General features: G+C 55.0%; 54 protein-coding genes (2 of these 54 only partly in view). 28 read left to right on the plus strand and 26 right to left on the minus strand.

What is annotated here, in order from left to right; all coding sequences use genetic code 11:
* From potH to OGX93_RS05235, 7 genes are all read right to left on the minus strand, one after another.
* Window positions 1-188, minus strand: partial view of a putrescine ABC transporter permease PotH gene (gene potH, locus OGX93_RS05205; RefSeq protein ID WP_115609451.1) — the 5' end (the start) only. Its footprint begins 766 nt before the window's first position; only the first 188 of its 954 coding nucleotides appear in the window; the start codon lies at window positions 186-188; its stop codon lies beyond the left edge, outside the window.
* Between the two features lie 9 nt (window positions 189-197).
* Window positions 198-1,331: a putrescine ABC transporter ATP-binding subunit PotG gene (potG, locus tag OGX93_RS05210; RefSeq protein ID WP_012133102.1), complete on the minus strand. Its 1,134-nt coding sequence runs from the start codon at window positions 1,329-1,331 to the stop codon at window positions 198-200.
* Between the two features lie 97 nt (window positions 1,332-1,428).
* Window positions 1,429-2,541, minus strand: coding sequence for a spermidine/putrescine ABC transporter substrate-binding protein PotF (potF, locus tag OGX93_RS05215; RefSeq protein ID WP_012133103.1), 1,113 nt, complete (start codon window positions 2,539-2,541; stop codon window positions 1,429-1,431).
* Between the two features lie 417 nt (window positions 2,542-2,958).
* Window positions 2,959-3,435: a YbjN domain-containing protein gene (locus OGX93_RS05220; protein ID WP_047457888.1), complete on the minus strand. Its 477-nt coding sequence runs from the start codon at window positions 3,433-3,435 to the stop codon at window positions 2,959-2,961.
* 89 nt (window positions 3,436-3,524) lie between these two features.
* On the minus strand, window positions 3,525-4,427 hold the full coding sequence (gene rimK, locus OGX93_RS05225; RefSeq protein WP_024130496.1) for a 30S ribosomal protein S6--L-glutamate ligase: 903 nt from the start codon (window positions 4,425-4,427) through the stop codon (window positions 3,525-3,527).
* Between the two features lie 52 nt (window positions 4,428-4,479).
* Window positions 4,480-5,202 carry a nitroreductase NfsA gene (gene nfsA / locus OGX93_RS05230; protein ID WP_286449760.1) on the minus strand — a complete coding sequence of 241 codons (723 nt, stop codon included), beginning with the start codon at window positions 5,200-5,202 and terminating at the stop codon, window positions 4,480-4,482.
* A complete protein-coding gene (locus OGX93_RS05235) occupies window positions 5,186-5,476 on the minus strand; it encodes a YbjC family protein (RefSeq protein ID WP_049009778.1) in 291 nt (96 codons plus the stop codon). Before OGX93_RS05235 ends, nfsA begins: the two co-directional genes overlap by 17 nt.
* A gap of 171 nt (window positions 5,477-5,647) precedes the next feature.
* On the opposite strand from OGX93_RS05235, the gene OGX93_RS05240 reads away from it, so the two are divergent.
* The gene (locus OGX93_RS05240) at window positions 5,648-5,911 is read left to right on the plus strand and encodes a GrxA family glutaredoxin (protein ID WP_024130497.1); all 264 of its coding nucleotides are present in this window, start codon (window positions 5,648-5,650) and stop codon (window positions 5,909-5,911) included.
* Window positions 5,912-5,941: 30 nt separating this feature from the next.
* Here OGX93_RS05240 and OGX93_RS05245 read toward each other — a convergent pair whose 3' ends face one another.
* Window positions 5,942-6,319 carry an inner membrane protein YbjM gene (locus OGX93_RS05245; RefSeq protein WP_024130498.1) on the minus strand — a complete coding sequence of 126 codons (378 nt, stop codon included), beginning with the start codon at window positions 6,317-6,319 and terminating at the stop codon, window positions 5,942-5,944.
* A 270-nt stretch (window positions 6,320-6,589) separates the two neighbouring features.
* Here OGX93_RS05245 and OGX93_RS05250 point away from each other — a divergent pair, with 270 nt between their 5' ends.
* A complete protein-coding gene (locus OGX93_RS05250; RefSeq protein ID WP_012133110.1) occupies window positions 6,590-8,275 on the plus strand; it encodes an aspartate:alanine antiporter in 1,686 nt (561 codons plus the stop codon).
* 167 nt (window positions 8,276-8,442) lie between these two features.
* Here the strand turns inward: OGX93_RS05250 and OGX93_RS05255 are convergent, their stop codons facing one another.
* Window positions 8,443-8,985, minus strand: a complete 543-nt coding sequence (locus tag OGX93_RS05255; protein ID WP_286449759.1) for a TetR/AcrR family transcriptional regulator — start codon at window positions 8,983-8,985, stop codon at window positions 8,443-8,445.
* Between the two features lie 86 nt (window positions 8,986-9,071).
* Here OGX93_RS05255 and OGX93_RS05260 point away from each other — a divergent pair, with 86 nt between their 5' ends.
* The gene (locus OGX93_RS05260; RefSeq protein WP_286449758.1) at window positions 9,072-10,280 is read left to right on the plus strand and encodes an MFS transporter; all 1,209 of its coding nucleotides are present in this window, start codon (window positions 9,072-9,074) and stop codon (window positions 10,278-10,280) included.
* The gene (locus tag OGX93_RS05265) at window positions 10,280-11,095 is read left to right on the plus strand and encodes a Cof-type HAD-IIB family hydrolase (protein WP_047457901.1); all 816 of its coding nucleotides are present in this window, start codon (window positions 10,280-10,282) and stop codon (window positions 11,093-11,095) included. The genes OGX93_RS05260 and OGX93_RS05265 overlap by 1 nt, the downstream gene beginning before the upstream one ends.
* Before the next feature lie 37 nt (window positions 11,096-11,132).
* On the opposite strand, the gene OGX93_RS05270 is transcribed toward OGX93_RS05265, so the two are convergent.
* Window positions 11,133-12,365 (minus strand): MFS transporter, encoded by a 1,233-nt coding sequence (locus OGX93_RS05270; RefSeq protein ID WP_286449757.1) that lies wholly within the window; start codon window positions 12,363-12,365, stop codon window positions 11,133-11,135.
* Between the two features lie 312 nt (window positions 12,366-12,677).
* Between OGX93_RS05270 and ybjG the strand changes: the two genes are divergently transcribed.
* A complete protein-coding gene (gene ybjG / locus OGX93_RS05275) occupies window positions 12,678-13,286 on the plus strand; it encodes an undecaprenyl-diphosphate phosphatase (RefSeq protein ID WP_275375796.1) in 609 nt (202 codons plus the stop codon).
* A gap of 71 nt (window positions 13,287-13,357) precedes the next feature.
* Window positions 13,358-14,116, plus strand: coding sequence for a DNA-binding transcriptional repressor DeoR (gene deoR / locus OGX93_RS05280; RefSeq protein ID WP_058668858.1), 759 nt, complete (start codon window positions 13,358-13,360; stop codon window positions 14,114-14,116).
* A gap of 106 nt (window positions 14,117-14,222) precedes the next feature.
* Here deoR and dacC read toward each other — a convergent pair whose 3' ends face one another.
* Window positions 14,223-15,425, minus strand: a complete 1,203-nt coding sequence (dacC, locus tag OGX93_RS05285; RefSeq protein ID WP_024130500.1) for a serine-type D-Ala-D-Ala carboxypeptidase — start codon at window positions 15,423-15,425, stop codon at window positions 14,223-14,225.
* Between the two features lie 244 nt (window positions 15,426-15,669).
* Here dacC and OGX93_RS05290 point away from each other — a divergent pair, with 244 nt between their 5' ends.
* The gene (locus OGX93_RS05290; RefSeq protein WP_049008548.1) at window positions 15,670-16,296 is read left to right on the plus strand and encodes a glutathione S-transferase family protein; all 627 of its coding nucleotides are present in this window, start codon (window positions 15,670-15,672) and stop codon (window positions 16,294-16,296) included.
* On the opposite strand, the gene OGX93_RS05295 is transcribed toward OGX93_RS05290, so the two are convergent.
* Together OGX93_RS05295 and bssR are read right to left on the minus strand one after the other, a co-directional pair.
* The gene (locus tag OGX93_RS05295; protein ID WP_286449756.1) at window positions 16,293-17,408 is read right to left on the minus strand and encodes a PQQ-dependent sugar dehydrogenase; all 1,116 of its coding nucleotides are present in this window, start codon (window positions 17,406-17,408) and stop codon (window positions 16,293-16,295) included. The genes OGX93_RS05290 and OGX93_RS05295 overlap by 4 nt on opposite strands.
* 103 nt (window positions 17,409-17,511) lie before the next feature.
* Entirely contained in the window at window positions 17,512-17,895 is a 384-nt protein-coding gene (gene bssR / locus OGX93_RS05300; protein ID WP_024130501.1) for a biofilm formation regulator BssR, read from the minus strand.
* 231 nt (window positions 17,896-18,126) lie between these two features.
* On the opposite strand from bssR, the gene rimO reads away from it, so the two are divergent.
* Window positions 18,127-19,452 (plus strand): 30S ribosomal protein S12 methylthiotransferase RimO, encoded by a 1,326-nt coding sequence (rimO, locus tag OGX93_RS05305; protein ID WP_024130502.1) that lies wholly within the window; start codon window positions 18,127-18,129, stop codon window positions 19,450-19,452.
* Between the two features lie 127 nt (window positions 19,453-19,579).
* Here rimO and gsiD read toward each other — a convergent pair whose 3' ends face one another.
* From gsiD to iaaA, 5 genes are all read right to left on the minus strand, one after another.
* Window positions 19,580-20,491: a glutathione ABC transporter permease GsiD gene (gene gsiD, locus OGX93_RS05310; protein WP_012133126.1), complete on the minus strand. Its 912-nt coding sequence runs from the start codon at window positions 20,489-20,491 to the stop codon at window positions 19,580-19,582.
* Between the two features lie 2 nt (window positions 20,492-20,493).
* On the minus strand, window positions 20,494-21,414 hold the full coding sequence (gsiC, locus tag OGX93_RS05315) for a glutathione ABC transporter permease GsiC (RefSeq protein ID WP_230011620.1): 921 nt from the start codon (window positions 21,412-21,414) through the stop codon (window positions 20,494-20,496).
* Window positions 21,415-21,519: 105 nt separating this feature from the next.
* Window positions 21,520-23,058 carry a glutathione ABC transporter substrate-binding protein GsiB gene (gene gsiB, locus OGX93_RS05320; RefSeq protein ID WP_047457921.1) on the minus strand — a complete coding sequence of 513 codons (1,539 nt, stop codon included), beginning with the start codon at window positions 23,056-23,058 and terminating at the stop codon, window positions 21,520-21,522.
* A gap of 35 nt (window positions 23,059-23,093) precedes the next feature.
* Window positions 23,094-24,965 (minus strand): glutathione ABC transporter ATP-binding protein GsiA, encoded by a 1,872-nt coding sequence (gsiA, locus tag OGX93_RS05325; protein ID WP_024130503.1) that lies wholly within the window; start codon window positions 24,963-24,965, stop codon window positions 23,094-23,096.
* Between the two features lie 10 nt (window positions 24,966-24,975).
* Window positions 24,976-25,917 (minus strand): beta-aspartyl-peptidase, encoded by a 942-nt coding sequence (iaaA, locus tag OGX93_RS05330; RefSeq protein ID WP_012133130.1) that lies wholly within the window; start codon window positions 25,915-25,917, stop codon window positions 24,976-24,978.
* 205 nt (window positions 25,918-26,122) lie between these two features.
* Here iaaA and moeA point away from each other — a divergent pair, with 205 nt between their 5' ends.
* Both moeA and moeB read left to right on the plus strand, forming a co-directional pair.
* The gene (moeA, locus tag OGX93_RS05335; protein ID WP_012133131.1) at window positions 26,123-27,358 is read left to right on the plus strand and encodes a molybdopterin molybdotransferase MoeA; all 1,236 of its coding nucleotides are present in this window, start codon (window positions 26,123-26,125) and stop codon (window positions 27,356-27,358) included.
* Window positions 27,358-28,119 (plus strand): molybdopterin-synthase adenylyltransferase MoeB, encoded by a 762-nt coding sequence (moeB, locus tag OGX93_RS05340; protein ID WP_049009968.1) that lies wholly within the window; start codon window positions 27,358-27,360, stop codon window positions 28,117-28,119. The genes moeA and moeB overlap by 1 nt, the downstream gene beginning before the upstream one ends.
* A 152-nt stretch (window positions 28,120-28,271) precedes the next feature.
* Here the strand turns inward: moeB and fsa are convergent, their stop codons facing one another.
* Complete coding sequence (gene fsa, locus OGX93_RS05345) at window positions 28,272-28,934, minus strand: fructose-6-phosphate aldolase (RefSeq protein ID WP_024130504.1); 663 nt, start codon at window positions 28,932-28,934, stop codon at window positions 28,272-28,274.
* 135 nt (window positions 28,935-29,069) lie between these two features.
* Between fsa and OGX93_RS05350 the strand changes: the two genes are divergently transcribed.
* From OGX93_RS05350 to OGX93_RS05365, 4 genes are all read left to right on the plus strand, one after another.
* Window positions 29,070-29,969, plus strand: a complete 900-nt coding sequence (locus tag OGX93_RS05350) for a glycyl-radical enzyme activating protein (RefSeq protein WP_060815912.1) — start codon at window positions 29,070-29,072, stop codon at window positions 29,967-29,969.
* Between the two features lie 4 nt (window positions 29,970-29,973).
* The gene (locus OGX93_RS05355) at window positions 29,974-32,406 is read left to right on the plus strand and encodes a glycyl radical protein (RefSeq protein ID WP_110494503.1); all 2,433 of its coding nucleotides are present in this window, start codon (window positions 29,974-29,976) and stop codon (window positions 32,404-32,406) included.
* A 165-nt stretch (window positions 32,407-32,571) separates the two neighbouring features.
* Entirely contained in the window at window positions 32,572-33,387 is an 816-nt protein-coding gene (locus OGX93_RS05360) for a Cof-type HAD-IIB family hydrolase (RefSeq protein WP_286487799.1), read from the plus strand.
* 150 nt (window positions 33,388-33,537) lie between these two features.
* Window positions 33,538-34,800, plus strand: a complete 1,263-nt coding sequence (locus OGX93_RS05365; protein WP_286449754.1) for a DUF1479 domain-containing protein — start codon at window positions 33,538-33,540, stop codon at window positions 34,798-34,800.
* On the opposite strand, the gene OGX93_RS05370 is transcribed toward OGX93_RS05365, so the two are convergent.
* Window positions 34,797-35,870, minus strand: a complete 1,074-nt coding sequence (locus OGX93_RS05370) for a LacI family DNA-binding transcriptional regulator (protein ID WP_024130506.1) — start codon at window positions 35,868-35,870, stop codon at window positions 34,797-34,799. The two genes, OGX93_RS05365 and OGX93_RS05370, sit on opposite strands and share 4 nt — an antisense overlap.
* Before the next feature lie 292 nt (window positions 35,871-36,162).
* On the opposite strand from OGX93_RS05370, the gene OGX93_RS05375 reads away from it, so the two are divergent.
* Together OGX93_RS05375 and OGX93_RS05380 are read left to right on the plus strand one after the other, a co-directional pair.
* Window positions 36,163-37,464 carry an MFS transporter gene (locus tag OGX93_RS05375; protein WP_012133145.1) on the plus strand — a complete coding sequence of 434 codons (1,302 nt, stop codon included), beginning with the start codon at window positions 36,163-36,165 and terminating at the stop codon, window positions 37,462-37,464.
* A 17-nt stretch (window positions 37,465-37,481) separates the two neighbouring features.
* Window positions 37,482-39,848 (plus strand): glycoside hydrolase family 31 protein, encoded by a 2,367-nt coding sequence (locus OGX93_RS05380; RefSeq protein ID WP_286449753.1) that lies wholly within the window; start codon window positions 37,482-37,484, stop codon window positions 39,846-39,848.
* 82 nt (window positions 39,849-39,930) lie between these two features.
* On the opposite strand, the gene OGX93_RS05385 is transcribed toward OGX93_RS05380, so the two are convergent.
* Window positions 39,931-41,526 carry an ABC-F family ATPase gene (locus OGX93_RS05385; protein WP_047457942.1) on the minus strand — a complete coding sequence of 532 codons (1,596 nt, stop codon included), beginning with the start codon at window positions 41,524-41,526 and terminating at the stop codon, window positions 39,931-39,933.
* A 218-nt stretch (window positions 41,527-41,744) separates the two neighbouring features.
* On the opposite strand from OGX93_RS05385, the gene ldtB reads away from it, so the two are divergent.
* The gene (gene ldtB, locus OGX93_RS05390) at window positions 41,745-42,665 is read left to right on the plus strand and encodes a L,D-transpeptidase (protein ID WP_012133148.1); all 921 of its coding nucleotides are present in this window, start codon (window positions 41,745-41,747) and stop codon (window positions 42,663-42,665) included.
* A gap of 80 nt (window positions 42,666-42,745) precedes the next feature.
* On the opposite strand, the gene OGX93_RS05395 is transcribed toward ldtB, so the two are convergent.
* The gene (locus OGX93_RS05395) at window positions 42,746-43,855 is read right to left on the minus strand and encodes an anion transporter (protein ID WP_153258259.1); all 1,110 of its coding nucleotides are present in this window, start codon (window positions 43,853-43,855) and stop codon (window positions 42,746-42,748) included.
* Window positions 43,852-44,325 (minus strand): manganese-binding transcriptional regulator MntR, encoded by a 474-nt coding sequence (gene mntR, locus OGX93_RS05400; protein WP_012133150.1) that lies wholly within the window; start codon window positions 44,323-44,325, stop codon window positions 43,852-43,854. Before mntR ends, OGX93_RS05395 begins: the two co-directional genes overlap by 4 nt.
* 186 nt (window positions 44,326-44,511) lie before the next feature.
* Between mntR and mntS the strand changes: the two genes are divergently transcribed.
* Window positions 44,512-44,640, plus strand: coding sequence for a manganase accumulation protein MntS (gene mntS, locus OGX93_RS05405; RefSeq protein WP_047457949.1), 129 nt, complete (start codon window positions 44,512-44,514; stop codon window positions 44,638-44,640).
* A 289-nt stretch (window positions 44,641-44,929) separates the two neighbouring features.
* Entirely contained in the window at window positions 44,930-46,516 is a 1,587-nt protein-coding gene (locus OGX93_RS05410; RefSeq protein WP_200075449.1) for a phosphoethanolamine transferase, read from the plus strand.
* Between the two features lie 151 nt (window positions 46,517-46,667).
* Here OGX93_RS05410 and ompX read toward each other — a convergent pair whose 3' ends face one another.
* Window positions 46,668-47,183 carry an outer membrane protein OmpX gene (ompX, locus tag OGX93_RS05415; RefSeq protein WP_012133153.1) on the minus strand — a complete coding sequence of 172 codons (516 nt, stop codon included), beginning with the start codon at window positions 47,181-47,183 and terminating at the stop codon, window positions 46,668-46,670.
* A 353-nt stretch (window positions 47,184-47,536) separates the two neighbouring features.
* On the opposite strand from ompX, the gene rhtA reads away from it, so the two are divergent.
* The 6 genes from rhtA (at window position 47,537) to ybiO (ending at window position 54,168) form a co-directional block, all read left to right on the plus strand.
* Window positions 47,537-48,421: a threonine/homoserine exporter RhtA gene (gene rhtA / locus OGX93_RS05420; RefSeq protein WP_012133156.1), complete on the plus strand. Its 885-nt coding sequence runs from the start codon at window positions 47,537-47,539 to the stop codon at window positions 48,419-48,421.
* A 305-nt stretch (window positions 48,422-48,726) separates the two neighbouring features.
* Entirely contained in the window at window positions 48,727-49,230 is a 504-nt protein-coding gene (gene dps, locus OGX93_RS05425; protein ID WP_012133159.1) for a DNA starvation/stationary phase protection protein Dps, read from the plus strand.
* Between the two features lie 364 nt (window positions 49,231-49,594).
* Window positions 49,595-50,341, plus strand: coding sequence for a glutamine ABC transporter substrate-binding protein GlnH (gene glnH, locus OGX93_RS05430; RefSeq protein ID WP_012133160.1), 747 nt, complete (start codon window positions 49,595-49,597; stop codon window positions 50,339-50,341).
* 95 nt (window positions 50,342-50,436) lie between these two features.
* Window positions 50,437-51,096: a glutamine ABC transporter permease GlnP gene (glnP, locus tag OGX93_RS05435; RefSeq protein ID WP_049011142.1), complete on the plus strand. Its 660-nt coding sequence runs from the start codon at window positions 50,437-50,439 to the stop codon at window positions 51,094-51,096.
* Window positions 51,093-51,815, plus strand: coding sequence for a glutamine ABC transporter ATP-binding protein GlnQ (glnQ, locus tag OGX93_RS05440; RefSeq protein ID WP_012133163.1), 723 nt, complete (start codon window positions 51,093-51,095; stop codon window positions 51,813-51,815). The genes glnP and glnQ overlap by 4 nt, the downstream gene beginning before the upstream one ends.
* A gap of 118 nt (window positions 51,816-51,933) precedes the next feature.
* Window positions 51,934-54,168, plus strand: a complete 2,235-nt coding sequence (gene ybiO / locus OGX93_RS05445; protein WP_130028179.1) for a mechanosensitive channel protein — start codon at window positions 51,934-51,936, stop codon at window positions 54,166-54,168.
* Here the strand turns inward: ybiO and rlmF are convergent.
* On the minus strand, window positions 54,165-55,091 hold the full coding sequence (rlmF, locus tag OGX93_RS05450) for a 23S rRNA (adenine(1618)-N(6))-methyltransferase RlmF (RefSeq protein WP_115181809.1): 927 nt from the start codon (window positions 55,089-55,091) through the stop codon (window positions 54,165-54,167). The two genes, ybiO and rlmF, sit on opposite strands and share 4 nt — an antisense overlap.
* A gap of 286 nt (window positions 55,092-55,377) precedes the next feature.
* Here rlmF and mcbA point away from each other — a divergent pair, with 286 nt between their 5' ends.
* The 3 genes from mcbA to ybiJ all read left to right on the plus strand — a co-directional run bounded on the left by mcbA (window position 55,378) and on the right by ybiJ (window position 56,644).
* Complete coding sequence (mcbA, locus tag OGX93_RS05455) at window positions 55,378-55,638, plus strand: DUF1471 family periplasmic protein McbA (RefSeq protein WP_012133167.1); 261 nt, start codon at window positions 55,378-55,380, stop codon at window positions 55,636-55,638.
* Between the two features lie 191 nt (window positions 55,639-55,829).
* Entirely contained in the window at window positions 55,830-56,096 is a 267-nt protein-coding gene (locus OGX93_RS05460) for a DksA/TraR family C4-type zinc finger protein (RefSeq protein WP_012133169.1), read from the plus strand.
* Between the two features lie 287 nt (window positions 56,097-56,383).
* On the plus strand, window positions 56,384-56,644 hold the full coding sequence (ybiJ, locus tag OGX93_RS05465) for a DUF1471 family protein YbiJ (protein ID WP_012133170.1): 261 nt from the start codon (window positions 56,384-56,386) through the stop codon (window positions 56,642-56,644).
* A 121-nt stretch (window positions 56,645-56,765) separates the two neighbouring features.
* Here ybiJ and ybiB read toward each other — a convergent pair whose 3' ends face one another.
* A protein-coding gene (gene ybiB, locus OGX93_RS05470) for a DNA-binding protein YbiB (RefSeq protein WP_012133171.1) crosses the window boundary here: on the minus strand, window positions 56,766-57,671 show its 3' portion. The gene runs 63 nt beyond the window's last position; 906 of the gene's 969 nt are visible here — the last part of the coding sequence; its start codon lies beyond the right edge, outside the window; it ends in the stop codon at window positions 56,766-56,768.

Raw genomic sequence — 57,671 nt, forward strand, 5'->3', positions numbered from 1 at the left:
ATCGCCCGCGCCATCTCCGCCAGGCTGATTTTAAACACAATCAGAAACGGCAGCAGGAAAAGCAGGATCAGCCAAAGGTACGGCACCGCGATGACCAGCTTACGCCCATGCTTCATTTGCATCCGCGCCAGCCACAGCGTCAGGCCGCCGGGCTTTTTATCGCGAGCCGGAGGTTCAAGTGTACTCATTTTCGCTCCTTAAACCGTCAACACCACGCAGCTGTCCGCATCCCAACATAAACGCACTTCATCGCCCCAGGTCGGCAACCCTTTGCGATAGCGATGCGCGTTCTGTAGCTGAGCGCTCAACATCTGGCCGCTTTTCAACCGCACATGATAAATCGACAAATCGCCGAGGTAGGCGATATGCACCACTTCACCCACGGCAAAGTTGTAACCGTCTTCTGGCGGCGCGTCGCACAGCATGATTTTTTCCGGGCGCAGCGCGACATACACCGGAACGTTATCGACAACGGACGCATCCGCATCCACCTTCAGAGGATGCACCAGCCCCGGCGAATCAATGACCAGCCCATCATCCTGACGTTCCTTCAGCAAGCCTTCAAAGACATTCACAGAACCGATAAATTCCGCGCTGTAGCGGGTGGTCGGATGTTCATAAATCTCTTCCGGTTCGCCAATCTGCACGAATTTCCCACGGTTCATGATCGCAATTCGCCCGGCCATCGTCATCGCCTCTTCCTGATCGTGCGTCACCATCACGCAGGTCGCGCCAACGCGCTCAAGAATATCAACGACTTCCAACTGCATCCGGTCACGCAGCTTTTTATCCAGCGCGCCCATCGGTTCGTCGAGCAGCAACAGCTTCGGGCGTTTCGCCAGGCTACGCGCCAGCGCCACACGCTGACGCTGGCCGCCGGAAAGCTGATGAGGCTTACGTTTAGCGAACTCCTGCATATGCACCAGCCCCAGCATTTCGTTCACGCGCGCGGTGATTTCCGCCTTCGACAGCTTGTCCTGCTTCAGCCCAAACGCAATGTTCTGTTCCACCGTCATATGGGGGAACAGCGCATAGGACTGAAACATCATATTGATAGGGCGCAGATAAGGCGGGACATGCGCCAGATCGACGCCATCGAGCATGATTTGCCCGGCGGAGGGTTGTTCAAATCCGGCCAGCATACGCAGCAGCGTGGATTTCCCGCAGCCCGATGCGCCAAGCAGCGCAAATATTTCGCCTTTATAGATGGTGAGGCTGACATCATCCACGGCGTGTTGACCATCAAATGATTTTGTCAGGTTGCGGATTTCAAGAAGCGGCGTCAGCGCTTTACGGGTTTTCGCCTGTGGGCGGGGGGTCGCGTCGTTCACGGGGTGCTCTCCGGCATAAACAAAAATCAGTGCAAACGCACCATAAAAGTGCGCATTGCCCGGTAAACCTCACCGGGCAACGTTCTGATACAGCGGCTTATTTACCGCTTTTCACCTTCGTCCAGGCACGCGTACGCACACGGTCGATCTTCGGTTCCTGCACTTTCAGCGTGAACATTTTCGCTCGCACATCCGCAGGCGGATAAATGCCCGGGTTGTCACGCACTTCAGCGCTGACCAGCGCCGTCGCTTCTTTGTTGGCGTTGGCGTAGAACACATGGTCGGAAATGTGGGCGATCACGTCCGGGCGCAGCAGGTAGTTGAGGAACTGATAAGCCTCTTCTTTGTTTTTCGCATCAGCAGGCATCGCGAACACATCAAAGAACGCCATCGCCCCCTCTTTCGGAATGGAGAAGGAGATATTCACGCCGTTTTTCGCTTCTTTCGCGCGGTTAGCCGCCTGCCATACGTCCCCTGCCCAGCCAATCGCCACGCAGGTATCGCCGTTCGCCAGATCGTTTATGTATTGAGACGAGTGGAAATAACGAATGTTCGGGCGCAGCTTCAGCAGCAGATCGGTCGCAGGCCCCGTGTAGTCATCCGCTTTGGTACTGTTGGGATCTTTCCCCAGGTAGTTCAGCACGGTCGCGAACACCTCTTCAGGCGCATCAAGGAAGGAGACGCCGCAGCTTTTAAGTTTTTCCAGATTTTCAGGTTTCAGCACCAGATCCCAGCTATCGACCGGTGCGTCAGCCCCCAGCACCGCTTTGACTTTATCGATGTTATAACCGATACCGGTAGTCGCCCACATATACGGCATCGCGTATTTGTTGTCAGGATCGTGCTTCGCTACCAGCTTCAACAGCTCTGGATCGAGGTTTTTCCAGCCAGGTAGTTTGCTTTTATCCAGCGGCTGGAATACGCCCGCAGTGAGCTGGCGTTCCAGAAAACTGGCCGACGGGACAACCAGGTCAAAACCGGTGCTCCCGGCCATGAGTTTCCCTTCCAGTACCTCGTTGGAGTCGAAGACGTCATAGACCACTTTGATACCGGTCTCTTTTTCAAAGTTCGCGACCGTATCCGGGGCGATATAATCAGACCAGTTATAGATATGCAGTGTTTTTTGTTCAGCGGCGAGCGTGCTGGCAGAGACGGCCATCAGAGCACCCGCAACCAGACCCGATAGCCATTTTTTATTTAAGGCGGTCATAATCTCTTTCCTTCTGAAAGTTCGTTAACAAACGAACCAAAAAAGTTGCATTCTAAGATATGCAAGAAACGTGCATATTTTGTCACTCGACACAGTTACAGAAGAGAGGGCTCTCTCCCTGCCGTCATTGCTCGCCATAAATACACAAAATCATTCAGGAGGTTGTCTGAAGGATGACGTGTAAAAGCTTCGCAAGAATAACTTTAGCCAGGGTTCGAGGCTATAGCTCAGATTAAAAAACGCCTTTTATCAATTTTTTATGCAGGTTTTGTCTATGTGATAAAGCGAAACAGGCGGAAAGGAGGTGAATTATTCTTTAAAGAAAGGTTAAAGGCAGAATAAAAAAATGCAAACAGCAGTCGCTCTGGCAGCGACTGCGTTATACGCGTCATTCTTCAGGTTGCATGTGCGCAGATTTCAGTGAAGAAAATGATTTTCAGCGCTACTTTTTTGCGCGTCTTCTTCTGCGCTGAACAGCAGCTGATGCGCTCCGGCTTCCAGAATCACCATAGAAATCTGCTCTTCGCTCTGACGAACAAACCACTCGAACTGTTCATACGTCACGCCCCGCATAACGGATAAAGACTGGCAAACCACCAGTTTTGGCAGATTATCATCCTGCATATCCAGGAACGCTTTCACCGTTAACGAGCTGGCGTTAATTGCCGACAGATCGGCAGCCAGCGGCAGCAGCGCAGAGGGTCTTACCTCCGCCATGGCGGAAAACAGCACCGTGTTATCCACCAGGTCGATTTTCGCATCGTAAATGCCGTCAAAATTTTGCATATGGGGCAAATGCAGCGCCTGACAGGTATCACATTCAAAAAAACTCATGCCCAGGTCGTCGAGCCATTGACGCAACGTATCCAGAGTAGGAACGACCAGTGATGTCATAATAATGTGCTACCTCTTACGATAAAAAATTACCGGCACAGCTTACGCAAAAAGACCGCGTCATACCACGATCGGGAACGATATTGCGATTAACCGCCCGTTTTAAGGCAAAATTCGGGGGTGGCGTGACGCTCGATCCACTGGATCATTCGCCCGGCGATATCCACACCCGTCGTTTTTTCTACCCCTTCCAGACCCGGAGAGGCGTTCACTTCCATGACCAGCGGCCCACGCTCCGCGCGCAGAATATCGACGCCAGCGACATCCAGCCCCATCGTCTGCGCCGCTTTTATCGCGATCTCTCGTTCACGCGGCGTGATACTGGCGATACTCGCCATACCGCCGCGATGAAGGTTGGAGCGAAAATCGCCCTCTTTTGCCCGCCGCTCAATGGCCGCCACCACTTCGTCGCCCACGACCAGACAACGGATGTCACGCCCTCTGGCCTCTTTGATGTACTCCTGCACCAGAATGTGCGCATTGAGGCCACGAAACGCATCAATCACGCTCTCTGCGGCTTGCCGGGTTTCCGCCAGCACCACGCCAATGCCCTGCGTACCTTCCACCAGTTTGACCACCAGCGGCGCGCCGCCGACCATGTCGATCAGATCGCTGGTGTCATCCGGCGAATGCGCAATGCCGGTAACGGGCAAGTCAATTCCCTGCCGGGCCAGTAACTGTAGCGAACGCAGTTTATCGCGCGCGCGGGTAATCGCCACAGATTCGTTCAGCGGATAGCTACCCAGCATTTCGAACTGACGCAGCGCCGCTGTACCGTAAAACGTGATGGCGGAGCCAATACGGGGGATGACGGCGTCAAAATGCGGCAACTGGCGGCCTTTATAGTGAATAGAAGAGGCCGCCGGGCTGATGTTCATATAGCAGGAAAGCGGATCGAGTATTTCGACCAGATGGCCGCGCTTCATCGCCGCTTCGCGCAGGCGTTTACAAGAATAGAGCGTTCCGTCCCGGGACAATATGGCAATTTTCACCCTGCACCTCTCTAAAAGACCTGGTAAAAGCCTGCGTATCATACACCGGGTGTTAGCGCGTCGCCCAACCCTGTTTATGCAAATAGTCCAGAATAAACGGGCGATTCTCTTTGATGCTGGTACGACGAATATGGTCGCTCCAGGTATCGCGGCGCGTATTGCTGTCACGGGTCAGGTAGTACTCCGCGATCTGCTCATCATATTGCGCCAGTAGCGCGGCATCCACAGGCTGATAGTGATTTTCATGCACCACCAGTTCTGCGGGCAAACGCGGCTTAACGCCAGGGTTATCCGCAGGCCAGCCGAGGCACAGCCCAAACAGCGGCAGGACATATTTCGGTAATTTCAGCTGTTCCGTAACCGCTTCAATATGATTGCGGATACCGCCGATGTAGACGCCGCCCAGCCCCAGGGATTCGGCAGCGGTCAGCGCATTTTGCCCCATCATCGCCGTATCGACCGTGCCCAGCAGCAGCTGTTCCGCCAGCCCGAGCTGCGCGTCCGGGCAAATCTGTAAGTGACGATTAAAATCAGCGCAGAAAACCCAAAATTCCGCGGCCTGCGCAACGTGCTTTTGCCCGCCCGTCAGGGGCACCAGCGCTTCGCGCATGGCTTTATCGGTAATGCGGATAATGGAACTGCACTGTAAAAAACTGGAGCTTGAGGTTCCCCGCGCGGCGGCAATAATCGACTCACGCTGCGCATTGGAAATCGGCTCATCGGTGAAATGACGAATAGAACGGTGACCACGGATTAAATCAATGGTTGGAGTCATGCGGTTTTTCTCTTGCTGAACGGGAAGAAGAATCGGGTGAGCGCGTCATCAGTTGCGGCGCAATAAGCTGCGCGATCCGCCACATCAGCGCCACCGCAGCGGGAAGCATAAGCAGGATACCGAGAAATATCATCACCGTTACCGCCAGCGGGCTGTTCATCGGCGCGGGTAATGTGAGGTACTGATTGAGCGACAGCAACGCCGCTGCCAGCAAAACCATACCGAGAATTTCCAGAATCAACACGCTTTTGGGTAAAGCGCCAATCGAGCGCATAAGGGCCTCCCGGATAACGGATGCTCAGTGTAACGCGTTCAGGTTTATCGTGTTTAACAGATATAGCCTATAGGTATCAAAGCAACAGGCGCAACCTGCTTTTCAGATGCGTCGTTTAACGGCATCATAGCCGCCATTCGTCACAAGGCTATGAGTTCGAGGAAAAAAACAATGTTTACCGTTATTTTTGGTCGCCCAGGGTGCCCGTATTGCGTGCGTGCGAAAGAGTTAGCAGAAAAACTGAGCACTGAGCGCGATGATTTTAACTATCGCTATATTGATATTCATGCTGAAGGCATTACCAAAGCGGATCTGGAAAAAACCGTGGGTAAACCGGTAGAGACCGTACCGCAGATTTTTGTCGATCAGAAACACATCGGCGGTTACACCGATTTTGAGGCTTGGGCAAAAGAGAATCTGAACCTGTTCGCCTGATCGCTGCTTTACGCCCTCTCCCGGAGGGCGTTATCGGTTCTTTTTACGCCGCTGACTAAACAGGCTGCTGATAAATAAAAAGCAAAGCGCGCCGAGCGCACACCAGAACACCGCACTGAACAACCACGCCAGTTCTTGCCATACGGAGCGCGTAGGCATAAAAACAAATCGCATCAGGACCAGACAACATGGTGCGGCCAGCATGGCGCCGATAAGAGGTTTAATGACTTCTCTGCGATGGGAAAAAAAACTGGCCACCGCGCCAGGTAACGTAAAAAACAACAGCCCAATCTCAGGATGCCCGGCAACCCGAAATGCCCCTTTCATATGCATCGTTAATGAAAGGCACACCACAATAAAGAGTACAAAGCAGCAGATTGCACCCGCCCAACCTTGTTTATGTTTCAATCGTTCCTCCTGACACTATCTCTATCGAACACTTTTTTCGCCCGAAGGCGTCCAGTCAGATAAAGTCGTTCGGCATTCCATGCCAAAAACACACCCACACGATTCTTATAGCCGTTGATACGTAATGAGATTAAACTAGCGAATTAAATTGTTGTGCTGCTTTTATTTGAGCGCCGATACGATGCCGACGCCTCATAATTTCTGGCAAAAACATTAGCGTAAATTGTCATTTCTTTCAACAGCTTACTGGTAAACAAGAAGTTAGTCTCCGTGAATATAAACGTCGCAGATTTGTTAAATGGGAATTACATCCTGTTATTATTTGTGGTCCTGGCTCTCGGGCTATGTCTGGGTAAGTTACGCCTGGGTTCAGTCCAACTCGGTAATTCCATTGGCGTTTTAGTGGTCTCCCTATTATTAGGGCAGCAGCACTTTAGTATTAACACCGATGCACTAAATCTGGGCTTTATGCTGTTTATTTTTTGTGTCGGCGTCGAAGCTGGCCCCAACTTTTTTTCTATTTTTTTTCGCGACGGCAAAAATTACCTGATGCTTGCTCTGGTCATGGTCGGTAGCGCGCTGCTGATCGCATTAGGGCTGGGTAAGCTCTTTGGCTGGGATATCGGCCTGACCGCCGGTATGCTGGCGGGCTCCATGACCTCGACCCCTGTGCTGGTCGGCGCAGGCGACACGTTACGCCATTCCGGTATGGAGAGTTCGCAGCTCTCGGTCGCGCTGGACAACCTGAGCCTGGGCTACGCGCTGACCTACCTCATCGGCCTGGTCAGCCTGATTGTCGGCGCACGTTACCTGCCGAAACTGCAACATCAGGATCTGCAAACCAGCGCCCAGCAGATTGCCCGCGAGCGCGGCCTGGATACCGATGCCAACCGCAAGGTCTATCTGCCGGTCATCCGCGCTTATCGCGTCGGCCCGGAACTGGTGGCCTGGGCCGACGGGAAAAATCTGCGCGAGCTGGGCATCTATCGTCAGACCGGTTGCTACATTGAGCGCATCCGCCGTAACGGTATTCTGGCGAACCCGGATGGCGACGCGGTGTTGCAGATGGGCGATGAGATCGCCCTGGTTGGTTACCCGGATGCACACGCCCGGCTGGACCCCAGCTTCCGTAACGGCAAAGAAGTCTTCGACCGCGACCTGCTCGACATGCGCATCGTGACCGAAGAGATCGTCGTGAAAAACCACAATGCCGTAGGCCGCCGTCTCGCCCAGTTGAAGCTGACCGACCACGGCTGCTTCCTTAACCGCGTGATCCGCAGCCAGATTGAAATGCCGATCGACGACAACGTGGTGCTGAATAAAGGCGACGTCTTGCAGGTGAGCGGCGATGCGCGTCGCGTGAAAACCGTCGCGGACCGTATCGGCTTTATCTCGATTCACAGTCAGGTAACCGATCTGCTGGCCTTCTGCGCCTTCTTTATCATCGGCCTGATGATCGGGATGATCACCTTCCAGTTCAGTAATTTCAGCTTCGGCATCGGCAACGCCGCCGGGCTGCTGTTCGCCGGGATCATGCTCGGTTTCCTGCGAGCTAACCACCCCACCTTCGGGTACATCCCGCAGGGCGCGCTGAACATGGTGAAAGAGTTTGGTCTGATGGTCTTTATGGCCGGCGTCGGCCTGAGCGCGGGCAGCGGCATCGGGAACGGGCTTGGCGCGGTCGGCGGGCAAATGTTGATTGCCGGTCTTGTGGTGAGCCTGGTGCCGGTCATTATCTGCTTCCTGTTCGGCGCTTATGTATTACGTATGAACCGCGCCCTGCTCTTCGGCGCCATGATGGGCGCGCGTACCTGTGCTCCGGCGATGGAGATCATCAGCGACACGGCGCGCAGCAACATTCCGGCATTAGGCTATGCGGGAACCTACGCGATAGCCAACGTTCTGTTAACGCTGGCGGGGACACTTATTGTCATCATCTGGCCGGGCTTAGGATAAAACTGAAGTTTGCCTTTAAGTGAAAAATTTTTGCAGGTAAGCAGAACTTTTCTTCAAGGCGTCAGTCATAACTAGTGCCACTGCTTTTCTTTGATGTCCCCAATTTGTGGAGCCCATCAACCCCGCCATTTTGGTTCAAGGTTGATGGGTTTTTTGTTGCCTGAAATTCACGCCTGCCCGGCAATACGCTTCACCATGACCAGAATATCTTTCCGCGTTAAAGGCGCTCTGTCGGTGACGAAATGGAGGGTCATGCCTTCGATAAACGCGTCCAGCGCGCGGGCGGTCACGGGTTCAAACCACTGCTCCAGCGTTTGCTGACTGCGCTGCATCCAGTTCTGCATCACCGTTTTCAGCGCCGGTTTTCGGCTGGCGAAGGCATACAGCTGGTACATCAGCTCCATATTATCTGGCGTGGTCACCAGCGAGCTGTAGATCATGTCGGTAATGGCGTGACAGGCGTCCTGAACGTTCGTGACATCGGCAAAGAATGACTGAAACTGGTGCGACATTGTTGCTGTAAACCGGCTTAACGCCTCGATCAGCAACTCATCGATTCCCGAAAAATAATAGGTCATCGACCCGAGCGGCACCTGCGCTATCGCCGCGATTTTGCGGTGCGTAACGCCGTGAATGCCATGCGTTATTATCGCTTCCTGCGTGGCCTGAACGATTTTGTCTCGCCGCTGGGGATCGTTAGCTCGTCGCACTGCTTTTCCTCTCATCACGTTTGTGTACAAATGTACACAAACTTGCTAGTGTTGTCCCCTGTATTCTCTTTTTTCAGTTTGAATCAATGACCGCCATCTCATCACGTAAAGCCTTAAGACGCCGAACCTGGGCGCTTTTTATGTTCTTCTTCTTGCCAGGGCTGTTGATGGCCTCATGGGCAACCCGCACCCCCGCCATTCGCGATATCCTTTCGGTATCAACGGCAGAAATGGGGGCGGTGCTGTTTGGGCTTTCCATCGGTTCGATGAGCGGTATTCTGTGTTCCGCCTGGCTGGTAAAGCGATTTGGCACGCGCAACGTCATTCAGACCACCATGTCCTGCGCCGTTGCGGGGATGGTTATCCTCAGCATTGCGCTGTGGTTCGCTTCTCCGCTGGTTTTTGCGCTTGGCTTAGGCGTATTCGGCGCCAGCTTTGGCGCCGCCGAAGTCGCTATCAACGTTGAAGGGGCGGCGGTTGAACGTGAAATGAATAAAACCGTCCTGCCGATGATGCACGGTTTTTACAGCTTCGGTACGCTGGCTGGTGCTGGCGTCGGCATGGCGCTAACCGCCTTTAACGTCCCTGCCAACGCTCATATCCTGCTGGCGGCTCTCGTCGCGATTGTCCCCATTTTTATTGCTATTCGCGCTATTCCCGACGGCACGGGGAAAAACGCCGCCAACGGCGCCCACACAACGGAAAAAGGCGTACCTTTTTATCGCGATGTCCAGCTACTGTTGATCGGCGTGGTGGTACTGGCAATGGCCTTCGCTGAAGGGTCCGCCAACGACTGGCTGCCGCTTCTGATGGTGGATGGTCACGGCTTCAGCCCAACGTCCGGCTCGCTGATTTATGCGGGCTTTACGCTCGGTATGACCGTCGGGCGCTTTACCGGCGGCTGGTTTATCGACCGTTATAGCCGCGTGGCGGTAGTCCGCGCCAGCGCGCTAATGGGAGCGCTTGGTATTGGTCTGATTATCTTCGTCGACAGCGCCTGGGTCGCGGGCGTTTCCGTTATTCTCTGGGGGCTTGGGGCGTCGCTTGGCTTCCCGCTAACGATTTCAGCGGCCAGCGATACCGGCCCGGACGCGCCAACCCGCGTCAGCGTGGTGGCGACAACCGGTTATCTGGCCTTCCTGGTGGGGCCGCCGCTGCTGGGTTATCTTGGCGAACATTATGGTTTGCGCAGCGCAATGCTGGTTGTGCTGGCGCTGGTCATCCTTGCCGCTCTTGTCGCAAAGGCTGTCGCCAAACCGACATCGAACACTCAATCTGTTATGGAGAATAGTTAATGGGTATCAAGCTAATTGCGGTAGACATGGACGGCACCTTTTTGAGCGATCAAAAAACCTATAATCGCGACCGGTTTATGGCGCAGTATCGGCTAATGAAGCAGAAAGGCATCCGTTTTGTGGTCGCCAGCGGTAATCAGTATTACCAGTTAATCTCTTTCTTTCCAGAGATCGCCCACGAAATCGCCTTTGTCGCTGAAAACGGCGGCTGGGTGGTCAGCGAGGGCGAAGACGTGTTCAACGGCGAACTGGCGAAAGAGGATTTTGCTGCCGTTGTCGATCATCTGCTGACCCGCGCGGATATTGAAATCATCGCCTGCGGTAAAAGCAGCGCCTATACCCTGAAACAGTACAACGATGAACTGAAACAGGTTGCGGCGATGTACTACCATCGCCTTGAGTTCGTGGACAGCTTCGACAACATCAATGACGTGTTCTTTAAATTCGGCCTCAACATTACTGATGACCGTATTCCCCAGGTTCAGACGGCGCTGCATGATGCGATTGGCGATATCATGGTGCCGGTTCATACCGGTTACGGCAGCATCGATTTGATCATTCCCGGCGTACACAAAGCGAACGGCTTGCGTCTGCTGCAACAACGCTGGGGGATTAACAATGATGAGGTCGTGACGTTTGGCGACGGCGGCAATGATATTGAGATGCTGCGTCAGGCCGGCTTCAGTTTTGCGATGGAAAACGCCGGAGCGGCGGTGGCCTCTGCGGCGAAATATCGGGCGGGCTCGAATAACGCGGAAGGCGTGCTGGACGTTATCGACCGCGTGCTGAAAAACGAAGCCCCATTCAGTGGGTAATGCCCCTTGAGGCCTGATGGCGCTGCGCCGGAGGGCCTCACTCTTCCCGTGAATCCCCTACCCGTTTGTCTTTCAGGAAGATAACCATCAGCAGCAGCCAGAGAATGCCGTTCGCCAGGTTGAAGAGGCTGAATAAGCCGTTGCCGCCGCTCAGATAAGCATGCTTGCTCACTTCAATACCCACGGTAAAGATCAGCATCTGCAACATCCCCATCGCCGCAGAAACCGTGCCTTTGCTCATATCGCTGGCGAACAGGGTCAGACGCACCAGCCCCGCGTTCGCCACGCCGATGCCAAAGGCGTAGACGCTCAGGCCCGCCGTCATCCATAAATATGCATGGGAAGAGACCACCGTCGCGGCTGCGGCGATCAGCAATCCCGCCACAATCGGCCAGCCGCCCATGATAATCAATGCGCGCACCGTTCTCCGGGAGGTCAACCGCGCCAGCACCAGATTCCCGGCAATCAGCGCGCCAAAGACAGGAACCTGCAACAAGCCATATTCATAGCTGCTGAGCTGCTCACCGCTAATGATAATGATCGGCGACTGGGCAATCCACGCCAGCAGCGGCAGGCTGACGAACCCCAGCGCCAGCGCGCCGGCAACAAACCGTACGTTTTTCAGCACCAGCTTGTAATCCCGCCCCAGCTCTTTAAGCGACAGCTTCTCGCCGAGGCGGGTCGCGGTCTCCGGCATCGCGCGCTGTAAGCCGACAAAAGCAATCGCCGCCAGTACGGCAAACAGAACAAACATCCCTTCCCACGGCAGAACATGCACCCAGGCGGCGCCCACCAGCGGCCCCAGCAGCGGCGCAATCAGGGCAACGTTAGCCATTAACGCCGTAATTTTGATACACACCGCTTCTTCAAAAGATTCCTGAATGGCGGCGTACCCCACGGCGCCAATAAAGCACAGGCTTACCCCCTGCAAAAAACGCAGCAGGGTGAACTGCTCAATGTTTTGCGCCAGCAGTGTGGCAAGGCAGGTGACGATAAACCAGATCACGCCCGCTAACATCACCGGGCGGCGTCCAATACGATCCGACAGCGGCCCTAACAGCCACTGCAAAAACATCCCGCCCGCCAGGTAGGCGGTCATCGAGGTCGGAACCCAGTCGATCCCGGCCTGATACTGTTCCACCACCGCCAGCATCCCCGGCTGGATCATATCGTTGCCGATATACGTAGAAAATTCGTAAAGCACCAGACAGAGAGGGAAAAGCAGTGCCTGACGTCCGAGCCGGACGCCTGTTTGTGAAAGGTTTTGCATGCAATCTCTTCGCAAATAAAAAATCGCGCAAAGTGTAATGAAAGTACGTTACCTGAGATAGCGAATTATGTGATTTACAAACAAAATGCGCACATTTTTACATAATCATCCTTCGTGACCTTTTGCTTTAAGGTTAATTTAAGTTGCTGGCGCTATCATGGCGAATAAGCTCGCGCCATTGTCTTAAATTTCCTCATTTTACAGGTAAATAAGACAATACCGCTTTCCCCCCGTTGCGGCACTTTGTATTCTCGCCCTTACCCGGAGCACGTAGGGTCGTTTCGTTTAATCACTGCACTGAGTCTGGATGTTATGCTGGAAAACCTTAACAACTCGCTGTTTTACTTAATCAATGCCACCCCCGACTCCGCACAGTGGATGATCGCTCTGGCCATTTTCATTGCCAGAGATTTGATTAACATCGTGCCGCTGCTGGCCGTTGTGCTTTGGTTATGGGGGCCGCGCGATCGGGTCTGCGCTCAACGCCAGTTGGTGATTAAAATGGGTATCGCGCTGCTCATCAGCCTGACGATCTCCTGGATAATGGGGCATCTTTTCCCGCACGATCGCCCTTTTGTCGATCGTATCGGCTATAACTTCCTGCATCACGCGCCCGATGACTCCTTCCCGAGCGACCACGGCACCGTTGTCTTTACCTTTGCGCTGGCGTTTTTATTCTGGCACCGCGTCTGGTCTGGCGTACTGCTCATGACGCTGGCCGTGACGGTCGCCTGGTCACGCGTTTACCTCGGCGTTCACTGGCCGCTGGATATGCTCGGCGGTTTGCTGGTCGGGATGATCGGCTGCCTGAGCACGCAAATGCTGTGGCAAAAATATGGGGTTGCTCTCTACCACGGCCTACAAACGTGCTACCGCGTCTGCTTCGCGCTGCCCATTCGTAAAGGCTGGGTACGTGACTAACCTGGTGAAAAAAGAGTAGTATTAAGCGCTCTGTACTGTGCAGAGTGCTTATTCAACTGTCCAGGGGAATTATGGAAACACGACGCGACGAGCGTATTGGTCAATTGCTGCAAGCGCTAAAACGCAGCGATAAATTACACCTGAAAGAAGCCGCGACTCTGCTGGGCGTATCGGAGATGACCATTCGTCGCGACCTGAATAATAAAAGCGCGCCCGTCGTGTTACTGGGCGGGTATATTGTTCTGGAACCCCGCAGCGCCAGCCATTATTTATTGAGCGATCAAAAATCCCGCCTGGTTGAAGAGAAGCGCCGCGCCGCGCAGCTGGCCGCCGGTCTGGTACAGGCGCATCAGACGATTTTTTTTGACTGCGGCACCACCACGCCGTGGATCATTGAAGCCATTGATAACGAATTGCCTTTCACCGCCGTCTGTTATTCCCTGAATACGTTTCTGGCGCTCCAGGAAAAACCCCTGTGCCGGGCGATTCTGTGTGGCGGGGAATTTCACGCCAGCAACGCCATTTTCAAACCGCTCGATTTTCAGGAAACCCTGAATAATATCTGCCCTGATATCGCCTTTTATTCCGCCGCAGGCGTTCATATCAGCAAAGGGGCAACCTGTTTTAACCTCGAAGAACTGCCGGTGAAACACTGGGCCATGTCAATGGCGCAATACCATGTTCTGGTGGTGGATCACAGTAAATTCGGCAAGGTGCGACCCGCGCGGATGGGCGAATTAACGCGTTTTGATGCGGTAGTGAGCGACTGCCGCCCCGACGATGAGTTTGTCGATTATGCCAAAGCGCAGCGCATTACGTTGATGTATTGATGTAGGGTTTGCCGGATGGCGGCGCTGCCGCGCCTTATCCGGCCTACAAATATGCACGTATCGTAGGCCGGATAAGCGTTAACGCCATCCGGCACCGTCACCGCGATTAAGAGAACCAGCCGCCAAACCACTGGTGGAATTTCATCAGGACGAAGTCCCATATCCGCCCAAAGAAGCCGCCCTCTTCCACGTTTTCCATCACCATCAGCGGACGCTGTTCAATGGACTTCCCGTTGAGCTGGAAGTCGATGGTGCCGACAACCTGGCCTTTCTTCAACGGCGCGGTCAGCTGCGGTTCCGTCAGCGTAAAGCTGGCCTTCAGGTTTTTCAGCTGTCCGCGCGGAATCGTCACGGAACCCGCCTCTCCCGCGCCCAGATTCACCTCGCTCTTATCCCCAAACCAGACGCGCTGAGTCACGAACGTCGCGTCAGGTTTAATGGGTGTCACCGTTTCAAAGAAGCGGAAGCCCCAGGTCAACAATTTCTCTGACTCATTAAAACGGATGCGATCGGTTTTCGTCCCCAGCACGACGGAGATCAAACGCATATCTCCCTGAGTCGCAGAGGCCACCAGATTGTATCCGGCGCCTGCCGTTGTCCCGGTTTTCATGCCGTCAACGTTCAGATTAGAACTCCACAGCAGGCGGTTACGGTTCGGCTGGCGAATCTTGTTGAAAGTGAACTCTTTTTCTTTGTGAATGGCGTACTCTTCCGGCACATCATGGATCAGCGCTTTGCCCAACAGCGCCATATCACGCGCGGTACTAAACTGCCCCGGCGCATCCAGGCCGTGAACCGTCTGGAACGTTGTGTTGGTCAGCCCCAGTTTTTTCGCGTAACCATTCATCAAACCAATGAACGACTCCTGGCTTCCGGCAACATAATCCGCAAGCGCAATACAAGCGTCGTTACCCGACTGGATAATCACACCCTTGTTGAGATCGGATACCGAGACCTGATCTCCGGGTTTAAGGAACATGACCGACGAACCGCGCAGAGCCGGGTTGCCCGTGGCCCAGGCGTCTTTTCCTACCGTCACCATATCCGTGAGCTGAATTTTTCCGGCCTTCAGCGCCTGCCCGACGACGTAACTGGTCATAATTTTGGTCAGGCTGGCGGGGTCCAGTTTCTCGTCGGCGTTGCCTTCCGCCAGCACCTTGCCGCTGGAATAGTCCATTAAAATCCACGCGCGCGCATCAACGCTCGGCGGCGCCGTTGTCTGCTCAGCCGCCTGTAACGTCGGCGCAAAAAGGAATAAGAGTGCTGAACCCGCAGCAAGACTACGAAGGGAAGAAGAGTATTGCGTCATAAATGCCACCCGAGTATCCATTCCAAAAAAACACGCCATACCACCGTGTTATAAGTGCGGTGAGTAATAACGCACTAACGAACTTAAAGAAACCGTAAGTTGGTAAAGTTTTTAAAGTTTATGCAATAACGCCACGCTGCGCTGCCTCCGTGAGGATTTTTTTGCAAGCTGTTGCGTAAATGTTAGCTTTATCCCACCATGGGACGAGTCGGATACCGATTGCAGAACAATTTGAGGGGTAACTATGATTACGCTGTGGGGACGGAATAACTCAACCAACGTCAAAAAAGTGCGATGGACGCTCGACGAACTGGAGCTGCCTTATACGCAAATTCTGGCAGGCGGGCAGTTCGGGCTGAATCATGACGCTGACTATCTGGCGATGAACCCGAATGGCCTGGTGCCGCTGCTGCGCGATGATGAAACGGACGTTTTGCTCTGGGAGTCCAATACCATCGTCCGCTATCTGGCAGCGCAGTATGGGCAAAAACGTCTGTGGGTAGACTCTCCGGCGCGACGGGCAGAAGGGGAAAAGTGGATGGACTGGGCAAACCAGACGTTAAGCCCGGCGCATCGCGTGATCCTGATGGGTTTAGTCCGCACCCCGCCGGAGCAGCGCGACCAGGCGGCGATCGACGCCGGCGCCAACGTCTGCGACGGCCTGTTTGGCATTCTTGATGAGGCGCTGGCCAGCCAGACCTGGTTCTCCGGCGCGGAGTTCGGCACAGCGGATATCGCGATCGCCCCCTTCGTCTACAACCTGTTTAACGTTGGCCTGAGCTGGACGCCGCGCCCTCACCTTGAGCGCTGGTATCAGCAACTTACCGAACGTCCGGCATTTCGTAAAACGGTGATGATCCCGGTCAGCTAAGCGCGTGGGCTAACTTTCAGCAGTTCTCCATCGGACTCGTCGGTTAAGACATATAAATAACCGTCGGGTCCTGCGCGCACATCGCGAATACGTTTCCCTCTGTCGCCCAGAATCCGTCCGTCCTCCTTCACCTTATCGCCGTTAACGCTCAGGACAATCACATCCTGCTCTTTCAGCGCGCCTATAAACAGTTTCTGCTTCCATTGAGGGAACGTGTCGCTGTTATAAAACGCCATGCCGCTGACCGCTGGCGATTTTTTCCAGTAGAAGATCGGCTGCTCCGTTCCCTCGACAATTTCACCTTTCGCTTCCGGGATTTTAAAGCCGCTGTAGTTGATGCCCCAGGTTGCCAGCGGCCAGCCATAATTTTTACCTTTTTCGGGGATATTGATTTCATCGCCGCCGCGCGGGCCATGCTCATTCAACCACAGCGCATCGCTCCACGGGTTTATCGCCATACCCTGCGGGTTACGTATGCCGTACGACCAGATCTCAGGGCGCGCGCCGGTCTGATTCACAAAGGGATTATCCGGCGGCACGCTCCCCTGGTCGGTCAGGCGCACCACTTTGCCCTGCAACTTGTCCAGATCCTGTGCGGTAGGGCGCTGATTATTTTCGCCAAGCCCGATAAACAGATGGCCTTTGCCGTCAAAAACCAGTCGTCCGCCGAAATGATTACCGGTTGAGAGTTTCGGCATCTGACGAAAAACGGTCTGGAATTCCTCCAGATGCTTCAGGTCATCGCTGAGTCGCCCGAAGCCTACCGCCGTTCCGGCTTTCCCCTCGCGATCGGCCTCAGAAAAACTGAGCCAGACGCGGCGAGACTGCTCAAAATCAGGCGCGAGCGCCACGTCCAGCAATCCCCCCTGCCCGTTCGCCCAGACCTTCGGTACGCCCGTTATCGGATCGGAAAGCCCTTTATCCGCCTGCCAGTGACGAAGCTGGCCGCCTCTGAGAGTTATCAACATACCGCGGTTATCCGGCAGAAAAGCCAGCGCCCAAGGATGATCAAGTTTGGTCTGCAAAACCTCCACCTTCACCGCCGGGGTTTCTGCATTCACGAAGGGAGAAAACAGTGCCAATAAGGCAACAGAGAAAAGTGTCCGACGCATACCGCCTCCTGTATGACCCTGCGTTAAAGCGTAGTCAGCAAGGGACAGCGCGGATTGATTTTTACAAAAACTTAACGAAAAGGGGGAGTCGCCTCCCCCTGACTTAGACCTGTTCAAGCGGTGATTGCGCTTTCAGGCTCTGGATACTCAGCGTCAATGTTGTCAGACAGTTTTCAAGTTTCTCTGCGTTGACGGCGATAAACGTCGGACAGTCATGGTGTCCGCTCATGAGACATACTGCGGCGGCTGCCAGTGCGCCTTCAGCACGATGTAAAGCATTCCATTCTTCCTGATCCAGATGCAGACCTTGCAGCAGTGATTTATCGTGAAGCCCACGATTCAGTTCAAAAAAGTTGTCACGCAGATGATCACTTTCGCTGACTGACATATAGCCTTTCGCCTTTCTTAACTGCAAATAAGCGGCGAGATCGATTCGGGCGTTTATCAGCTTGTTAAGTAGCTCGGTTCTTAGTCTGTCAACGACCATACCTTGTTCCTCCTCTTTCCAACCATACTGCAACTTAATAGTATGGTCATTTTTTGAACAAAGTGCTGCCTGAGATCAATAATTCACTCGGTATTAACATACTTTACATATTTGCTATAAACCCCGTGGCGCGCTTACCCGCACAGGCGATGAGATAGCGATACATTTTTTGCCCGGATCTCTGTAGAATCCCTGCCCTGACCATTCCAATAACTGAACAATTTTTAAGCTATGAGCAATGTAACCCGCCAGCCGAAAATCGGCTTCGTTTCCCTGGGCTGCCCGAAAAACCTGGTTGATTCGGAGCGAATCCTGACTGAACTGCGTACCGAAGGCTATGACGTCGTACCGAGCTACGACGACGCCGACATGGTGATCGTCAATACCTGTGGCTTTATCGACAGCGCCGTACAGGAGTCTCTGGAAGCGATTGGTGAAGCGCTGACTGAAAATGGCAAGGTGATCGTCACCGGCTGCCTGGGCGCGAAAGTCGATCAGATCCGTGAAGTGCACCCTAAAGTGCTGGAAATCACCGGGCCGCATAGCTATGAGCAGGTTCTGGAACACGTTCACCATTACGTACCAAAACCGAAGCACAACCCGTTCCTGAGCCTGGTGCCGGAACAGGGCGTTAAGCTGACCCCGCGTCACTACGCCTACCTGAAGATTTCTGAAGGCTGCAACCATCGCTGCACCTTCTGCATTATTCCGTCCATGCGCGGCGATCTGGTCAGCCGTCCGATTGGCGAAGTGTTAAGCGAAGCCAAACGTCTGGTCGATGCGGGCGTGAAAGAGATCCTCGTCATTTCCCAGGATACCTCCGCTTACGGCGTGGATGTGAAGCACCGCACCGGTTTCCACAACGGCGAGCCGGTAAAAACGAGCATGGTCGACCTTTGCGAGCAGTTGTCAAAACTGGGCATCTGGACGCGCCTGCACTACGTCTACCCTTATCCACACGTTGATGACGTGATCCCACTGATGGCGGAAGGCAAAATCCTGCCGTATCTGGATATCCCCCTGCAACATGCCAGCCCGCGCATTCTCAAACTGATGAAGCGTCCGGGCGCTGTCGATCGCCAACTGGCGCGCATCAAACAGTGGCGTGAGATTTGCCCGGAACTGACCCTGCGTTCGACCTTTATCGTCGGTTTCCCTGGCGAAACGGAAGACGATTTCCAGATGCTGCTCGACTTCCTCAAAGAGGCGCGCCTGGATCGCGTCGGCTGCTTCAAGTACAGCCCGGTCGAAGGCGCTGGTGCGAACGCGCTGCCTGATCAGGTGCCGGAAGAGGTGAAAGAAGAGCGCTGGAACCGCTTTATGCAGCTGCAACAGCAGATCTCCGCAGAACGTCTGCAAGAGAAAGTGGGTCGCGAAATCCTGGTCATTATCGACGAGGTTGACAAAGAAGGCGCGATTGGCCGCAGCATGGCTGACGCACCGGAAATCGACGGCGCGGTCTACCTCAACGGTGAAACCAACGTTAAACCCGGCGACGTTATCCGCGTGAAAGTTGATAACGCCGACGAATATGACCTGTGGGGCAGCCGCGTTTAATTCGCCCAAATTATCGTAAAACCCGTAGGCGGATAAGGCATTTATGCCGCAATTCGGAGCAATGCCTGATGGCGACGCTGAAGCGTCTTATCAGGCCTACATGCTTATCAGGCCTACGGTTCCACATTCACCCCTTAATCTTCGGGTCCAGCGCGTCGCGCAGCCCGTCGCCCAGCAGGTTAAACGCCAGCACCGTCAGGAAAATCGCCACCGCCGGAAAAATCGCCACATGCGGCGCGATGACCATATCCGCCCGCGCTTCATTGAGCATCGCCCCCCACTCCGGCGTTGGCGGCTGCGCGCCTAACCCCAGAAACGACAGGCTTGCCGCAGAAATAATCGACGTCCCGATGCGCATAGTGAAAAAGACCACGATCGACGAGACCGTGCCAGGCAAAATATGGTTGAACAAAATCGTCGCGTCGCTGGCGCCAATACTGCGCGCCGACTCAATAAACGTCTGCTGTTTCAGCACTAATGTGTTTCCGCGCACCAGACGGGCAAACGCGGGGATAGAAAAGATGGCGACGGCGATAATCACATTCGCAATACCGCTACCGAGCACCGCCACGACCGCAATCGCTAACAGAATGCCCGGAAACGCAAACAGCACATCGCAAATACGCATGATCAGCCGGTCCCACCAGCCTTCGTAATAGCCCGCGACCAGCCCAAGCACAGTGCCAAGCGCCGCGCCGATAAAGACGGCGAAAACGCCTGCCGCCAGCGAAATTTGCGCCCCGACCAGTACGCGGCTGAAAATATCCCGCCCCAGCGAGTCCACGCCAAACCAGTGCGCCGCCGAAGGACCGTCATTCAGGCGATCGTAATCAAAGTAATTTTCCGCATCGAAAGGCGTTAGCCAGCGGGCGAATATCGCCACCAGGATCAGCAACAGCACAAATATCCCTGCGATCATCGCCACATGCTGACGGCGAAAACGCCGCCAGAATTCATGCCACGGCGTACGCACCCGGTCGGGTTTGACCAGCGGCATGGCATCTAAAACCGCCTGACGGCGCCAGTTAAATAATCGCATCCTTACTTGTACCTGATAGCCGGGTTAATGGCGGCATAAAGCACATCCACCACTAAATTAATAAGAATAAACTCCAGAGAAAACAGCAGCACTTCAGCCTGAATCACCGGGTAGTCGCGCATTTCCACTGAATCAACCAGCAATCGCCCCAGTCCGGGCCAGTTAAAGACCTTCTCGACGACAATCGAACCGCCGAGCAGAAAGCCAAACTGCAACCCCATCATGGTCACAACCGGGATCATGGCGTTACGCAGACCGTGTTTCAGCACCACCCAGGTTTCGCTGACCCCTTTCGCGCGCGCGGTGCGCATATAATCTTCACTGAGGACATCCACAAACGACGCTCGGGTAAAGCGCGCCATCACGGCCGCAACGGCGGCGCCAAGCGTGATGGAGGGAAGAATATAGTGCTGCCAGCTATCTGCGCCCACGGTCGGCAACCACCCCAGCTCAACGGAGAATATCTGCATCAGCAGCATCCCCAGCGCGAACGCCGGGAACGAAATCCCGGTTACCGCCAGCGTCATGCTGAGCCTGTCCGGCCAGCGATTACGCCAGACGGCGGCGATAATTCCAGCGGTCATCCCGAACAGTACCGCCCATACCATACTGGTGATGGTCAACCACAGCGTCGGCATAAAGCGGCTGGCAATCTCTGCCGATACCGGACGACGAGACACCATCGACGTGCCGAAATCACCCTGCAACACGTTAGTCATGTAATGCCAGAACTGGACATGCAACGGCCGATCGAGACCAAGCTGCTGGCGCACCAGTTCAATCACCTGCGCGTCAGCCTCCGGCCCGGCAATCAGCCGCGCCGGATCGCCAGGCAACAGATGAACAAATAAAAACACCAGCACCGCCACAATGAGCAGGGTCGGAATCAACCCCAGCAGGCGCTTAAGCACATAATTAAGCATCAGGCTCCCTTTACAAACCTTTTGCCGGATGGCGACGTAAATCCCTTATCCGACCTGCAACGAACTGCGTCGGCAAGCCGGATAAAACCATCGGGCGCGCGTTGCTTACTGCAAATCCGCGTCATCAAAACTGAAGCCAGTGTCCGGCATGATCCAGAAACCCGTCAAATTTTTACTGTGGGCTGAGACCAGTTTTTCCACCACCAGCGGAATCCAGGGGGACTCTTTCCAGAGGGTGTCCTGCGCCTCTTTATACAGGCGCGCTTTCTCCTGCGGATCGTTGGTTTTCAGCGCTGCCGCTAAGTCGTCATCAACCTGCTTGTTGCTGTAGAACGCAGTATTGAACAGCGTTGGCGGCCAGTTTTGCGAGGCAAACAGCGGTGACAACGCCCAGTCCGCCTCCCCCGTGGAAGCCGACCAGCCGGTGTAGAACATTCTCACACCGCTCTCTTTCTGCCCCTTGCCTTCCACTTCTGCCGCACGCTGCCCGGCGTCCATCGCCGTTACCTGCGCCTTAATACCGACCTGCGCCAGCTGCTGTTGCGTAAATTGCAGCACTTTCTGCGCGGTGCTGTGGTTATGAGACGACCACAGCGTGGTGCTAAACCCATTCGGATAGCCCGCCTCTTTCAGCAGTTCGCGCGCTTTCGCCGGATCGTAAGGCCACGGCGCGTAGCTCTGCGCATACGCAATGGCTGGCGGCACCACGCCCGTGGCAGGCGTCGCATAACCGGCAAAGGCCACTTTGACCAGCGCCTGACGGTTGATGGCGTAGTTCAGCGCTTCCCGCACCTTCGGATTATCGAACGGTTTTTGCGTCACGTTCATGCTGATGTAACGCTGCATGATCGACGGGCTGGCAACCAACTGTAGATTTTTGTTTTTCTCCAGAATTGTCGCCTGCTCGTAAGGGATCGGGAACGCAAATTGCGCTTCCCCGGTTTGCAGCATTGCCGCGCGGGTGTTGTTGTCCGTTACCGGACGCCAGGTGATCGTATCCAGTTTAGGTAAGCCTTTCTGCCAGTAATCGGCAAATTTCTTCACTTTCACGAAATCAGTCTGGTTCCAGGTATCCAGCTGATACGGCCCGGTGCCGACCGGATGGAAGCCAATGTCCTTACCGTATTTTTCCAGCGCGGCCGGAGAGATCATCGCCGTCGCCGGGTGCGCCAGAATATTGATAAACGCCGAGAACGGTTGTTTCAGCGTAATTTTTACCGTCGTCGGATCGACCGCTTCGGTTTTATCGATGTTTTTATACAGGTTGTAGCGTTTGAGATGGTTTTCTGGATCGCTCGCGCGATCGAGGTTGGCCTTCACCGCCGCTGCGTTAAAGTCGGTGCCGTCCTGGAATTTTACCCCCTGGCGCAGCTTCAGGGTGTAGATCAGGCCATCGTCGGAAACGGTGTAGCTTTCAGCCAGCACATTTTTTAACTTCATGTCTTTATCAAGACCAAACAGCCCCTGATAAAACGACTTCGCCACCGCCTGCGATAAGGTGTCGTTCGCATCGTACGGATCGAGCGTGGTGAAATTAGAGCCAACCGCTACCACCACATCTTTAGCAGCAAACGCCGGAGATGCCGCCAGTGCAGAAGCGACGCCCAGCGCAACCAGCCAATTACGGGTTACAAATGTTGTCATATTATTCTCCTGAACCCTGCCTGTTTTATGAGATGTTATAAACGCGATAACGCATTTTCTGCCTGCGGGCGCGCGACATAATGCCCCGGCCCGACTAACTGCAATGGAGCGGGCGCGATCTCCTCCCCACGTTTACGAATGTTGCTGGGGATATCGTCCGACAGCAGCACGCGCTGCGGCCTGTGCCGGGAAGGATCGGCCACCGGTACTGCCGCCATTAATTTACGGGTATAGGGATGCTGCGGATTTTCAAACACCGCCCGGCGGGGGCCGATTTCCACAATCTGCCCCAGATACATCACCGCCACGCGATGGCTGATGCGCTCCACTACCGCCATATCGTGTGAAATAAACAGATACGCGATGCCCATTTCCCGCTGCAAATCGAGCAACAGATTAATGATCTGCCCGCGAATCGAGACATCCAGCGCGGAGACTGACTCATCGGCGATAATCACTTTTGGATTCAGCGCCAGCGCGCGGGCGATACAGATACGCTGACGCTGGCCGCCAGAAAACTCATGCGGATAGCGCCACGCATGTTCCGGGCGCAATCCTACGCGCTCAAGCAACCACGCCACCCGCGACGCGGCCGCCTCGCCTTCCAGCAAACCATGCACCCGCAATGGTTCCATTATGGAGTAACCCACCGTCTGGCGCGGGTCGAGCGAAGCGTAAGGGTCCTGAAAAATAAACTGAATATCTCGCCGTAGCGGCTGTAACTTACCGGCAGGAAGCGTGTCGATCCGCCGCCCGTTGAAGGTAATTTCGCCAGCCTGCGACTCCACCAGCCGCAGCAGCGCCCGCCCGGTGGTCGATTTACCGCAGCCGGACTCCCCCACCAGCGAGAGCGTTTCGCCAGGCCAGAGATCAAAGCTGACGTTTTCCACCGCATGCACTTCACGGGTCACGCGGTTAAGAATGCCGCTGCGCAGCGGGAAACGCGTCACCAGGTTGCGCACTTGCAGGATTGGATCGCCTGCCACCACCGTGTCCTGCTCGGTTTGCGGTTCCACACGATCGGGATCGTTCAGTGAAATCAGCGGAAAGCGGCGCGGCAGATCGTGTCCGCTCATCTCGCCTAACTGCGGCACGGCGGCCAGCAGCGCTTTGGTATAAGGGTGCTGCGGCGCGTGGAAAATTTGCTCAACGCTGCCGGTTTCCACCGCTTCGCCCTGATACATCACCAGGACGCGATCGGCAATATCGGCCACCACGCCCATGTCATGGGTGATAAAAATCACCCCCATCGACATATCCTGTTGCAGCACTTTGATCAGTTGCAGGATCTGCGCCTGAATCGTGACGTCCAGCGCGGTGGTCGGTTCATCGGCAATCAGCACCGCCGGGCGGCACGACAACGCCATCGCGATCATCACCCGCTGGCGCATCCCGCCGGAAAGCTGATGCGGGTAACGCGATAAGATGGCCTGCGACTCAGGAATGCGCACCTGGTCAAGCATCCGTTTCGCTTCCGCCATTGCCTCTTCGCGGCTCGCCCCCTGATGCAGGCGAATGGACTCGGCAATCTGCTCGCCCACGGTAAATACCGGGTTAAGCGAGGTCATCGGCTCCTGAAAGATCATGGCGATATCCGCGCCGCGCACGCGCTGCATCTGCGCATCGCTTTGCTCTCCCAGTTCAATGACCTGGCGATTACGCCGCCGAAGCAGCATCTGATCGCAGTGAACGTCGCCGCCCGCCTGCTCGATCAGGCGCATCAACGATAACGCCGTAACGGATTTCCCCGATCCCGATTCACCGACAATCGCCAGCGTTTCGCCTCGCTGAAGCCGAAACGACACATTGCGCACCGCGCTGACGCGTTGCTGCTCCTGCTCGAACGCAATGTTCAAATTTTTGACCGCCAGTACGTCGCTGGCGTCTAATTCGTGACTGTGTGGCACCTGTTGCTCCTCACTCCCGGTAGATCCCCGTCGTTGGCGTATCTCCGGCATATCCCCAGGCGCGATACATGCCTTCGCTGTTAAAAGGTAGGGCGACGTTGCCTTCGTGATCGACGGCAATCAGCCCACCGCTGCCGCCCAGCGCAGGCAATTTCTCCATGACCACACGCTCGCAGGCTTCCGCCAGGCTGAGTCCGCCGTAATCCATCAGCGCGGCGATATCGTAGGCCGCCAATGCGCGGATAAACACCTCGCCCGTTCCGGTACAGGAAACCGCCGCGCTGGCGTTGTTGGCGTAACACCCAGCCCCGACCAGCGGGCTGTCGCCTACGCGACCAGGCAGTTTATTCGTCATGCCGCCCGTCGACGTGGCCGCCGCCAGATTACCAAACCGATCCCGCGCCACCGCGCCCACGGTGCCCATTTTGGTGGTTTCATCCAACGGCGCGCCGCTATGGTCGAGCACCGTTTCTCCGGCGTCACGCGCCGCCAGCAGTTGCGCATAGCGCTCAGGCGTGGAGAAAAGATCGGCAGAAACGCGCTCCATCCCCCGGGAAGCCGCAAACGCTTCCGCCCCGTCCCCCACCATCAGCACATGCGGGCTTTGCTCCATCACCAGCCTGGCGGCCAGCACCGGGTTGCGTAAATGGCGAACGCCAGCGACAGCGCCTGCGTTAAGCGTATTGCCGTCCATAACGCAGGCATCCAGCTCGTGGGTGGCGTCGCGCGTGTAAACCGCGCCGATCCCGGCATTAAATAATGGGCACTCTTCCAGCAAACGCACCGCTTCCGTCACCACATCCAGCGCGCTTTCGCCCGCCTCCAGCATTTTCTGTCCTGTTTCGACGATGTCCGACAGCGCCTGAATATAGCGCTGTTCCTGCTCCTGGCTCATCTGTGCGCGCGTAATTGCGCCTGCGCCGCCGTGAATAGCAATGACTGCTTTGCCCATTATTTGTCGTCCGTTAGCGGTGGCACACAACTTTCCCTATAAATATCAGAATTGTTGTGAGTTATTGATTCGATTTTTGAATATAGAAAGATGCAGGCGGCATGTAAAGGTAAAGGGCCAGCCCCTAAGTCTGAGGTGGCATACAGCCTGCCCGCATTTTCTGACATAATAGACGGATTCGATTTTGCCTCGCAGGAGTGTTTTCATGGAATTTACCGCCGGACTGATGCCGCTTGAAACGGCGCTCACCCAGATGTTGTCGCGCATTACGCCACTCACGGCATTCGAAACCCTGCCGCTGGTTCACTGTTTTGGCCGCATCCTGGCAAACGATGTGGTCTCCCCGCTGGACGTTCCGGGATTCGATAACGCCGCAATGGACGGTTACGCGGTGCGTTTGGCGGATCTGACCGCTGGTCAACCGCTGCCGGTGGCGGGGAAAGCCTTTGCCGGGCAACCGTTCCAGGGGGAATGGCCTGCTGGCGCCTGTATCCGCATTATGACCGGCGCGCCGGTGCCTGCGGGGTGTGAGGCGGTGGTCATGCAGGAACAGACGGAGCAAACCGACGAGGGCATCCGCTTTACCGCTGACGTTCGTAACGGACAAAACATCCGCCGCCGTGGGGAAGACATCACCCATGACGCCGTGGTTTTCCCGGCGGGGACTCGCCTGACCACCGCAGAACTGCCGGTACTGGCTTCGCTGGGCATCGCCGAAGCGCAGGTCGTGCGCAAAGTGCGCGTGGCGCTGTTCTCCACCGGCGATGAGCTGCAATTGCCGGGTCAGCCGCTGGGCGACGGGCAAATTTATGACACCAACCGCTTAACCGTACACTTGATGCTTGAACAGTTAGGCTGCGAGGTGATCAATCTCGGGATCATTCGCGATAACCCGCAGCAGCTACGCGCCGCCTTTATCGAAGCCGACAGCCAGGCCGATGTGGTTATCAGCTCTGGCGGCGTTTCAGTGGGCGAGGCGGATTACACCAAAACGATCCTCGAAGAGCTGGGGGAAATCGCGTTCTGGAAACTGGCGATTAAACCGGGCAAACCGTTCGCCTTCGGTAAACTGAGCAACAGCTGGTTCTGCGGTCTGCCGGGCAACCCGGTCTCTGCGGCGCTGACGTTCTATCAGCTCGTGCAGCCGTTGCTGGCGAAACTTAGCGGCAATATCGCCAGCGGTCTGCCAGCGCGTCAGCGCGTGCGTACCGCTTCACGGCTGAAGAAAACGCCGGGTCGTCTTGATTTTCAGCGCGGCATTCTGCAACGCACGGCCGACGGCGAACTGGAAGTCACCACCACGGGACACCAGGGTTCGCATATTTTCAGCTCCTTTAGCATGGGTAACTGTTTTATCGTGCTGGAACGCGATCGCGGCAACGTTGACGCGGGCGAATGGGTGGAAGTCGAGCCGTTTAACGCGCTGTTTGGAGGCCTGTAATGGCGGAACTCAGCGACCAGGAGATGATGCGCTACAACCGGCAAATCATTCTGCGAGGGTTCGATTTTGAAGGACAGGAAGCGCTAAAGGATGCACGGGTGCTGGTCGTTGGCCTGGGCGGACTCGGGTGTGCGGCAACGCAGTACCTCGCGGGCGCGGGCGTTGGGCAGCTCACGCTGCTCGATTTTGACACCGTTTCAGTGTCGAACCTGCAACGCCAGACGCTGCACAGCGATGCCACCGTCGGGCAGCCGAAGGTGGATTCGGCGCGCGAGGCGCTGGCGCGCATCAACCCTTATATCACCCTTACACCGATCAACGCCCTGCTGGACGAACCGGCGCTGAATGCGCTTATCGCCGGGCACGATCTGGTGCTGGACTGTACTGACAATGTTGCCATCCGTAATCAGCTTAATGCCGGATGTTTCGCCGCCAAAGTGCCGCTGGTTTCCGGCGCCGCCATCCGTATGGAAGGACAGATCACCGTCTTTACCTGGCAGGAAGGCGAACCCTGCTACCGCTGTCTGAGCCGTCTGTTTGGCGAGAACGCCCTCACCTGCGTGGAAGCGGGCGTCATGGCGCCGCTGATAGGGGTGATCGGTTCATTGCAGGCAATGGAAGCCATCAAATTGCTGGCGCATTACGGTCAACCCGCATCCGGCAAAATTGTGATGTACGACGCGATGACCTGTCAGTTCCGCGAAATGAAATTAATGCGCAATCCGGGTTGCGAGGTGTGCGGAGCACAGGTGCCGGCCTGATAAGACGCAAACGCGTCGCCATCAGGCATTTACGGGTGCCGGATGGCGGCTGACGCCTTATCCGGCCTACGATGGTTTGTAGGCCCGGCAAGCGCAGCGCCCCGGGCATATTGCCGGATGGCGGCTGACGCCTTATCCGGCCTACGCGTCGCTCAAAGCGACGTTCGTCCGAACGCGCCCTGCCAGTCGTGCTCAAACTTCGCTACTGCGGCATCGACAGCCGGGTAACTGATAAGCTGCTGCGCGACATCCAGCGGCAGGGTGATGGATTCACACCCGGCCAACAGGCAGTCCAGCGCCTGACGCGGCGTTTTAAAACTGGCCGCCAGCACTTTGGCGTGCGGGGCGTGCATTTTCAGTAGCTGCTGCAAATCATTAACCGTCTGAATACCGTTCCCGCCCTGTGCGTCCACGCGGTTAACGTAAGGCGCCACGTAGTCGGCACCCGCCAGCGCGGATAACAACCCCTGCGCCGCGCCGTAAACCGCCGTCCCCAGCGTCGGAATACCTTCCGCTTTCAACAATTTAATCGCTGCCAGTCCTTCGGCTGTAACCGGCACTTTTACCACGATATCAGGAATAATCGCCCGCAGTTTACGCGCATCGCTGACCATTCCTTGCGCCGTGCTCGCCATTACCTGAGCGAATAAACGCCCCTGCCCGCCCATCGCGTCGTGCAATTCCGGGAGTAACACCTCCAACGGTTTTTTACCTGCCGCCACGATACTGGGATTCGTCGTCACTCCTGCCAGCGGGAATATACGCGCCAGCGATTTCACGGCCTCAACGTCAGACGTATCCAGATAGAGTTCCATAACCATTCCTCAAACTGTGAGATTTTGTATAGTTTAAGACTATCACGACAAAACCTCTCTGAGAGTTGACCTGCGTCAACATAACTTTCATTCGAAAGTTATTTAATCTTTATACGAAAGAAAGAGAGGCCGTTTATGATTTTCAATATTCAGCGCTATTCTACCCATGATGGCCCCGGCATTCGCACCGTTGTCTTCCTGAAAGGCTGCTCGCTGGGCTGCCGCTGGTGCCAGAACCCGGAAAGCCGCGCACGCGCCAGAGATCTCTTATACGATGCGCGCCTGTGCCTTGACGGGTGCACGCTGTGCGCGCAAGCCGCGCCAGAGGTGATCGAACGCGCGCTGAACGGCCTGCTTATTCATCGCGAAAAACTGACCGATGCGCATATGGATACCCTCACCCACTGCTGCCCTACTCAGGCGTTAACCGTCTGCGGCGAAACAAAGCGCGTGGAAGAGATCATGGACACCGTACTGCGCGACAAACCGTTTTACGATCGCAGCGGCGGCGGTATAACGCTCTCCGGCGGCGAGCCCTTTATGCAGCCTGAACTGGCCGCCGCGTTGTTCAAAGCCAGCCATGATGCGGGTATCCATACCGCGGTCGAAACCTGTCTGCACGTACCGTGGAAATATATCGAACCTTCCCTGCCGAATGTCGATCTGTTCCTCGCCGATTTAAAACACGTTGCCGAGGCGCCGTTTAAGCAGTGGACCGATGGCAGCGCTTCTCGCGTACTGGAAAACCTGAAAAAGCTCGCTGCCGCCGGTAAAAAAATGATCATCCGCGTGCCGCTCATTCAGGGTTTTAACGCCGATGAAGAGGCGATCAAAGCCATTACCGATTTTGCCGCCGACGAACTGCACGTCGGTGAGATCCATTTTCTGCCCTATCACACGCTGGGCATCAATAAATACCACTTACTCAGTCAGCCCTACTATGCCCCGGACAAACCACTTGATGCGCCCGCGTTGCTTGATTTTGCGCAGCAGTACGCCAGCAGCAAAGGTTTAACCGCGACTTTACGAGGATAATCCCATGACCACACTGAAACTGGATACGCTCAGCGACCGCATCAAAGCGCATAAAACCGCGCTGGTGCACATTGTGAAGCCGCCCGTATGTACGGAGCGCGCGCAGCACTACACCGAGATGTATCAGCAACATCTGGATAAGCCGATTCCGGTTCGTCGCGCGCTGGCGCTGGCGCACCATTTGGCAGAACGCACTATCTGGATCAAACATGACGAACTGATTATCGGCAACCAGGCAAGCGAAGTGCGCGCCGCGCCGATCTTCCCGGAATACACCGTCTCGTGGATTGAAAAAGAGATCGACGATCTGGCCGATCGCCCTGGCGCCGGTTTTGCGGTCAGCGAAGAGAACAAACGCGTTTTACACGCCGTGTGTCCGTGGTGGCGTGGTCAGACGGTACAGGACCGCTGCTACGGCATGTTTACCGATGAGCAAAAAGGTCTGCTGGAAACCGGCATCATTAAAGCCGAGGGCAACATGACCTCCGGCGACGCGCATCTGGCGGTAAACTTCCCGCTGCTGCTGGAAAAAGGTCTTGATGGTCTGCGTGACAAGGTGGCAGAACGCCGCTCGCGCATTAACCTGACCGTACTGGAAGACCTGCACGGCGAGCAGTTCCTGAAAGCGATTGATATCGTACTGGAGGCGGTCAGCCTGCACATCAAACGTTTTGCCGACCTGGCGCGTCAGATGGCGGCGACAGAAAGCCGTGAAAGCCGCCGTGACGAACTGCTGGCGATGGCGGAGAACTGCGATCTCATCGCCCATCAGCCGCCGCAGACGTTCTGGCAGGCGCTGCAACTGTGCTATTTCATCCAGCTGATTTTGCAAATCGAGTCTAACGGCCACTCCGTTTCGTTTGGACGTATGGACCAGTATCTCTGGCCGTATTACCGTCGTGATGTGGAGCAAAACCAGACGCTGGATCGCGAACACGCGATTGAACTGCTGCACAGCTGCTGGCTGAAGCTGCTGGAAGTGAACAAGATCCGCTCCGGTTCTCACTCCAAAGCCTCAGCGGGCAGCCCGCTGTATCAGAACGTCACCATTGGCGGTCAGAGTCTGGTCAACGGTCAGCCGGTGGATGCGGTCAATCCGCTCTCTTACGCCATTCTGGAGTCCTGCGGCCGCCTGCGTTCCACCCAGCCGAACCTCAGCGTGCGCTATCACGCCGGAATGAGCAACGACTTCCTCGATGCCTGCGTGCAGGTTATTCGCTGCGGCTTTGGGATGCCCGCGTTCAATAACGACGAAATCGTTATCCCGGAATTTATTAAACTCGGTATCGACCCACAAGACGCTTACGACTACGCGGCCATCGGATGTATCGAAACCGCCGTGGGTGGCAAATGGGGCTACCGCTGCACCGGCATGAGCTTCATTAACTTTGCCCGCGTGATGCTGGCAGCGCTGGAAGGCGGTCGCGACGCCACCAGCGGTAAGGTCTTCCTGCCGCAGGAAAAGGCGCTCTCCGCCGGTAACTTCACCAGCTTCGATGAAGTGATGGACGCCTGGGATACGCAGATTCGCTACTACACGCGCAAATCGATCGAAATCGAGTACGTGGTTGACACCATGCTGGAAGAGAATGTCCATGACATTCTCTGCTCGGCGCTGGTGGATGATTGCATCGAACGCGCGAAGAGCATCAAGCAAGGCGGCGCGAAATATGACTGGGTTTCCGGGTTGCAGGTCGGTATCGCTAACCTCGGCAACAGCCTGGCGGCGGTGAAAAAGCTGGTCTTTGAACAGGGGGCTATCGGCCAACAGCAGCTTGCCGCCGCACTGGCCGATGACTTTGAAGGCCTCACTCATGAACAGTTACGCCAGCGACTGATCAACGGCGCGCCAAAATACGGTAACGACGATGACACCGTCGATACCCTGCTGGCCCGCGCTTATCAGACCTATATCGACGAGCTGAAGCAGTATCACAACCCGCGTTACGGTCGCGGCCCGACGGGCGGCAACTATTACGCCGGAACCTCGTCCATCTCTGCAAACGTACCGTTTGGCGCGGCAACGATGGCGACGCCGGATGGCCGTAAAGCGCATACCCCGCTGGCGGAAGGGGCAAGCCCGGCTTCCGGTACTGACCATCTCGGTCCAACGGCGGTTATTGGCTCCGTCGGCAAACTGCCTACCGGCTCAATTCTCGGCGGCGTGTTGCTCAACCAGAAGCTGAACCCGGCGACGCTGGAGAACGAATCCGACAAGCAGAAGCTGATGATACTGCTGCGCACTTTCTTCGAAGTGCATAAAGGCTGGCATATTCAGTACAACATCGTGTCGCGCGAAACGCTGCTGGACGCGAAGAAGCACCCGGATCAGTATCGCGATCTGGTGGTCAGGGTGGCCGGTTATTCCGCCTTCTTTACCGCGCTGTCGCCGGATGCGCAGGACGATATCATCGCCCGTACTGAACATATGTTGTAAAAATATGCCCGGTGGCGCTTCGATTACCAGGCCTACATATTCCCCCGTAGGCCGGATAAGGCGAAGCCGCCACCCGGCTTTCTGACTTTCATTCGAAATTAAATTTGTGCTCCCCGTCACCTTGTTATTAGAATGTTTCAAAACGCAGTGACCCAGGAGCAATGTATGACCGTTAAAGTTATCGTCACTGATATGGACGGAACTTTTCTCGACGACGCCAAAAAGTACGATCACGCACGATTTATGGCGCAGTATCAGGAACTAAAAAAACGCGGCATCGAATTTGTCGTCGCCAGCGGCAATCAGTATTACCAACTCATTTCCTTTTTCCCCGAGCTGAAAGACGAAATTTCCTTCGTCGCGGAAAATGGCGCGCTGGTTTATGAGCATGGCAAGCAGCTGTTTCATGGCGAACTGACCCGGCATGAATCCCGTATTGTGATTGGCGAGCTGTTAAAAGATAAGCAGCTTAATTTTGTCGCCTGTGGCCTGAAAAGCGCTTATGTCAGCGAACATGCGCCGGAATCTTTTGTGGCGCTGATGTCGAAGCACTACCACCGCCTGCAACCCGTGAAAGATTACCAGGACATTGACGATGTTCTGTTTAAGTTTTCACTGAACCTGCCAGACCAGCAGATCCCCTTCGTGGTTGATGCGCTGCATGCGTCGCTGGACGGCATTATGAAACCCGTGACCAGCGGCTTCGGCTTCATCGACTTAATCATACCGGGATTACACAAAGCGAACGGCATCAGCCGTCTGTTGAAACGCTGGGATCTTTCGCCGCAAAACGTGGTGGCGATTGGCGACAGCGACAACGATGCGGAAATGCTGAAAATGGCGCGGTATGCTTTCGCGATGGCGAACGCCGCAGACAACATCAAAGCCCTCAGCCGTTATCATACCGATGATAACAACCATCAGGGAGCGTTAAACGTGATTCAGGCCGTACTGGATAACGCCCCGCCTTTTAACATCTGATTCCAGATACCGGAGCGCTGCTCCGGTTTCCTCCTGCTTTTCCATTCTGCGTACCGCATCAAGTTTTTAAACTTGCATTAACTTATTTATAACTTATATTGTCATTTGTAATTAATTTAAGTTTCGAATGAAAGTCAATGCGAGGTGGTTATGGCTTTAACCTTCACAAGCGATACATTACCGGCCGATCATAAAGCGGCGATCCGGCAGATGAAGCAGGCGTTGCGGGCGCAGCTCGGTGATGTGCAGGGCGTTTTTGACAGGCTCAGCGAGGTGATTGCCACACGCGTGGCGGAAATCAATACGCTCAAAGCGCAGGGCGATGCCGTCTGGCCTGCGATGTCTTACGCGGATATCCAGTCCGGCGCCATCACGGCAGCGCAGCGTGAACAGATCAAGCGGCGTGGATGCGCGGTCATTAAGGACCATTTCCCACGGGAACAGGCGCTGGCATGGGATCAATCCATGCTGGATTATCTGGATCGCAACCATTTTGATGAGGTGTACAAAGGTCCCGGCGATAACTTCTTCGGCACGTTAACCGCCTCCCGCCCTGAAATTTATCCGATTTACTGGTCGCAGGCGCAGATGCAGGCTCGTCAGAGCGAAGAGATGGCGAACGTTCAGTCTTTCCTTAATCGGCTGTGGACATTTGAAAGCGACGGCAGACAGTGGTTCAACCCGGATATCAGTGTGATCTACCCGGATCGCATCCGCCGCCGCCCACCCGGCACCACCTCAAAAGGTCTGGGGGCGCATACCGATTCCGGCGCGCTGGAACGCTGGCTGCTGCCCGCCTATCAACGGGTTTTCGCCAGTATCTTTAACGGCGAGCTGGAAAAGTACGATCCCTGGCATGCCGCCTACCGTACCGAAGTCGAAGAGTATACGGTCGATAACACCACCAAATGCTCGGTTTTCCGCACCTTCCAGGGGTGGACGGCGCTGTCAGATATGCTGCCGGGCCAGGGCTTGCTGCATGTGGTGCCGATTCCAGAAGCGATGGCGTATATCCTGTTACGCCCCCTGCTGGATGACGTTCCTGAAGATGAACTGTGCGGCGTTGCGCCAGGCCGGGTGTTGCCGGTTTCGCAACAATGGCATCCGCTGCTGATTGAAGCATTGACCAGTATTCCGCAACTGGAGGCCGGGGACTCCGTCTGGTGGCATTGCGATGTGATCCACTCCGTCGCGCCGGTGGAAAATCAGCAAGGCTGGGGAAACGTGATGTACATCCCCGCCGCGCCGATGTGCGAGAAAAACCTGGCTTACGCGCACAAGGTCAAAGCCGCGCTGGAAACGGGCGCATCGCCTGGCGATTTCCCGCGTGAAGATTACGAAACAAACTGGGAAGGCCGTTTTACGCTGAGCGATCTGAACGTTCACGGAAAACGCGCGCTGGGCATGAGTTAAGCGTCATACAGCCCTTCCCGCTCTACGGCGGTGCGTCGTTTCCCTGGACGTATCCGCCGCACCGACTCCCGCACCGTCAACGTGCCGTTCAGCAACAGCGTACCGATTGGCGCATTCGGACGAACCAGACGTTGTTGCAGCATATGTACCGCCTCCGTCCCCAGCTCATCGCGCGGCACATGCACTGCCGTTAACGGCACATCCTGAATTTCCGCCAGATTAAAGCCGTCAATACTCATCACTGACACATCCTGCGGCACGCGAAGGCCGCGCTTTTGCAACGCGCTGATGACGCCCGCCGCCATAAAATCACCGCCGACCAAAAACGCCGTCGGCAACGCCTTATCCGGCGTATTCGCCAGCCATTCGCTGACCCGCTGCTCCGCCTCTTTCGCACTGAAACTCGGCGATACCAGTAAATCCCGCTTATCGTTAAATTTCAGATTATGGGTTTGCCAGGCGTCGCGAATGCCGGCCAGACGCAGCTCCATCGTGTAGCGACGCAGACAGAGCACCGTCATCACGTCGCGATGCCCCATTGAAAAAAGATAATCAGCGGCAAGTTCGCCAATGGCTCGGTGATCGGGCGAAACGGCTGGCAAACGCATTCGCTGGTCGCGGCAATTAATCAGTACGCAGGGTTTCCCCACGTCCACCGCCAAATCGTGAATATGCGGATCGTCAATCCCTAACAAAATCGCCGCCTGTGTTTCCGCTTCGTTCATCCGCGCGAGGAAAAGCTGCGCGTCACTGTCCAGCTCCTCAAGCGCGCAATAACGCAGCCGTACTTCATACGCCGTCAGTCCTTTACTCACGTTCTGAATCACGCGGTAGTAAAAGATGTCGGACCGCTCATCAAACGCCCGCTGCGGCGCAAAGACCACCAGACTATTCAGCAACAGCCTGCCTGCCGCCATCCCGTCCATGACGCCCAGCTCCCGCGCGCACTCCAGCACTTTGTTGCGCGCTTTTTCACTGGTATTTGCCTTCCCCGCCAGCACGCGGGAAACGGTGCTGACGGAAAGCTGCGTCCGCGCGGCAATTTCGCTGATTTTGAGCCTTTTATCCATTTTGTGATCTTGCTCCATTTGCTAAATGAAAAAATTTTCATAACGCACAAACAGGGAAATAACTGGCTTAACGCCCATCTTGCCAGAGCGATACCGTTAGTAATGAGAAAACTTGCACAAAATCCGCTATTGCCCGCCCATTTTCTCACTTAACCTGAACTTGTCACACAACTTACATACTAGTTGTATAGCAACTAAGAATAAATAAAAAGATAACTTTCAATGAGATAACAATATTTGTGTGACACCCAAACGTTTATTTCCCCTACCGTCCGTCTTGTGGAGAAAAGAAATGAGTCAGGACATCAATAACACTGTCGCCGCGAGTAAAACCCGCCGCGTCATCAAAAATTTGCGCTGGTATGTGCTGGTGCTGTTCTTACTGGGTGTGACCGTTAACTACATCACGCGTAACTCGCTGGGTATCCTGGCGCCGGAGCTAAAAGAGAGTCTGGGGATCACCACCGAGCAATACTCCTGGATTGTCGGCGCGTTCCAGATTGCCTACACCATTTTCCAGCCCCTGTGCGGCTGGCTGATCGATGTGATTGGCCTGAAGATTGGCTTTATGGTCTGCGCCGGGATCTGGGCGCTGATGTGTATCTTCCACGCGGGCGCCGGAAGCTGGCTGCATCTGGCAATTTTGCGCTTCTTTATGGGCGCATCTGAAGCGGCCGCTACGCCAGCCAACGCCAAAACCATCGGCGAATGGTTCCCGAAATCAGAGCGTCCGGTCGCTGCGGGCTGGGCAGGCGTCGGCTTCTCAATTGGCGCCATGCTGGCGCCGCCAATCATCTACTTCGCGCACGCCTCATTCGGCTGGCAGGGCGCATTTATGTTTACCGGCGTGCTGGCGCTGCTGTGGGTGATCCTGTGGTGGGCGTTCTACCATAACCCGGAACAGCACCCGAACCTGAGTGAAGAGGAGCTGGAGTATATCAAGCAGGATAACGAGCCTCCGGCCGTGAAACTGCCCTTCCTGACCGCGCTGAAAACCGTGTCGAAAAATAAACGTTTCTACGGTATCGCGATCCCGGCCTTTATGGCAGAACCGGCCTGGGCGGTGCTGAGCTTCTGGGTGCCGCTGTATCTGGCGAAGGAACACGGTATGGATCTGAAGCAGATCGCCATGTTCGCCTGGCTGCCGTTCCTCGCCGCCGATCTCGGCAGCGTGGCGAGCGGCTACCTCACCCGCCTGTATACCCGTCTGTTTGGCTGCTCTCGCGTTAACTCCGTGGTGGCAAGCTCCGTGACCGGCGCGTTTCTGATGATTTCTCTCGGCATCGTGGCCATTACCCGCGATCCGTATATCACCATCGTGCTGATCTCCATCGGAGGCTTCGGTCATCAGATCATCTCCTGCATGCTGAGCGCACTGGTCGTGGAGTCGTTTGATAAAGGCCAGATGGCGACCGTCAACGGAATGCGCGGCTCTGCGGCGTGGATCGCCAGCTTCCTCTTCTCTCTGTTAATTGGCGTTACCGCCGACAAAATCGGCTTTAACCCGCTCTTTATCGCCATGGGGTTCTTTGACCTGATTGGCGCTGTTTTCCTGGTGGCATTTATTGCTGAACGTCGCGCCAAGCGCGCCTGATAGTGGATGTATTGCGTATGAAAACCCTGAAAAACTGGATTGTAGAGAAACAGTCGGCCCATCATCTGGAACTGCTGGTCGATGGTCAACACCATCTGTGCCTGTACGTACTGGAAGAAAATCTGTTTCGCGTGCTGATCAAACGTAAAGGCGAACTGGCATTAGACAGAACCTGGAGTATCGCCCCGGCGCAGGATGTGCCGTGGGAAGGCCGCAGCCGCGAAGATGTAAGCGGCTTTAGCTGCCCGGCCTGGCAACTGACGCAGCAGGATGGCGCGCTGATTGTCGCTACTGAGCAACTGCGCGTGACCGTCCACCAGCCGCTGTGGCTGGAGTGGCACTATCGCGATGAAACGGGCGACTGGCAGCCGCTGGTCAACGACCGCCCCACCAGCGCCTATCTGCTGAACGCTCACGGCGACGGCGTAGCGCACTATTTAAGCCGCCGTAAAGATGAACGTTTTTACGGTCTGGGCGAGAAAGCGGGCGACCTGCAACGCAACGGCCAACGCTATGAGATGCGCAACCTTGACGCAATGGGCTATAACGCGGTCAGCACCGATCCGCTGTACAAACATATTCCATTCACCATCGCCCGCCGCGATGACGTCAGCTACGGTCTGTTTTACGACAACCTGAGCAGCTGCTGGCTGGATCTGGGCAATGAAATCGACAACTATCACACTGCCTATCGCCGCTGGCAGGCGGAAGCGGGCGATATCGATTACTACATCTTTACCGGCAAGCGCGTGCTGGATGTCACCAAAGCCTTTGTGCGCCTGACGGGGAAAACCCTGTTCGGGCCGAAGTGGAGCCTGGGTTACAGCGGCTCGACCATGCATTACACCGATGCGCCGGACGCGCAAAACCAGCTGATGAACTTTATCCGTCTGTGCAATGAACACGCGATTCCGTGCGATTCGTTCCAGCTTTCATCTGGCTACACCTCCATTAACGGCAAACGCTATGTCTTTAACTGGAACTACGACAAGGTGCCGCAGCCGAAAGTGATGACCCAGGCATTCCACGATGCGGGGTTGAAGCTGGCGGCCAACATTAAACCGTGTCTGTTGCAGGATCACCCGCGCTACAACGAAGTCGCGGAAAGAGGGTTATTTATCCGTGATTCGGAGACCGACGCGCCGGAACGTTCAAGTTTCTGGGATGACGAAGGTTCTAACCTTGATTTCACCAATCCGCAAACCGTCGCCTGGTGGCAGGAAGGCGTCACCACGCAGTTGCTGGAGATGGGGATCGACTCCACCTGGAACGACAACAACGAGTTCGAAGTGTGGGATGGCGAAGCCCGCTGCCACGGCTTTGGCCACGAAATCGCCATCAAACATATTCGCCCGGTCATGCCGCTGTTGATGATGCGCGCCTCGCTGGAAGCGCAGCAGCGCTTTGCGCCGGAAAAACGCCCGTACCTGATCTCCCGTTCCGGCTGCGCCGGGATGCAGCGTTACGTGCAAACCTGGAGCGGCGATAACCGCACCAGCTGGGATACCCTGCGCTACAACACCCGCATGGGGCTGGGGATGAGTCTGTCCGGGCTGTATAACGTGGGTCACGACGTCGGCGGTTTCTCTGGCGATAAACCGGATGCGGAGCTGTTCGTGCGTTGGGTACAGAACGGCGTGATGCACCCTCGCTTTACCATCCACTCATGGAATGACGATCATACGGTGAATGAGCCGTGGATGTACCCGGGCGTAACGCCGGCGATTCGTAGCGCGATTGAGCTACGTTACCGTCTGCTGCCCTACTTCTACACGCTGCTGTGGCAGGCGCACGCCGACGACGAGCCGATGCTGCGCCCCACTTTCCTCGACCACGAGCACGACGCGCAAACCTTCGCAGAGTGCGACGACTTCCTGCTTGGCCGCGATATTCTGGTGGCAAGCGTGGTGGAACCCGGTCAACGTGAACGCCGCGTCTGGCTGCCGGATAACGAAACCGGCTGGTACGATTTCGATAGCCACGAATGGTTCTCTGGCGGCCAGTGGATCACGCTGAACGCGCCGCTGGAAAAACTGCCGCTGCTGGTACGCGCCGGTGCAGGCCTGCCGCTGAGCGAACGGATCACCCATGTCAGCGCTGAATGCGACGATACCCGCGAGCTGAAACTGTTCCCGGTTAAAGGCGTGGGGACAACGTCCGGTCTGCTGTTTGAAGACGATGGCGAAAGCTGGGGTTATCAGACGGGCAATGCCTTGTGGGTGGAATGGGAGATGGTGTGCGATGGGGCGACCGTCAACCTGAGGATCAACGCGCGTGGCGACTATCGTCCGGCATGGAACACGTTGAAGGTATCGTTACCGGTAGTAGGGGAAAAACGTACGCTGCGGGTGAATGGCGTTGAAGGGAGTGAGTGGGTGCTCTGAAAATTGCCGGGTGGCGGCTTCGCCTTACCCGGCCTACAAACTGTAGCGTAGGCCAGGTAAGCATAGCGCCACCGGGCTTTTTTTAGCCGTCGATCCCTTTACTACGCAGATAATCTTCGTAGTTGCCGCTGAAGTCCACCACGCGCTGCGGCGTAATTTCCAGCACGCGCGTCGCCAGCGAGCTAACAAACTCACGGTCGTGAGAAACGAAAATCAGGGTGCCCTGATACATCTCCAGCGCCATGTTCAGCGATTCGATCGATTCCATATCCAGGTGGTTGGTCGGTTCGTCCATCACCAGGATATTCGGTTTCTGCATCATCAGCTTACCGAACAACATACGCCCTTTTTCACCACCGGAGAGCACCTTCGCCGGTTTTCTGATATCGTCCTGGCTGAACAACAGACGGCCAAGAATGCTGCGTACCGCCTGCTCGTCATCGCCTTCCTGCTTCCACTGACTCATCCATTCAAACACCGTCAGGTCATTTTCGAACTCATATTCGTGATCCTGCGCGTAATACCCAATGCGCGCGTTCTCTGACCATTTCACGGTGCCGTTATCCGGCGCCAGATCGCCCACCAGCGTTTTCAGCAACGTGGATTTACCCACGCCGTTAGTCCCGAGTACCGCAAGCTTTTCGCCCACTTCCAGCAGCAGATTGACGCCCTTGAACAGCGGGCCGTTATCAAAGCCTTTCGCGAGCGCTTCCACTTCCAGCGCGTTACGGAACAGCTTCTTATCCTGTTCAAAACGGATGAACGGGTTCTGACGGCTGGAAGCCTTCACCTCATCAAGCTTAATTTTATCAATCTGACGGGCACGAGACGTTGCCTGGCGAGACTTAGACGCGTTAGCGCTAAAGCGGCTGACGAAAGATTGCAGGTCTGCAATCTGCGCCTTTTTCTTGGCGTTATCGGCCAGCAGGCGTTCACGCGCCTGGGTGGCGGCAGTCATATACTCGTCGTAGTTACCCGGGTAAATGCGCAGTTCGCCGTAATCCAGATCCGCCATATGCGTACACACCATATTCAGGAAGTGACGGTCGTGCGAAATGATGATCATGGTGCTGTCACGTTCGTTCAGTACCTGCTCCAGCCAACGGATCGTGTCGATGTCGAGGTTGTTGGTCGGTTCATCAAGCAGCAGGATATCGGGGTCGGAAAACAGCGCCTGCGCCAGCAGGACACGCAGCTTCCAGCCTGGCGCGACTTCGCTCATCGGGCCGTAGTGCTGCTCAACCGGAATACCCACGCCCAGCAGCAGTTCGCCCGCGCGCGCTTCGGCAGAGTAACCATCCATTTCGCCGTATTTCACTTCCAGATCGGCCACTTTATAGCCATCTTCTTCGCTCATTTCCGGCAGCGCGTAGATGCGGTCGCGTTCCTGTTTCACTTCCCACAGCTCAACATGCCCCATGATCACTGTGTCGAGTACGCTGAACTCTTCGAAGGCAAACTGATCCTGGCGCAGCTTACCGATACGCTCGTTCGGATCGAGAGAGACGTTGCCCAGCGTCGGTTCGAGATCGCCGCCGAGGATTTTCATAAAGGTGGATTTACCGCTACCGTTGGCGCCAATCAGGCCGTAACGGTTGCCGCCGCCAAATTTGACGGAAATATTTTCAAACAGCGGCTTGCTGCCGAACTGCATGGTGACGTTGCTGGAAACTAACACTGGCGTATCCTGAAAAATATGTGACAAACCGCTTATTATGCCACAAGTCTTAAATAAGATCGCGCCTCACGGTAAGCCGCTAAAATTGTCCTCACGGGAAAAAAATGTGATTTCGTACACATCTGAATTCCCACTTAACGGGAATGCACATATAATGCGCTCCCAACATGACAGAATTCTCAACCCAATAGCCTGCCAGGCACTGAATCTCGCATAACATGAATATGAAATTAACAACGTTTTTCGCGGCGGCCCTCGCTGTAGTTGGCTTTTGCAGCACCGCCTCAGCGGTGACTTATCCTTTACCGACCGATGGCAGTCGCGTCGTTGGTCAAAACCAGGTGATCACTATCCCGGAAGGCAATACCCAACCGCTGGAGTATTTTGCGGCTGAATACCAGATGGGGCTGTCTAACATGCTGGAAGCGAACCCGGGTGTTGATACCTTCCTGCCAAAAGGCGGTACGGTGCTGAACATTCCTCAGCAGCTGATCCTGCCGGACACCGTGCATGAAGGCATTGTCATTAACAGTGCGGAAATGCGCCTGTACTACTACCCGAAAGGCACCAACACGGTGATCGTCCTGCCGATTGGTATCGGTCAGTTAGGGAAAGACACGCCAATCAACTGGACAACGAAAGTTGAGCGTAAGAAAGCAGGCCCGACCTGGACGCCGACGGCGAAAATGCATGCCGAATACCGCGCGGCGGGCGAACCGCTGCCTGCCGTCGTGCCGGCTGGCCCGGATAACCCGATGGGTCTGTACGCGCTGTACATTGGTCGTCTGTATGCGATTCATGGCACCAACGCCAACTTCGGTATCGGCCTGCGCGTCAGCCACGGCTGCGTCCGTCTGCGTAACGACGACATCAAGTTCCTGTTCGAAAATGTGCCGGTCGGCACCCGCGTACAGTTTATCGACGAGCCGGTGAAAGCGACCACTGAGCCAGATGGCAGCCGTTACATTGAAGTCCATAACCCTCTGTCTACCACGGAAGCGCAGTTCGAAGGCGGCGAGATCGTACCGATTAACCTGAACAAAAGCGTTCAGAGCGTCACCAGCCAGCCTGATGTCGATCAGTCTGTGGTTGAGCAGGCCGTTCAGAACCGCTCCGGTATGCCGGTTCGTCTGAACTGATCAAAGCAATGTGCCGGGTGGCGACTCTCGCCTTACCCGGCCTACCGCGTCGGCCCGATAAGCGTAGCGCCATCGGGCCATCACTTCAGCAACAACAATCCATATCCCACCAGCGCCGCCCAGAGCAGCATCGGCAACGAATACCAATGAAACCGCCACCAGATACGCCGATCATTTGCCATCCGCAATGCAATCAGATTCGCCAGCGATCCCGGTAGCAAACCAAAACCACCGATATTGACCGCCCAGGCCAGCAACGCGGTCGGCGGAACATAGTTGAGCAATAAAATCGTGGCGGGCACATTGCTGATAAACTGCGACAGACCGAGCGCAGTCAGCCAAAGCCCCGACGCAGAGAGCGTTTCAACATGGCGCAGTACGCCCTGCAACACCGGTAGCTGTATCAATAAATGCACGTCGATAAACATCACTATAAACACCAGCAGCAACGTCCAGTCGACGCTCAATACCACGCGGCGCGCCAGGACGATGAACCCTGCCGCCACAATCGCCAGCCCCCAGAGTTCCTGCTTCAGTTCAAGCGCGGTCAGAAACACGATATACAACCCAGAGCAGCTCCACACCAGGCGCGGTTGCCACTCAGGGGCGCGCGTACCGGTATGGTATTGCAACGCTTTCCCCGGAAAACAAAGGCCGCACAGCACCAACAGCGTCAGCATCATCACGGCGGCAAGCGGCGCCATCTGCCAGACAAAAGCCGCAAATGAAAGACCAGAACGCCCCCACAACAAAATATTTTGCGGATTGCCAATCGGCGTGAGCAGCGAACCGGCGTTGACCGCCAGCGCCTCAAAGATAATCAGCCGGTTTACCGGAATCGCACACAGTCTTTTCAGGGTAATGGTCAGCGGAACGACGATAAACAGCGCCACATCGTTGGTCAGGAACGTTGACAGCACCGCCGCCGCCAGCACCATAAACATTGCCAGACGGCGTTCCGTTTTAAAACGACGAACCATTCTGCGGCCCAGCACATCAAAATATCCGCTCAGCTCAACGCCTTTGGTCAGCAGCATCAAACCGCTCAGCGTAATAATGGTGTGCCAGTCAATTGCACCCGGCCAGGTGCGGGGGGTAAACGGGACGAACAGACTGAGTCCGGCCCCGACAAGGAGTAATAACAGCAGGAAACGATCGCGTCTTAATGCCCGCAGAAAAGGAAAACTCATTCAGAAGGCGTTCCGTGCTTTTGCGTAAACAGGCGGAAAGCCTCAAGCGTTTCCTGGCTTACATGGTGCTCCATCCCTTCCGCATCGCGGCGTGCGATTTCCGGGCTGACACCCAGCACCAGTAAAAAGTTTTCCACGATCTGGTGGCGTTCACGGCTTTCCTGCGCCAGCTTCTCGCCTTCTGCGGTCAGGAATACCCCGCGCCAGGGGATCATTTCGATAAGCCCTACCGACGCCAGACGCTTGAGCATCTTGGCGACTGTCGGCTGGGAAACGCCAAGTCGCGCCGCCATATCAACCTGACGCGCTTCACCGACCTCGATAATTAAATCGGAAATCAGCTCAACGTAGTCATCAATCAGTTCACGGCGATGCGCTTCCCTGACCTGGCGGAACCCTTCGACGTGTTCTTCGACATTCACTAATTGCGTCACTTTTTTTGTTGTTGGCGTACCTGCGCGACGACTCATTCTGCTTCCTCGTTACTGTGACGCGTTAATTGCATCTGGCTGGAGTGGGTCCATTGTAAACCAGAGTTGCACAGGCTCAAAAATTTAACGTTTTAGCAATAGCTATATAATATAGCCTGTGCTATATCTGTATGTAATGCAGGCATCCCTCACGGATTGATGGGATCGTAAAGTCAGGAGGTTTCTATGAACGAATTTAAGAGGTGTATGCGCGTGTTTAGCCACTCTCCCTTTAAAGTACGGTTAATGCTGCTGTCCATGCTGTGTGACATGATCAACGGCAAACCCGAGCAGGATCAGCCCTCGTCAAAATAACGCGGCGTCGCGGTACGCCGCTCCATTTTGACGCCATCTTCGCGGCCATCAAGGCGCGCTCGCGCTGTGTTTTATCTCAATACCCTTTCTTTTTGTCGGTTTTGCTGCCCCCTTCGCAAAACATTTTCCTTGTAGTAGTTGACCTTCTTATACACACGCTCTATCGTTGCGCAGCCCTGCATATATTGCGGCTCGCAGATGCGGACCCCATCCCCTCTTCACGCACTTTCCGGCAGGTATTGACCCTTAACGCCAGGGTGAGCACATGGCGTTTTTGCAATAGTGGCATATGAATTTAACCCTCAAAGACTCGCTTATTGCCCGCAGCAGGGCCATTAGCCCGTGGACTGGCTTCTACTTTTTACAGTCGCTGCTGATTAACCTCGCGTCGGGCTACCCGTTTAGCCTGTTCTATACAGCGGCCTTTACCTGCCTATTGCTGTTGCTCTGGCGCACCTCGCCGCGCGCGCAAAAGGTGTTGATCGGGCTATGCTCGCTGATCGCCGCCATGTATTTCCCGTTCGGCCAGGCCTACGGCTCGCCAAACTTTAATACGCTGCTGGCGCTGCATTCGACCAACGTGGAAGAGTCCACCGAAATCCTGACCATCTTCCCGTGGTACAACTATCTGGTAGGCCTCTTTATCTTTGCACTGGGCGTGATTGCCGTTCGCCGTAAGCAAGAGACGGAGAAAAAAGCCTGGCGCGTTGTGGACAGCGTGTGTCTGCTGTTCAGCCTCATCGCCTTTTTTGTCGCGCCGGTGCAAAACCTGGCGTGGGGCGGCGTGTTTAAATTAAAAGACACCGGCTACCCGGTTTTTCGCTTCGTGAAGGATGTCATCGTTAACAACAATGAGGTGATTGAGGAGCAAGAGCGGATGGCGAAGCTGTCCGGGATGAAGGATACCTGGACGGTCACTGCGGTTAAGCCCCGATACCATACCTACGTGGTGGTGATCGGTGAAAGCGCTCGGCGTGACGCAATGGGCGCATTCGGCGGTCACTGGGATAACACCCCGTTCGCCAGTACCGCCAACGGTTATTTTTTCATGGATTACGTTGCCGCCAGCGGCTCAACGCAAAAATCGCTCGGTTTAACGCTCAACCGCGTGGTCGACAACAAGCCGCAATTCCAGGATAACTTTGTGACGCTGGCCAACCGTGCCGGTTTCCAGACCTGGTGGTTCTCGAATCAGGGGCAAATCGGCGAATACGATACGGCTATCGCCAGCATCGCGAAACGTGCCGATGAAGCGCACTTCCTGAAAAGCGGAGACTTCGAAGCCGACAAGAATACGCGTGACGATGCGCTGTTAAAAATGACCGCTCAGGTACTGGAGACAGAACGCACGCAGCCGCAGTTAATCGTGCTGCACCTGATGGGATCGCACCCGCAGGCCTGCGATCGCACGCAGGGAAAATACGACGTTTTCGTGCAGTCGAAAGAGACCTCTTGCTACCTGTACACCATGACCCAAACGGACGCGCTGCTGGGAAAACTGTACGCGCAGTTGCGTAACAGCGGCGACAGCTTCTCTATGGTCTACTTCTCGGATCATGGCCTCGCATTTAAAGAGCGCGGGAAAGAGGTGCAGTATCTGGCGCATGACGACAGGTATCAGCAGAATTTTCAGGTGCCGTTTATGGTGCTTTCCAGCGATGACAAAGCGCATCACGTGATTAAAGCGCGCCGCTCGGCAAATGATTTCTTAGGCTTTTTCTCGCAATGGACGGGGATCAGCGCGAAGGAGATTAAAACCAAATACCGTTTTATCTCTGAGCAGAAAGCCGGGCCGGTCTTCATCACCAACTTCAAGTTGCAGAAGGTGGATTACAACCATCTGGGTACGGATATTTTTAGTACCAAACAGCGCTAACCTGTAGGCCGGATAATGTTGTAGGCCTGATAAGACGCCTCAGCGTCGCCATCAGGCATTGCCGGATGGCGGCATAAATACCTTATCCGGCCTACACATCAGACAAAAAAAATCCGCCCCGAGGGGCGGATTTTTCATATCACCGAAGTGATTAGAAGCGGTAACCAACACCGGCGATCCAGGTGCCGACGTCCACGTTACGGATACGGCTCTGCTCATAAGAGAAGTCCAGCGCAACGTTTTCGATCGGGTTGAACTGCAAACCGGCACCGTAGGAGAAACCGTAGTCGCTGGTGTCGTGTTTGTCAGCCGGGGTGGCAGCAGTCTGGAATTTACCGTAACCCACACCAACAACACCGTAGATGCTTGCCCAGTCGTTCAGACGGTAAGCAGGACCGGCGGTGAGGCCGTAGTACTGAGTTTTGTTGTAATCGCCAGCACCGTTAGTACGATCTTTTTCTGTGTAGGTGAAGGAACCGATTACGCCCAGCGGGTTGTTGTCCTGCTCGTAGCGATACTTCAGGTTAAAACCGTTCATTTTGTTCGCTGCGCCCTGAGCATCGCTCTGAGCGTAACCACCCGTAACGGTAGAAGTAGCAGCTACAGCAGTACCTGCGGAAATAGCCAGAACAGCGGCCAGTGCTGAAAGACATGCAATTTTTTTCATAACCACCTCAAATGTGCTTCAAGTAAATCCTAAGTTATAAATATATCAAAAATTGATGAGAAACTCTTTGCGATTCGCGATGTCTAACGGGTCTTTTCGTGTAACAGAACATTTCCATAACCCGCTATCTCTTTCAAATAACATCACTTTTCCGGTGAAGCGCACCATTATTACGCGCACAATATGGTACATTCATCCAGATAATTCCTAATTACGCAGTTTATTAATCCATCAATTCATCGATATTTTACGGATTCTCCGGGATTTTTTTTCAACGAATACTCAACCGTCAGAGGTTATTTCTATTACACTGCCTTTTTTACTTCTATTGACATTAATTGACAGGAGAAAGGATGCCGGGGTCGTCACGTAAGCCAGTCTGGCTGCCTATTTTGGTTTTGCTCATTGCGATGTCCTCTATTCAGAGCGGAGCCTCGCTGGCGAAATCGCTGTTCCCTCTCGTCGGGGCGCCAGGCGTTACCGCACTGCGTCTGGCATTAGGCACGCTAATCCTGATTGCGTTCTTTAAGCCCTGGCGTCTGCGCTTTGCCAGAGAACAGCGGCTGCCGCTCCTGTTTTACGGTCTGTCGCTTGGCGGGATGAACTACCTGTTTTACCTGTCGATTCAGACGGTGCCGCTCGGCATCGCCGTTGCGCTGGAGTTCACCGGGCCGCTGGCGGTCGCGCTGTTCTCGTCCAGACGGCCTGTCGATTTCATCTGGGTTGTGCTGGCCGTGCTTGGACTCTGGTTCCTGTTGCCGCTTGGTCAGGGCGTATCGCATGTTGATTTAACGGGTGCCGCGCTGGCGCTCGGCGCAGGCGCCTGCTGGGCTATCTATATTCTGACCGGGCAGCGGGCGGGTGAAGAACACGGCCCCGCGACCGTGGCGGTAGGCTCGCTCATTGCGGCGATCGTTTTCGTTCCGGTTGGCGCGCTACAGGCGGGAGAAGCATTATGGCACTGGTCGATTCTCCCGCTGGGTCTGGCTGTCGCCGTGCTGTCAACGGCGCTGCCCTACTCGCTGGAAATGATCGCGCTGACGCGACTGCCCACGCGAACGTTTGGGACGCTGATGAGCATGGAGCCCGCGCTGGCTGCCGTTTCGGGGATGATTTTCCTGGGAGAAACGCTGACGCTGGTACAGCTTCTGGCCCTGGCCGCCATCATTGCCGCCTCGATGGGGTCCACGCTCACCATCCGGCGAGAAACGAAAATTCAGCAAGTCGACATTAATTAACGTTACAATTCTGCATGATTTGCATAATCATGCAGAATATTGCTTTTATCCTTCTCATTATTATTATCTCCGCTATTTTTCTGCTGCCTGCAAACCTATTTATGTTTATCGCTCATAGTGAATGAGAATTATTAACATGCTGACGCTTAATTTAATAACATATTGATTTTTAATAATTTTCAATATTAAACACTTTCTGCACTATTAAAGTGATAGGCACAGACAGAAAAGCAAAATGAAAAACCGGTGCTATACTTAGTTTCGTTAATTACCTGGGACACAAAACATCAAGAGGATATGAGATTATGAGTACCGCTAAACTGGTAAAAACGAAAGCGTCTAATCTGCTTTATACCCGCAACGATGTATCAGACAGCGATAAGAAAGCGACGGTTGAGTTGCTGAATCGTCAGGTGATCCAGTTCATTGACCTGTCACTGATCACTAAGCAGGCTCACTGGAATATGCGCGGTGCTAACTTTATTGCCGTACATGAGATGCTGGATGGCTTCCGTACAGCGCTGACCGACCACCTTGATACCATGGCAGAACGTGCCGTACAGCTGGGTGGCGTGGCATTAGGGACAACGCAAGTGATTAACAGCAAAACACCGCTGAAAAGCTATCCGCTGGATATCCATAGCGTTCAGGATCACCTGAAAGAGCTGGCGGATCGTTACTCTGTTGTCGCCAATGACGTCCGTAAAGCCATCAGCGAAGCCAAAGACGAAGACACTGCTGATATCTTTACCGCTGCTTCCCGCGACCTCGATAAATTCCTGTGGTTCATCGAAGCCAACATCGAATAAGCAGCATGATAAGTAAGACCTATGAACCCTCGCTTCGGCGGGGGTTTTGCACTTTTATAGTGCATCAAATTTCTTCCGCCCTGCCGTAAAGTAAAATATTTGTAATAATCACCTCACACAATCGTTAACGAGAGATTGTTTTAGCAACAATTTTTGCGCTAAATAGTCATACCGTTTGCACCCGATTCGGTCTGCACTAAATCAGTGCCCCAAAACGGTGCAATCCGTCAGTTTTGCCACGCTTATTGTGCATTAAAATGAAACGCCTTCTTTTTAAAACAATGAGTTGCATAATTGGCACGATTCTTTCATTACGCCATATGTTCTCGCAGGGGATCGCCCCGTGGATATAAAAGGAAATGCTATGAAGTCTGTATTAAAAGTTTCACTGGCTGCACTTACCCTGGCTTTTGCGGTGTCTTCTCACGCCGCGGATAAGAAACTCGTCGTGGCAACCGACACGGCGTTCGTTCCGTTTGAATTCAAACAGGGCGACAAATACGTTGGCTTTGATGTGGATCTGTGGGCCGCTGTCGCGAAAGAGCTGAATCTGGACTACACCCTGAAACCGATGGATTTCAGCGGCATCATCCCGGCGTTGCAAACCAAAAACGTCGACCTGGCGCTGGCAGGCATCACGATCACCGACGAACGTAAAAAAGCGATCGACTTCTCTGACGGCTATTACAAAAGCGGTCTGTTGGTCATGGTGAAAGCCAATAACAACGATGTGAAAAGCGTGAAAGACCTCGACGGCAAAGTGGTTGCGGTGAAGAGCGGCACCGGTTCTGTCGATTACGCGAAAGCGAACATCAAAACCAAAGATCTGCGTCAGTTCCCGAACATCGATAACGCCTACATGGAACTGGGCACCAACCGCGCGGACGCCGTTCTGCACGATACGCCAAACATCCTCTATTTCATCAAAACCGCGGGCAATGGTCAGTTCAAAGCGGTAGGTGAGTCTCTGGAAGCGCAGCAATACGGCATCGCCTTCCCGAAAGGCAGCGACGAACTGCGTGAGAAAGTGAACGGCGCGCTGAAAACGCTGCGTGAAAACGGCACCTATAACGAAATCTACAAAAAATGGTTCGGTACTGAACCTAAATAATAACGCTGTATTTTAGCTCGTTACGCCCGGTGGCGCTTACGCTTACCGGGCGTACAGGCCTTTGAGTATTTTCACCACGGTAACAGGAACAATTTATGGAGTTTGACTGGAGTGCCATCTGGCCCGCCATCCCGCTGTTGATTGAAGGCGCCAAAATGACCCTGTGGATTTCAATCCTTGGTCTGGCTGGCGGCCTGGTCATCGGGCTGCTTGCGGGTTTTGCGCGCACCTTTGGTGGTTGGATCGCCAACCACATTGCGCTGGTCTTTATCGAAGTGATTCGCGGTACGCCTATCGTTGTGCAGGTGATGTTTATCTACTTCGCGCTACCGATGGCGTTTAACGATCTGCGAATTGATCCCTTCAGCGCCGCCGTTGTCACCATCATGATTAACTCGGGCGCGTACATTGCAGAAATCACGCGCGGTGCGGTGCTGTCTATCCACAAAGGTTTTCGCGAAGCGGGCCTGGCGTTAGGGCTGTCTCGCGGCGAAACCATTCGCCACGTTATTTTACCGCTCGCGCTGCGCCGTATGCTGCCACCGCTCGGTAATCAGTGGATTATCAGCATCAAAGATACCTCGCTGTTTATTGTTATCGGCGTCGCTGAACTGACTCGTCAGGGGCAGGAAATCATCGCCGGTAACTTCCGCGCGCTGGAAATCTGGAGTGCCGTTGCGGTGTTCTATCTGATCATTACGCTGGTGCTGAGCTTCATTCTGCGTCGTCTGGAAAGAAGGATGAAAATCCTGTGATTGAATTTAAAAACGTCTCCAAGCATTTTGGGCCAACCCAGGTGCTGCACAATATTGATCTGAACATCAAACAGGGTGAAGTGGTGGTCATCATCGGGCCATCCGGCTCCGGGAAGTCCACTCTGCTGCGCTGCATCAACAAACTGGAAGAGATCACGTCCGGCGAGTTGATTGTTGATGGTCTGAAAGTGAACGATCCGAAGGTGGATGAGCGGTTAATCCGTCAGGAAGCCGGCATGGTGTTCCAGCAGTTCTATCTCTTCCCGCATCTGACGGCGCTGGAAAACGTCATGTTCGGGCCGCTGCGCGTGCGCGGCGCGAAGAAAGAAGATGCCGAAAAGCAGGCCAAAGAGTTATTAGCGAAAGTCGGGCTGGCAGAGCGCGCGCATCACTACCCTTCCGAACTTTCCGGCGGTCAGCAGCAGCGTGTGGCGATTGCCCGCGCGCTGGCGGTGAAGCCGAAAATGATGCTGTTTGATGAACCGACCTCCGCGCTGGACCCGGAACTGCGTCACGAAGTGCTGAAAGTCATGCAGGATCTGGCGGAAGAAGGGATGACAATGGTCATTGTGACCCACGAAATCGGCTTTGCCGAGAAAGTGGCCTCCCGTCTGATCTTCATCGACAAAGGGCGCATTGCGGAAGACGGTAATCCGCAAACCCTGATTGAAAATCCGCCCAGCCAGCGTTTGCAGGAGTTCTTGCAGCACGTTTCCTGAGGCATGCCCCTCCCTTCCGCCCGGAAGGGAGGATTTCCCCGGAATCCTCCCATTTCAAATCCCTCCCCTTTAAGCATCTATACTTATCTTTTTGCTTATATTTCTCACAGGAGGAGTCATGCGGCGGATCCTGTTCATCCTCTTTTTACTGCTGGGCGCCCCCGCGCATGCGGTCGCGATCCCCGGCGTCACAACGGACGCCTCAGGCAGTCAGGAGGCCGCGCCTGCGGCTGAACCCGATGTCGAACAAAAGAAAGCCGCCTACGCGGCGCTGGCGGATGTGCTGGAAAACGAGACCTCTCGCAAGGAGCTCATCGACCAGCTACGGAAAGTCGCCGCCACGCCGCCGCCAGAGCCCGTCCCCACGATAACGCCGCCCACGGTTACGGAAGAAAAAACGGTACTGGAGAATGTAACCGACATCAGCCGGCGTTACGGAGAAGCCCTCTCCGGGCGCTTTGCCCAGCTTTATCGTAACATCACCGACTCGCCGCATAAGCCGTTTAACACGCAGACATTTACCAATGCCCTGACCCACTTCCTGATGCTGGCAGCTTCGGTATTTGTCTTTTACTGGCTGATACGGCTTTGCGCGCTGCCGCTGTATCGCAAAATGGGTCAGTGGGCGCGCAAAAAAAATCGCGACCGCAGCAACTGGCTACAGCTTCCCGCAATGATTATCGGCGCATTTATCATCGATCTGCTCCTGCTGGCGCTGACCCTGTTTGTCGGGCAGATACTGAGCGACAGAATGAACGCCGGCAGCCGAACCATCGCCTTTCAACAAAGTCTGTTCCTGAACGCCTTTGCCCTGATTGAGTTTTTCAAAGCCATTCTGCGCCTGATCTTTTGCCCTAACGTAGCGGAGTTGCGTCCGTTCACGATTCAGGACGCCAGCGCACGCTACTGGAATCGCCGTCTGAGTTCGCTCAGTAGCCTGATAGGCTATGGTCTGATCGTCGCCGTGCCAATTATCTCCAACCAGGTCAACGTCCAGGTCGGCGCGATGGCGAACGTCATCATCATGTTGTGCATTACGCTGTGGGCGCTGTATCTGATCTTCAAAAACAAAAAAGAGATCACCCAGCATCTGCTGAATCTCGCGGAACGGTCGCTGGCCTTTTTCAGTCTGTTTATTCGCGCCTTCGCGCTGGTGTGGCACTGGCTGGCCAGCGCCTATTTTATCGTGCTGTTTTTCTTCTCATTGTTCGACCCGGGCAACAGCCTGAAGTTTATGATGGGCGCGACGGTACGCAGCCTGCTCATTATCGGTGTCGCCGCGTTTGTTTCCGGCATGTTCTCACGCTGGATAGCCAAAACCATTACACTGTCGCCCCCTACGCAGCGCAACTATCCTGAGCTGCAAAAACGGCTGAACGGCTGGCTGTCAACCGCCCTGAAAGCCGCGCGAATCCTGACGGTTTGCGTGGCGATCATGCTGTTGCTCAACGCCTGGGGGTTATTCGACTTCTGGAACTGGCTGCACAACGGCGCGGGAGAAAAAACCGTCGATATTCTGATCCGCATTGCGCTGATCCTCTTTTTCTCTGCGGTCGGATGGACCATCCTCGCCAGCCTGATTGAGAACCGCCTGGCATCAGATATTCACGGCCGCCCCTTGCCCAGCGCGCGTACCCGAACCCTGCTTACGCTGTTTCGTAACGCCCTGGCGGTGATCATCAGTACAATCACTATCATGATCGTGCTGTCAGAGATTGGCGTGAACATTGCCCCCTTACTGGCCGGCGCCGGGGCGTTGGGGCTGGCGATTTCGTTCGGTTCGCAAACGCTGGTGAAAGATATTATTACCGGCGTATTCATCCAGTTTGAAAACGGGATGAATACCGGCGATCTGGTGACTATCGGCCCGCTGACCGGTACGGTGGAGCGAATGTCGATTCGCTCGGTAGGCGTGCGTCAGGATACCGGGGCGTACCACATTATTCCGTGGTCTTCGATTACTACCTTCGCGAACTTTGTGCGCGGCATTGGTTCGGTCGTGGCTAACTATGACGTGGATCGCCATGAAGATGCGGATAAAGCCAATCAGGCATTGAAAGACGCGGTGGCTGCGGTGATGGAGACGGAAGATATTCGCGGGTTGATTATCGGAGAACCGTCATTCTCCGGGATCGTCGGGCTGACCAATACCGCTTTTACGCTGCGGGTCTCCTTTACCACCTTGCCCTTAAAACAGTGGACGGTACGCTTCGCGCTCGACAGCCAGGTGAAAAAACATTTCGATCTGGCAGGCGTTCGCGCGCCGGTGCAAACGTATCAGGTACTGCCCGCACCGACGATCGGTCAGGCGCCAGCGACAGACCCCCTGCCGCCGAGCGAACCCACGCTTTAGCGCTTACGCGCCATAAAACGGCGACGCTGATCGTCATCCATAAAGGTCCAGGCAATAAAGCGGCTCTGCTTTTGCCCCTGGGCCATCTCCTTTTTGACCACTTTTACCGCCCCGACGTCCGTCAGCGCGCGGTACAGCGGCGGCAAATTTTCGCCGCGCGACACTAACGTGGTGAACCACATCACCTGGCGGCCAAAGGCCTGGCTTTCCGCGATCATCGTTTTGATAAACGCCACTTCCCCACCTTCGCACCAGAGTTCCTGCTGCTGGCCGCCAAAATTCAGGGCATCGTTTTTATCCTGCCCCAGATTGCGACGTTTGCGCTCGCTTCCCGCACGGGCAGAAGCTGCCGAATCGTGGAACGGCGGATTGCACAGCGTAGCGTCATACTGTTCATTCTTATGAATGATGCCGTTGAAGATTGCCGCAGGATCTTTCTGCCGACGCAGACGAATCGATCGGGTTAATCCTGGGTTGCCGCTGATGATCGTCTGGGCGCTGGCCAGCGCCTGCGCATGGACTTCGCTGCCGGTAAAGCGCCAGCCGTATTCATGCACGCCGATAAGCGGGTAAATGCAGTTCGCTCCTGTCCCCACATCCAGCACGCTCGCATCCGCCGGAATCGCGCCTGTGGTTTCGCCCAGCAGATCCGCCAGATGGTGAATATAATCGGCGCGGCCTGGCACCGGCGGGCACAGAAAGCCTTCGGGAATATCCCAGTTTGCCACCTGATAAAAATACGCCAGCAGCGCTTTATTGAGCGCCTTGACTGCCAGAGGATTCGCGAAATCAACGCTTTGCTCACCCGCAGGCGTACGGGTAAGAAATTGCGCCAGTTCTGGCGTGACCTGGCATAACGTCGCGAGATCGTAACGATGATGATGGCGATTACGTGGGTGCAATCCCGGTTTCTGGGCAGACATGGCATTCTCCTTTTAGCAGCGGCGTAAGATACTCGCATAACGCAACGCGGTAAACAAACCTGACGGAGAAAGCCCGCTTATACCGCAAACGAACACGGGTCGCTCCGCAGGCTTAGCGACAAAATCCTGGAAAATCAATAATCTGTATGTCATTGATTTGTCAATATTCGTCAAAAAATATCGTTCAAAAAACAAGCACATCATAATCAATTTTTTGCGTTAATTTTGCGTCATCAACGTCCTAAACTTATGAGGCACCACCTGTTGTTTCTAAGAGGATGCCGTTATGAAAAAATGCCTCACCGTACTGGCTGCTGCTCTGCTCACTGGCATGAGTTTTAGTGCATTCGCCGCGCAGCCGCTTAGCAGCTCAGAAGCAGGCCAGCTCAGACCCGCCGGGACCGTCTCGGCGACGGGCGCGACGACGCTGAGCGAACTTGAAAATAAACTGGCAGAAAAAGCGCGTGAACAAGGCGCCAAAGGTTTTGTCGTCAATTCTGCTGGTGGCGATAACCAAATGTATGGCACTGCCACTATCTACAAATAACCCCCTACCAGGTAACTGCATTCCCACCGAATGCAGTTTTCCTTAGCATGGAAAACGTCCCCCCGTCTCTTTCATTCGCTGACGTTTTTCGCTGACTGATATACCGGCCTGCTTCTGCGCTATTGACTGTACGATTTTTGACCCCATATTCACTACACTTACCGTGTGGAATAAAGGGGAGGAACAGGTATATGGCATCCGGGTGGGCGAACGACGACGCCGTTAATGAACAAATCAACAATACTATTGAAGATGCTGTCGCCCGCGTTCGCGGCGAAATTCCTCAAGGCGAAAGCCTGTATGAGTGTGAAGAGTGCGGCGATCCTATCCCGGAAGCGCGGCGTAAAGCCGTTCCGGGAGTAAGGCTATGCATTGCCTGCCAGCAGGAGAAAGATTTACATAACGCAACATTCTCAGGATATAATCGCAGGGGATCGAAAGATAGCCAGTTACGCTAACTTTTCTTTACGTAAAACAACAGCGTAAGCATGTTCTTTTACTCTCATGCTTTTTCACCTTCTGCGTGGCAAAATGTGCCGTTACTCTCTCTTCTGTAAAGTGAAACGGCAAGAAGCGTAAATCCATGTTTTGAATTTATTAATAATCAATAAGTTATTTGTCATTCAAATTATTTGATGGATGACGTCAATTCTATTCGATTTTATCTCCCGCAAAAAACCGTGATACTTATCACATCGACGGAACAACGTCTTACTACACAAGAATAACCTGCGAGAGATTAATCATGAAAAATATCAAATATGCTGTTGCTGCTATCGCTCTGTCTACCCTGTCATTTGGCGTTTTCGCTGCCGAGCCGGTAACGGCTTCCCAGGCGCAAAGCATGAATAAAATCGGTGTTGTTTCTGCGGAAGGCGCCACCACTCTGGATGGCCTGGAAGCGAAACTGGCTGAGAAAGCGGCAGCTGCCGGCGCAACCGGTTATAGCATCACTTCCGCAACCAACAACAACAAAATGAGCGGCACCGCTGTTATCTACAAATAATTTCACGTGTTTCTGTTATACCCGTCTGTTTGCCGACAGACACACTGCTCCAACCCTCATTGAACCTGTGTTACCCTTGTTCGCCCGTCCGCCACTGGACGGGCTTTTTTTTGCCTGACGCTTAAAAATGCTGCGCTACCCGCGCAAGCCCTTCCGTTAACGTCGCCGCTTCTCCCGTAGCCACCAGACAGCACGCCATCTGAATTTTCAGGGAAGCCGGTATCGGCTCGCTTCCCGCCAGGCAGCGCTCAATCCAGCGGGCGGTGGTTTCCGGGTCTTTTGCCGCAGGCAGCGGCACCGGCTCGTCGGGCATCTCGCTCTGGCGATCCTGAAGCACCTGCACGCCGGAACGGTCGATCAGGCTGATTTGCGGGCAACGCTGTGGATTGGCATACACCTCCCCTTCCGTGCCGTGCATCAGCAAACCACGCCCGCCGATGTCGGCAAAAAATTTCGCGACGCGCGGAACGTACTCCGGGTGCGAGACGCTGGACAACCGCAAGGCGGCATCTTCCGCAAACGGCGTCGCTAACTTCGCCAGCGTGTGCGCGCTGTTACGCACGCCCAGCCGCCAGCGCATTGCCAGCTGTTTTTCCAGCGGCGGGCACAGCGTACCGACAGGAATAAACACCGGCTCGTGTCCATCCAGCTTCGCCTGAGCCTGACCGGCGTGCAGCGTCGGCGCAATCCCCATCAGTTCGAAAATGGTCTCCGTCAGTACGCGCGTCGGATCTTCGCTTACGCCATGTACCACCACCGGAAAGCCCAGTTTATGCAGCAGAATCGCCAGCAACGGCGTCAGGTTCGCCTGTTTGCGCGCCCCGTTGTAACTGGGGATGACAATCGGCATCGGTTTGGCGACCGGCGGCGTAAGCGTAATCGTGTGGTTCTGCATGGCTTCATAAAAGCCCAGCATCTCCGCTTCGCCTTCCCCTTTAATACGCAACGCGATCAACACGCCGCCCATTTCCAGTTCGGGCACATCGCCATTCAACATATGGGTATACAGGCCGCGCGCGGTATCCTG

Source organism: Citrobacter sp. CK195 (assembly GCF_030333365.1).
GTDB classification, from domain to species: Bacteria; Pseudomonadota; Gammaproteobacteria; order Enterobacterales; family Enterobacteriaceae; genus Citrobacter_B; species Citrobacter_B koseri.

Coding starts and splice junctions, on each gene's coding strand:
- gsiB (WP_047457921.1), bottom strand. CDS start 23,058: ATGACAACATTTGTAACCCGTAATTGGCTGGTTGCGCTGGGCGTCGCT.
- OGX93_RS05355 (WP_110494503.1), top strand. CDS start 29,974: ATGACCACACTGAAACTGGATACGCTCAGCGACCGCATCAAAGCGCAT.
- ompX (WP_012133153.1), bottom strand. CDS start 47,183: ATGAAAAAAATTGCATGTCTTTCAGCACTGGCCGCTGTTCTGGCTATT.
- ybjG (WP_275375796.1), top strand. CDS start 12,678: ATGCTGGAAAACCTTAACAACTCGCTGTTTTACTTAATCAATGCCACC.
- deoR (WP_058668858.1), top strand. CDS start 13,358: ATGGAAACACGACGCGACGAGCGTATTGGTCAATTGCTGCAAGCGCTA.
- gsiD (WP_012133126.1), bottom strand. CDS start 20,491: ATGCGATTATTTAACTGGCGCCGTCAGGCGGTTTTAGATGCCATGCCG.
- OGX93_RS05375 (WP_012133145.1), top strand. CDS start 36,163: ATGAGTCAGGACATCAATAACACTGTCGCCGCGAGTAAAACCCGCCGC.
- OGX93_RS05270 (WP_286449757.1), bottom strand. CDS start 12,365: ATGCAAAACCTTTCACAAACAGGCGTCCGGCTCGGACGTCAGGCACTG.
- glnP (WP_049011142.1), top strand. CDS start 50,437: ATGGAGTTTGACTGGAGTGCCATCTGGCCCGCCATCCCGCTGTTGATT.
- OGX93_RS05410 (WP_200075449.1), top strand. CDS start 44,930: ATGAATTTAACCCTCAAAGACTCGCTTATTGCCCGCAGCAGGGCCATT.
- bssR (WP_024130501.1), bottom strand. CDS start 17,895: ATGGTCGTTGACAGACTAAGAACCGAGCTACTTAACAAGCTGATAAAC.
- fsa (WP_024130504.1), bottom strand. CDS start 28,934: ATGGAACTCTATCTGGATACGTCTGACGTTGAGGCCGTGAAATCGCTG.
- mntR (WP_012133150.1), bottom strand. CDS start 44,325: ATGAGTCGTCGCGCAGGTACGCCAACAACAAAAAAAGTGACGCAATTA.
- dacC (WP_024130500.1), bottom strand. CDS start 15,425: ATGACGCAATACTCTTCTTCCCTTCGTAGTCTTGCTGCGGGTTCAGCA.
- dps (WP_012133159.1), top strand. CDS start 48,727: ATGAGTACCGCTAAACTGGTAAAAACGAAAGCGTCTAATCTGCTTTAT.
- glnH (WP_012133160.1), top strand. CDS start 49,595: ATGAAGTCTGTATTAAAAGTTTCACTGGCTGCACTTACCCTGGCTTTT.
- OGX93_RS05240 (WP_024130497.1), top strand. CDS start 5,648: ATGTTTACCGTTATTTTTGGTCGCCCAGGGTGCCCGTATTGCGTGCGT.
- iaaA (WP_012133130.1), bottom strand. CDS start 25,917: ATGGGCAAAGCAGTCATTGCTATTCACGGCGGCGCAGGCGCAATTACG.
- OGX93_RS05260 (WP_286449758.1), top strand. CDS start 9,072: ATGACCGCCATCTCATCACGTAAAGCCTTAAGACGCCGAACCTGGGCG.
- OGX93_RS05265 (WP_047457901.1), top strand. CDS start 10,280: ATGGGTATCAAGCTAATTGCGGTAGACATGGACGGCACCTTTTTGAGC.
- rimO (WP_024130502.1), top strand. CDS start 18,127: ATGAGCAATGTAACCCGCCAGCCGAAAATCGGCTTCGTTTCCCTGGGC.
- OGX93_RS05220 (WP_047457888.1), bottom strand. CDS start 3,435: ATGACATCACTGGTCGTTCCTACTCTGGATACGTTGCGTCAATGGCTC.
- OGX93_RS05460 (WP_012133169.1), top strand. CDS start 55,830: ATGGCATCCGGGTGGGCGAACGACGACGCCGTTAATGAACAAATCAAC.
- moeB (WP_049009968.1), top strand. CDS start 27,358: ATGGCGGAACTCAGCGACCAGGAGATGATGCGCTACAACCGGCAAATC.
- rlmF (WP_115181809.1), bottom strand. CDS start 55,091: ATGTCTGCCCAGAAACCGGGATTGCACCCACGTAATCGCCATCATCAT.
- OGX93_RS05350 (WP_060815912.1), top strand. CDS start 29,070: ATGATTTTCAATATTCAGCGCTATTCTACCCATGATGGCCCCGGCATT.
- OGX93_RS05295 (WP_286449756.1), bottom strand. CDS start 17,408: ATGCGTCGGACACTTTTCTCTGTTGCCTTATTGGCACTGTTTTCTCCC.
- OGX93_RS05380 (WP_286449753.1), top strand. CDS start 37,482: ATGAAAACCCTGAAAAACTGGATTGTAGAGAAACAGTCGGCCCATCAT.
- potF (WP_012133103.1), bottom strand. CDS start 2,541: ATGACCGCCTTAAATAAAAAATGGCTATCGGGTCTGGTTGCGGGTGCT.
- gsiC (WP_230011620.1), bottom strand. CDS start 21,414: ATGCTTAATTATGTGCTTAAGCGCCTGCTGGGGTTGATTCCGACCCTG.
- mntS (WP_047457949.1), top strand. CDS start 44,512: ATGAACGAATTTAAGAGGTGTATGCGCGTGTTTAGCCACTCTCCCTTT.
- moeA (WP_012133131.1), top strand. CDS start 26,123: ATGGAATTTACCGCCGGACTGATGCCGCTTGAAACGGCGCTCACCCAG.
- nfsA (WP_286449760.1), bottom strand. CDS start 5,202: ATGACTCCAACCATTGATTTAATCCGTGGTCACCGTTCTATTCGTCAT.
- ybiJ (WP_012133170.1), top strand. CDS start 56,384: ATGAAAAATATCAAATATGCTGTTGCTGCTATCGCTCTGTCTACCCTG.
- OGX93_RS05235 (WP_049009778.1), bottom strand. CDS start 5,476: ATGCGCTCGATTGGCGCTTTACCCAAAAGCGTGTTGATTCTGGAAATT.
- mcbA (WP_012133167.1), top strand. CDS start 55,378: ATGAAAAAATGCCTCACCGTACTGGCTGCTGCTCTGCTCACTGGCATG.
- rhtA (WP_012133156.1), top strand. CDS start 47,537: ATGCCGGGGTCGTCACGTAAGCCAGTCTGGCTGCCTATTTTGGTTTTG.
- OGX93_RS05365 (WP_286449754.1), top strand. CDS start 33,538: ATGGCTTTAACCTTCACAAGCGATACATTACCGGCCGATCATAAAGCG.
- OGX93_RS05370 (WP_024130506.1), bottom strand. CDS start 35,870: ATGGATAAAAGGCTCAAAATCAGCGAAATTGCCGCGCGGACGCAGCTT.
- ybiO (WP_130028179.1), top strand. CDS start 51,934: ATGCGGCGGATCCTGTTCATCCTCTTTTTACTGCTGGGCGCCCCCGCG.
- OGX93_RS05290 (WP_049008548.1), top strand. CDS start 15,670: ATGATTACGCTGTGGGGACGGAATAACTCAACCAACGTCAAAAAAGTG.
- OGX93_RS05395 (WP_153258259.1), bottom strand. CDS start 43,855: ATGAGTTTTCCTTTTCTGCGGGCATTAAGACGCGATCGTTTCCTGCTG.
- OGX93_RS05360 (WP_286487799.1), top strand. CDS start 32,572: ATGACCGTTAAAGTTATCGTCACTGATATGGACGGAACTTTTCTCGAC.
- ldtB (WP_012133148.1), top strand. CDS start 41,745: ATGAATATGAAATTAACAACGTTTTTCGCGGCGGCCCTCGCTGTAGTT.